Annotated in this window: 44 protein-coding genes (1 of these 44 running past the window's edge); 36 read left to right on the forward strand and 8 right to left on the reverse strand. The window is 58.8% G+C overall.

Going from position 1 to position 57,671, the window contains the following annotated elements:
• The 3 genes from GT019_RS28020 to GT019_RS28030 all read left to right on the forward strand — a co-directional run.
• On the forward strand, window positions 1–2,520 hold a 2,520-nt coding region (locus GT019_RS28020), incomplete at its 5' end, for an S-layer homology domain-containing protein (protein ID WP_161746759.1).
• 179 nt (window positions 2,521–2,699) lie between these two features.
• A complete protein-coding gene (locus GT019_RS28025) occupies window positions 2,700–3,287 on the forward strand; it encodes a TetR family transcriptional regulator (protein WP_161746760.1) in 588 nt (195 codons plus the stop codon).
• Between the two features lie 349 nt (window positions 3,288–3,636).
• Window positions 3,637–4,500 carry an NmrA family NAD(P)-binding protein gene (locus GT019_RS28030; RefSeq protein WP_161746761.1) on the forward strand — a complete coding sequence of 288 codons (864 nt, stop codon included), beginning with the start codon at window positions 3,637–3,639 and terminating at the stop codon, window positions 4,498–4,500.
• 223 nt (window positions 4,501–4,723) lie between these two features.
• Here the strand turns inward: GT019_RS28030 and GT019_RS28035 are convergent, their stop codons facing one another.
• The 4 genes from GT019_RS28035 to GT019_RS28050 are packed head-to-tail and all read right to left on the reverse strand — an operon-like array spanning window position 4,724 to window position 8,822.
• A complete protein-coding gene (locus tag GT019_RS28035) occupies window positions 4,724–5,827 on the reverse strand; it encodes a GerAB/ArcD/ProY family transporter (RefSeq protein WP_161746762.1) in 1,104 nt (367 codons plus the stop codon).
• A gap of 18 nt (window positions 5,828–5,845) precedes the next feature.
• Entirely contained in the window at window positions 5,846–6,079 is a 234-nt protein-coding gene (locus GT019_RS28040) for a hypothetical protein (protein ID WP_161746763.1), read from the reverse strand.
• A 4-nt stretch (window positions 6,080–6,083) separates the two neighbouring features.
• Window positions 6,084–7,265, reverse strand: coding sequence for a Ger(x)C family spore germination protein (locus tag GT019_RS28045; RefSeq protein WP_161746764.1), 1,182 nt, complete (start codon window positions 7,263–7,265; stop codon window positions 6,084–6,086).
• Window positions 7,266–7,319: 54 nt separating this feature from the next.
• Complete coding sequence (locus GT019_RS28050) at window positions 7,320–8,822, reverse strand: spore germination protein (protein ID WP_161746765.1); 1,503 nt, start codon at window positions 8,820–8,822, stop codon at window positions 7,320–7,322.
• A gap of 215 nt (window positions 8,823–9,037) precedes the next feature.
• On the opposite strand from GT019_RS28050, the gene GT019_RS28055 reads away from it, so the two are divergent.
• The 10 genes from GT019_RS28055 to melA all read left to right on the forward strand — a co-directional run bounded on the left by GT019_RS28055 (window position 9,038) and on the right by melA (window position 20,257).
• The gene (locus GT019_RS28055; protein ID WP_161746766.1) at window positions 9,038–9,304 is read left to right on the forward strand and encodes a hypothetical protein; all 267 of its coding nucleotides are present in this window, start codon (window positions 9,038–9,040) and stop codon (window positions 9,302–9,304) included.
• Between the two features lie 163 nt (window positions 9,305–9,467).
• On the forward strand, window positions 9,468–9,806 hold the full coding sequence (locus tag GT019_RS28060) for an ArsR/SmtB family transcription factor (protein ID WP_161746767.1): 339 nt from the start codon (window positions 9,468–9,470) through the stop codon (window positions 9,804–9,806).
• Window positions 9,807–10,100: 294 nt separating this feature from the next.
• Complete coding sequence (locus GT019_RS28065) at window positions 10,101–10,994, forward strand: haloalkane dehalogenase (protein WP_161746768.1); 894 nt, start codon at window positions 10,101–10,103, stop codon at window positions 10,992–10,994.
• 113 nt (window positions 10,995–11,107) lie between these two features.
• Complete coding sequence (locus GT019_RS28070) at window positions 11,108–11,866, forward strand: cyclase family protein (RefSeq protein ID WP_161746769.1); 759 nt, start codon at window positions 11,108–11,110, stop codon at window positions 11,864–11,866.
• A gap of 339 nt (window positions 11,867–12,205) precedes the next feature.
• Entirely contained in the window at window positions 12,206–13,972 is a 1,767-nt protein-coding gene (locus GT019_RS28075) for a sensor histidine kinase (protein ID WP_161746770.1), read from the forward strand.
• Entirely contained in the window at window positions 13,947–14,981 is a 1,035-nt protein-coding gene (locus tag GT019_RS28080) for a response regulator (protein ID WP_161746771.1), read from the forward strand. Before GT019_RS28075 ends, GT019_RS28080 begins: the two co-directional genes overlap by 26 nt.
• 284 nt (window positions 14,982–15,265) lie before the next feature.
• Complete coding sequence (locus tag GT019_RS28085) at window positions 15,266–16,960, forward strand: extracellular solute-binding protein (protein WP_161746772.1); 1,695 nt, start codon at window positions 15,266–15,268, stop codon at window positions 16,958–16,960.
• Between the two features lie 37 nt (window positions 16,961–16,997).
• Window positions 16,998–17,894: an ABC transporter permease gene (locus GT019_RS28090; RefSeq protein ID WP_161746773.1), complete on the forward strand. Its 897-nt coding sequence runs from the start codon at window positions 16,998–17,000 to the stop codon at window positions 17,892–17,894.
• Window positions 17,895–17,910: 16 nt separating this feature from the next.
• Window positions 17,911–18,795 (forward strand): carbohydrate ABC transporter permease, encoded by an 885-nt coding sequence (locus tag GT019_RS28095; protein ID WP_161746836.1) that lies wholly within the window; start codon window positions 17,911–17,913, stop codon window positions 18,793–18,795.
• Between the two features lie 163 nt (window positions 18,796–18,958).
• Window positions 18,959–20,257, forward strand: a complete 1,299-nt coding sequence (melA, locus tag GT019_RS28100) for an alpha-glucosidase/alpha-galactosidase (RefSeq protein WP_161746774.1) — start codon at window positions 18,959–18,961, stop codon at window positions 20,255–20,257.
• A 265-nt stretch (window positions 20,258–20,522) separates the two neighbouring features.
• On the opposite strand, the gene GT019_RS28105 is transcribed toward melA, so the two are convergent.
• On the reverse strand, window positions 20,523–21,548 hold the full coding sequence (locus GT019_RS28105) for a fatty acid desaturase (RefSeq protein ID WP_161746775.1): 1,026 nt from the start codon (window positions 21,546–21,548) through the stop codon (window positions 20,523–20,525).
• A 271-nt stretch (window positions 21,549–21,819) separates the two neighbouring features.
• On the opposite strand from GT019_RS28105, the gene cspD reads away from it, so the two are divergent.
• The 16 genes from cspD to GT019_RS28185 all read left to right on the forward strand — a co-directional run bounded on the left by cspD (window position 21,820) and on the right by GT019_RS28185 (window position 45,537).
• Complete coding sequence (cspD, locus tag GT019_RS28110) at window positions 21,820–22,020, forward strand: cold-shock protein CspD (RefSeq protein ID WP_161746776.1); 201 nt, start codon at window positions 21,820–21,822, stop codon at window positions 22,018–22,020.
• A 1,107-nt stretch (window positions 22,021–23,127) separates the two neighbouring features.
• Entirely contained in the window at window positions 23,128–26,445 is a 3,318-nt protein-coding gene (locus GT019_RS28115; protein WP_161746777.1) for a S8 family serine peptidase, read from the forward strand.
• A 42-nt stretch (window positions 26,446–26,487) separates the two neighbouring features.
• On the forward strand, window positions 26,488–30,759 hold the full coding sequence (locus GT019_RS28120) for a S8 family serine peptidase (protein WP_161746778.1): 4,272 nt from the start codon (window positions 26,488–26,490) through the stop codon (window positions 30,757–30,759).
• Window positions 30,760–31,118: 359 nt separating this feature from the next.
• Window positions 31,119–32,819, forward strand: a complete 1,701-nt coding sequence (locus GT019_RS28125) for a sensor histidine kinase (protein WP_161746779.1) — start codon at window positions 31,119–31,121, stop codon at window positions 32,817–32,819.
• Window positions 32,816–33,913, forward strand: a complete 1,098-nt coding sequence (locus GT019_RS28130) for a response regulator transcription factor (RefSeq protein WP_161746780.1) — start codon at window positions 32,816–32,818, stop codon at window positions 33,911–33,913. Before GT019_RS28125 ends, GT019_RS28130 begins: the two co-directional genes overlap by 4 nt.
• 269 nt (window positions 33,914–34,182) lie before the next feature.
• A complete protein-coding gene (locus tag GT019_RS28135; RefSeq protein WP_161746837.1) occupies window positions 34,183–35,877 on the forward strand; it encodes an extracellular solute-binding protein in 1,695 nt (564 codons plus the stop codon).
• A gap of 78 nt (window positions 35,878–35,955) precedes the next feature.
• Window positions 35,956–36,846 carry an ABC transporter permease gene (locus tag GT019_RS28140; RefSeq protein WP_161746781.1) on the forward strand — a complete coding sequence of 297 codons (891 nt, stop codon included), beginning with the start codon at window positions 35,956–35,958 and terminating at the stop codon, window positions 36,844–36,846.
• 18 nt (window positions 36,847–36,864) lie between these two features.
• Window positions 36,865–37,755: a carbohydrate ABC transporter permease gene (locus tag GT019_RS28145; protein WP_161746782.1), complete on the forward strand. Its 891-nt coding sequence runs from the start codon at window positions 36,865–36,867 to the stop codon at window positions 37,753–37,755.
• A gap of 47 nt (window positions 37,756–37,802) precedes the next feature.
• A complete protein-coding gene (locus GT019_RS28150; protein WP_161746783.1) occupies window positions 37,803–38,684 on the forward strand; it encodes a sugar phosphate isomerase/epimerase family protein in 882 nt (293 codons plus the stop codon).
• A 48-nt stretch (window positions 38,685–38,732) separates the two neighbouring features.
• Window positions 38,733–39,746: a Gfo/Idh/MocA family protein gene (locus GT019_RS28155; protein WP_161746784.1), complete on the forward strand. Its 1,014-nt coding sequence runs from the start codon at window positions 38,733–38,735 to the stop codon at window positions 39,744–39,746.
• Window positions 39,747–39,807: 61 nt separating this feature from the next.
• Complete coding sequence (locus GT019_RS28160; RefSeq protein ID WP_161746785.1) at window positions 39,808–40,974, forward strand: Gfo/Idh/MocA family protein; 1,167 nt, start codon at window positions 39,808–39,810, stop codon at window positions 40,972–40,974.
• A gap of 554 nt (window positions 40,975–41,528) precedes the next feature.
• Complete coding sequence (locus GT019_RS28165) at window positions 41,529–41,912, forward strand: VOC family protein (protein ID WP_161746786.1); 384 nt, start codon at window positions 41,529–41,531, stop codon at window positions 41,910–41,912.
• 303 nt (window positions 41,913–42,215) lie between these two features.
• Entirely contained in the window at window positions 42,216–43,169 is a 954-nt protein-coding gene (locus GT019_RS28170) for a phytanoyl-CoA dioxygenase family protein (RefSeq protein ID WP_161746787.1), read from the forward strand.
• 541 nt (window positions 43,170–43,710) lie between these two features.
• Complete coding sequence (locus GT019_RS28175; RefSeq protein WP_161746788.1) at window positions 43,711–44,298, forward strand: class I SAM-dependent methyltransferase; 588 nt, start codon at window positions 43,711–43,713, stop codon at window positions 44,296–44,298.
• 54 nt (window positions 44,299–44,352) lie between these two features.
• On the forward strand, window positions 44,353–44,973 hold the full coding sequence (locus GT019_RS28180; RefSeq protein ID WP_161746789.1) for a DedA family protein: 621 nt from the start codon (window positions 44,353–44,355) through the stop codon (window positions 44,971–44,973).
• Between the two features lie 216 nt (window positions 44,974–45,189).
• A complete protein-coding gene (locus GT019_RS28185) occupies window positions 45,190–45,537 on the forward strand; it encodes a winged helix-turn-helix transcriptional regulator (RefSeq protein ID WP_161746790.1) in 348 nt (115 codons plus the stop codon).
• Between the two features lie 168 nt (window positions 45,538–45,705).
• Here GT019_RS28185 and GT019_RS28190 read toward each other — a convergent pair whose 3' ends face one another.
• Window positions 45,706–46,284: a TetR/AcrR family transcriptional regulator gene (locus tag GT019_RS28190; RefSeq protein ID WP_161746791.1), complete on the reverse strand. Its 579-nt coding sequence runs from the start codon at window positions 46,282–46,284 to the stop codon at window positions 45,706–45,708.
• A 183-nt stretch (window positions 46,285–46,467) separates the two neighbouring features.
• Here GT019_RS28190 and GT019_RS28195 point away from each other — a divergent pair, with 183 nt between their 5' ends.
• On the forward strand, window positions 46,468–47,211 hold the full coding sequence (locus GT019_RS28195) for an SDR family oxidoreductase (protein ID WP_161746792.1): 744 nt from the start codon (window positions 46,468–46,470) through the stop codon (window positions 47,209–47,211).
• A gap of 128 nt (window positions 47,212–47,339) precedes the next feature.
• Here GT019_RS28195 and GT019_RS28200 read toward each other — a convergent pair whose 3' ends face one another.
• The gene (locus tag GT019_RS28200) at window positions 47,340–48,182 is read right to left on the reverse strand and encodes an SDR family oxidoreductase (protein WP_161746793.1); all 843 of its coding nucleotides are present in this window, start codon (window positions 48,180–48,182) and stop codon (window positions 47,340–47,342) included.
• A 398-nt stretch (window positions 48,183–48,580) separates the two neighbouring features.
• Here GT019_RS28200 and GT019_RS28205 point away from each other — a divergent pair, with 398 nt between their 5' ends.
• The gene (locus GT019_RS28205) at window positions 48,581–49,771 is read left to right on the forward strand and encodes a GNAT family N-acetyltransferase (RefSeq protein ID WP_161746794.1); all 1,191 of its coding nucleotides are present in this window, start codon (window positions 48,581–48,583) and stop codon (window positions 49,769–49,771) included.
• A gap of 80 nt (window positions 49,772–49,851) precedes the next feature.
• Here GT019_RS28205 and GT019_RS28210 read toward each other — a convergent pair whose 3' ends face one another.
• Window positions 49,852–50,592, reverse strand: coding sequence for an MBL fold metallo-hydrolase (locus GT019_RS28210; protein ID WP_161746795.1), 741 nt, complete (start codon window positions 50,590–50,592; stop codon window positions 49,852–49,854).
• A 595-nt stretch (window positions 50,593–51,187) separates the two neighbouring features.
• Between GT019_RS28210 and GT019_RS28215 the strand changes: the two genes are divergently transcribed.
• From GT019_RS28215 to GT019_RS28235, 5 genes are all read left to right on the forward strand, one after another.
• Window positions 51,188–52,801, forward strand: coding sequence for a response regulator (locus tag GT019_RS28215; RefSeq protein ID WP_161746796.1), 1,614 nt, complete (start codon window positions 51,188–51,190; stop codon window positions 52,799–52,801).
• A 15-nt stretch (window positions 52,802–52,816) separates the two neighbouring features.
• Window positions 52,817–54,667, forward strand: coding sequence for a cache domain-containing sensor histidine kinase (locus GT019_RS28220; RefSeq protein ID WP_161746797.1), 1,851 nt, complete (start codon window positions 52,817–52,819; stop codon window positions 54,665–54,667).
• 32 nt (window positions 54,668–54,699) lie between these two features.
• Window positions 54,700–56,043 (forward strand): ABC transporter substrate-binding protein, encoded by a 1,344-nt coding sequence (locus tag GT019_RS28225; protein ID WP_161746798.1) that lies wholly within the window; start codon window positions 54,700–54,702, stop codon window positions 56,041–56,043.
• A 92-nt stretch (window positions 56,044–56,135) separates the two neighbouring features.
• Entirely contained in the window at window positions 56,136–57,092 is a 957-nt protein-coding gene (locus GT019_RS28230; protein ID WP_161746799.1) for a carbohydrate ABC transporter permease, read from the forward strand.
• Between the two features lie 3 nt (window positions 57,093–57,095).
• On the forward strand, window positions 57,096–57,671 hold the 5' portion of the coding sequence (locus tag GT019_RS28235) for a carbohydrate ABC transporter permease (protein WP_161746800.1). It continues 258 nt past the right edge of the window; the window shows 576 of its 834 coding nt (coding positions 1–576); it begins with the start codon at window positions 57,096–57,098; its stop codon lies beyond the right edge, outside the window.

The following is a 57,671-nucleotide window of genomic DNA, read 5'->3' on the forward strand; positions in this document are numbered from 1 at the left end:
GAGGCGTCTTCGGCCGCGCGGTCGGCATTGCAGGCGGCGATTGATGCCGCGCAAGCGATCGCCGACGATGCGACGCATCAGACGCAGGTGCAGCTGGATGCGGCGGTGACCGCTTTGCAGTCGGCGGTGGAGACGTTCGAGGATGCGATCGTCGTGGCGGGAGACGGTAGGAACTTGGTTGCTGCTTTGACGAATGCGAAGCAAGGGCTGACCGACCATCCGGCGGGCACGAATGTCGGAGAGGCGTCTTCGGCCGCGCGGTCGGCATTGCAGGCGGCGATTGATGCCGCGCAAGCGATCGCCGACGATGCGACGCAACAGACGCAGTCGCAACTGGATGCGGCCGTGACCGCATTGCAAGCGGCCGTAGAGACGTTCGAGGATGCGATCGTCGTGGCGGGAGACGGCGGGAATTTGTCCGCGGCTTTGGCGAAAGCGAAGCAAGAGCTGACCGAACATCCGGCCGGCGACAACGTCGGCGAGGCGTCTGTGGCCTCATGCTCGGCATTGCAGGCGGCAATTGATGCCGCGCAAGCGATCGCCGATACTGCGACGCAACAGACGCAATCGCAGTTAGATGCGGCAACCGTCATGCTAAACGATGCTTTAATCCGCTTTGAATCCGCTTGGGTGAATCTGGTGCTCGCGGAGCCAGCCGATGGACTGTACGGCATCCGGGACGCCCTTCGATTCAGCGTATCGTACGCGTACGAGGTCACGGTGAGCGGGACGCCGGCCATTCCGTTCAAGATCGGCACGGTTGACGCCGAACAGACGGTCTACGCCGTTTACACGGGCGCTCGCGGAACGCCGTTGACCGAGCTGACCTTCGAATACGAGGTTCCGGAAGGATTCGCGGATGCGGATGGCATCGAGATTGCCCCGCAGCTCGATCTTCCGGCCGGCGCGGGCATTGTTCGGGCCGATGGATCGGCCGCTCCGCTTGCGTTTCGGGCGCCGAACGCGGACGGTCTGCGCGTAGTGTCGGTGCCGCCGGCGCTGAGCTTGACCGCCGGAGCCGGCGGCAGGACGACGGAAGTCACGGCAGCGGCAAGCGTCTTCGGCGCTTCGGCGGGCAACGCGCTCGTCAAGCTCGCGTGGCTGCCGGGCCGTCATGCCGTCGCTGATTTCGCGGTTGATCCCGGCGCCGATATTTTGACCGCGCGGCAATTCACCGTCGTCGCCAACGGCGATTATACCGTGTACGCGCAGGACTCGGCCGGAAACGAGGCGGTGAAAGAGCTTGTCGTTACCAACATCGCCAGTCCTTCCACGGGACCGATCGATTATTCGGGCAGTGCGGACCCTGATCCGTTCGGCGCGGCGGAAATCACGATCAACGGCATCCGCACGCCGGTGAGAGGCATGAAGGAAATATCCGCCGACGGTCAGACCGTGTTCAAGTTCATCCTTTCGCCGGAGCAAGCAGCCGAAGCATTCGCCCGGGATCAGCAGACGGGCGTCGTGGCCGTCGACGCGCCCGGCCAGGCGGTCGTGGTGAGCATGCCGGCAGCGTCGCTCCTGCTCGCGATAGAGGGACGGCCGGACGCGCAGTTGCAGGTTATCGTCAACGGAAACGGCATGCGAATACCGTTAGCCGATATCGGACAACTTGCTGAAGGAGCTATGCTCAACGTGACGATCGCGCCGGCTTTCGGCGACGCCGATGCGGCTTTGCAGAAAGCGGCCAAGCAAGAAGGCGCGTCCCTCCTGCTGCCGCATCCGATCGCACACGGTTTGAACATCGACGGTCAGGCGATCGACGATCGGAACGGCGGCTACCCGGTGCGCACGCTTCTCTTGCCGACGGACGCCGAGCCGTCCGAAGCGACGGCGGTCTGGATCGACGCAAAAGGCGGCCTGCATTTCGCGCCTTCCGTCTTCTCCGGCGACGGATCGCGGACGGTCGCGATCACTGCGGGAGCGGGCAGCAGCATCTACGCGGTCATCCACTCCGCCCATGCCTTCGCGGACACGCAAGGCCACTGGGCGCAAAAGGAAATCGAACTGTTGGCGAACAAGCGCATAGTAGAAGGATCGCCGAATGGCGGCTTCAAGCCGAACGAGGCGATTACCCGCGCCGAGTTCGCGGCGCTGCTCGTACGCGCATTGGGGCTGTCCGAGGCGATCGACGCGAAGGCGTTCGCGGACGTCGACGCGGACGATTGGTACGCGGGAGCGGTCGGCGCGGCGCGTCATGCCGGCTTGATCGACGGTTACGGGGACGGAGACTTCCGGCCGAATGCCGGCATCACCCGGGAGCAGATGGCCGTTATGATCGCGCGGGCGATGGTTTTCGCCGGGCAATCGCCGGCTCGCAGCGCCGCCGCGCTCGAACCGTTCGCGGACGGCGGGGACATCGCGGAGTGGGCCGCGGACGCGGCGGCAAGCCTCGTCGGCGCCGGAATCATTCAAGGCGCGACGGCCGCTTCGTTCGATCCGCGGGCGCAAGCCACCCGGGCGCAAAGCGCCGTCCTGTTGACGAGAATGCTGCAGGCTTTGCGCTACATCAATTCATGAATCATGTTCAACCTTCGTTGTCCGACGTGACGGCGAAGGTTGTTTGTTGCTTACGCCGCTTCGGCGATACCGGATTGCAGGGCATGCGTTTGACTGAGCGCTGAACGGCTGTTACAATGCTTGTAATTTGTCATGCGTCGCCGCAAGCGAAATCGAATCCAGAGAGGAGGCGCCGTCCGATGGCCGAAGAAACGCTTACCAAAGATAGTATCCTTGACGCCGCCGAGAGCGTGCTGCGTAAATTCGGACTCGCCAAAACGAATATGTCCGATATCGGCCGCGCGCTCGGCGTCAGCCATGCCGCTTTATACCGGCATTTCGACGGCAAGGCCGCGCTGCGCAAAGCGGTCGTGGAAAGGTGGCTGCTCGGATCGCTCGCGCCGCTCGAAGCCTCGGTCAGGGAGGAAGACGCGCCGGAGCGGCGATTGTACCGCTGGCTGCAGACGCTGCGCGCCTTCAAGCGCGAACGCGCCCGCAAGGACCCGGAATTGTTTGCCATGTACGCGGCATTGGTCGCGGAGACGGAAGGAGCGCTCGAGGAGCATCTTCAACATCTCATGTTGCAGCTGACATCCATCATCGAGTCCGGAATGGCGGTCGGAGCTTTTGCATGCGAGGATGCCGGCCAGTCGGCGATGGCCATCCTCATGGCGACGACGCGGTTTCATCACGCCGCCCATGCGGCGGAGTGGGAGCTTCCGGATTCCGACGCCAGGTTCGAGGCGATTTGGAAGCTGGTGTTGAACGGACTCGCCTCGCGGACCTGACGTCGTTCACGGGCCTGACGCCGATCTCGCGTCTGAGCCGATCACGGATCAGCGAGACAGGCGTAACCCGCTTTCCTGAAGTCATCCGCGAGACTGACGTAACTCGCGTTCTTGACGTAACTCGCGTTCACGACGTCGCTCGCGTTTCTCACTTCCCGCAACCCCGAATCGCTCGCTCCTTGCTAATAACGTGCCCAAATACCGCTGCCTTGCTCCGAAACCGGAACGTCAAGGCAGCGGGTATTTGTCTTTTACCAATAACAAATTACAAAATTAATAAAAAGTAACTTGTAACATGTAACGCATCATGTTAAGCTAATAACCGAATCTACGAAGGAGGCGGTTATGGATGTATGCAATCATGGGCGTTACGGGGCAAGTAGGCGGCGCGGCGGCCAAAAAGCTGTTGGCGGCGGGCAAGGCGGTCAGGGCGATCGTGCGCGACGAACGGAAAGCCGAGGCATGGAGAGCGCTGGGGGCTGAAGCGGCCATCGCGGATTATCTCGATTCCGCCGCGCTCGAAGCGGCTTTCGCCGGTGCGGAAGGGGTCTTCGTCATGATTCCGCCGACCTTCTACCCGAAGGACGGATTTCCGGAAGCGCGGGCATTCGTCAAGGCGGTCGGAACGGCGCTTGAAAAGGCGGCGGTGCCGAAGTTCGCGGCTTTATCCTCCGTCGGCGCGCATCGAAGCGAAGGTCTCGGCATCATCGAGTCGCTGCACATCCTTGAAACGGAACTGGGCCGGCTGGCCATTCCTTCGGTGTTTCTGCGCGCCGCGTGGTTCATGGAGAACGCGCTTTGGGATATCGAGCCGGCGCGCGCCGATGGCCGTGTTCCGCATTTTCTCTCGCCGCTCGACCGCAAGATCCCGATGATCTCGACGGCGGATGTCGGGGCAATCGCGGCGGATGCGCTTCAGCAAACCTGGTCCGGCACCCGTTGCCTGGAATTGCTCGGGCCCGAATCTTACTCGCCGGCCGATATCGCCGCGGTCCTCGCCAAGCTGATCGGCCGCCCGGCGGAGGCGATCTCCGTTCCGCGCGCGGACTGGGCGGATGCGTTTATTCGGCAAGGCGGGCCGGCGGATCGGGTGAACGGCAGACTGGCGATGCTGGACGGCTTCAATGCAGGCTGGATCGACTTCGAATACCGAGGCACCGAGATCGTTCGAGGCACGATCGCGCTGGAGGAAGCGTTGGCGAAGCTGCTGTAGGCGCCGAGATCGTTCAGCTGACAAGCGCCGATCAATCGGCTTGCCGACGCCGAGCAACCGGATGATCGGCATGAAAATGCAGCGACTGGCAAGCACAGAGAAAACGAGATCGCTCAGCTGACAACTCCGAGATCGCTCGGTGCCTGCAGCGATGCCGATCGCGAACGATCGCCATTACTCAACATCGGATATCCGAAGAAGCCGCAGCAACCGTGCCCGGGCCTCAACCCCCGAGCGGTCCTTGCGGCTTTTTGCGGATCGCTGCCGTAAGATAAAGCAGCAGCGGGATAAGCACGAGCGGGATAAGCGACATGGTCGACCAGGATTGGGCGATGCTTTTCTGCACGACGACCATGTTGGAGTAGCACATCAACCCCAAGACGATTCCGCCCAGCATGATCGGCCAGATCAGAATTTTCTCGTCCTGCAGGCGCAGGACATGCGAGACGCAGACGATCGCCGCTTGGAAGGAGATCAGGATGCGAACGAAGATGGAAAACAGCCAGATGAAGATCAGCACGCCCTCGAGCCGCTCGAGAAAACCGCCGATGGAGACGTTTTTCGCCAGCAGGTAGGTGGGATATACGTTGTTTCCGGTCTGTTCTGCGCCCAGCATCATCACGCAGAGCAGCGTCATCAGGACGAGCACGAAATTGCCCGCCAGCGTGCCCCCGATAAGCGCCCGCCGCCGGCCTTTTCCCTTCGCGACATACGGGTAGAGCGTCATCAGCAGCACCGAGTTTTGCAAGGAATAGAACGAGTAGGCGCCCTTCAATATCGGCTTGGCGCCGAACTCGAATACCGGGAGCAGCCTGGACGGATCCAGGATCGGCAGCAAGCAGACGAGGAGCAGGAGCATCAGGACGGCCGTCCACGGGTAGAAGATCTCGACCGCGTTGGCATACACCGTGCAGCCCGACTTCAAGGCGATGACCACGACGAGGGCGAACAGCACCATCAGCGCTTCGACCGGCGTATCCTGCAGCAGCTGCGTCGTCATGAAGAAGCCCATTGAACCGATCATGAGCGAGCCCAGGAAAAAGCAATACAGCGTAAAAATCAGCGTGATCAGCGCGCCGGCCCATTTGCCGAGCAGCGAATCGGCGTATTGGGCCAGATGCTGGTCCGGAAATTTCTCGGCCAGCGCGGCATACAACATGACGAGCAGCACGTTGACGACGGTGCCGACGATGCCGGCGATCCACGCATCCTGCTTGGCTGCGGCGGCCAGCCCGCTCGGCGCGATCAGGATCGACGTGCCGATCGTCACGAAGATGACGATGAGGGTAAACGACCGGATGCTGATTCGGGGTTTGTTCGTATCCAAGCTCATCCACTCCTTGGCTCAGCTGAGCATGGCGAAAATCGCCTTGCTCAGCGGATCGAATAGCGACATCGTCATTTTCAGCGGATTCGGCAAGTCGACCTGCGTCAATTCCAAGGTGAACAGGACCGCGCCCGCCGTCATGAGCAGGAAGTAGACCGAGATGTCCTTTCCTCGCCGTTTCCCTTTCAACGGACGAAGCTCGAACCAGCTGATCAAAGCGATGACAAGAAGCACCATTAAAGCGGAAACCATCGGCTTACTCTCCTTTCTCGGTTTGGCGGGTTACGGGCTGCTGGGTCGTTCCGATCCGTCTCGTATTGGTGCGGACATGGACATGAACGGGAACGTCCAGGTACGTCGCGTTCCAATCCTTGATTCGATGCCAGATCTTCGGATGCTGGCGATGCACCTGCTGCCCGAACCCGAAGACGTCGATCCGCAGATTTTTCTTGGTATTCGCGACCGTGTTTTGGACGATCCGGCGGACCTTCGCGTCCGTCTGCCGGTCAAACCATTTCATCGTCGCTTCGTTCATCATGTCCAAGTCGCATTCGACGTCGGAGATATCCTGTTCCATCGTGAGGTAGACATGGACGGCCAGGTCGCCTTTGCTTTTGCCGCGGATCTTGATTTTGGAATGGATGTTGAACAGCTCCACCGAGGCGCGCCCTTTGTCCGGGCAACCCAGATAGCCCACGGTCCATTTGATCGAATCGTGCACGTAATTGAGCGCTTTCGTCCCGTTCTCGTCCAGCCAGCCGACCATGCGGTCCCTCTTGAAGATGGCGGTTCCCGAGTATTCCAAATTGCTGGACGGGGAAATCTCCTGATGGTTCTTCTCGTTGGCGTTGCCGGGATCGCCGACGATCTCGATGCCGGTCATGAAGGCGCTCATGCCTTCCGTTTCGGTGGCGATCAGCAGCTCGTTGAGCGTCATCTTGCTGGTCGCGGCCCACTGCTCGTCGGAGTTCCGGAGCTTGGTGAACAGATTGTTGGCCGGAATCGGGTCCATCGAGCTGTACATCTTCAGGATGTCCGACGCCCGGCGGTTCTTCGCCACGACCAGGAAGAAGTCGTTGCGCATCTCGGCGTAGCGGGACAAATAATCGAGCGGCTTGCGCAGTCCTTCGCGCGCGGTACTCTCTCCGAACACGACCATGCGCAGATGGGAGAATTGCAGCCGCCGCGGCGTAAGCACGGTCAAGCGCCCGAGTGCGTCGGGCAGCGTTTTCCCGTCCTGCTCCAGCGTCACGACCGGCGCCAGCTTGGAGCCGTAGCTGCTTTTGGGAGATACCTCCGCCGGATTGACGATCTGTACGGATATATGATAAGCATCGCCGACCCGATCGATGCCGAGGCCGGCGACGATGGACATCTCGTTCAATTCTTGACGGTCCCAGCATCCGGCCAGGGGAACGAGCAGGATCATCGACAACATAACGGGAAGGACCCTCCGAAGGCGCATCGTTCGTTCCTCCTTATGGCGCGGACTTTATTTCTGGCGGATGACGTTCCGCTTGGCTACGTTCTCCGGGCGCTTCTTCATGAAGGGGATGGGCATGCGCCACAGCGTGTCCTTCTGGTCGGATTGGATGAACGGCGCAAGCGGCGACATGTAAGGTACGCCGAAGGAACGAAGGGCGCACAAGCGCAGCACGAGCACGATCATGCCGAGAAACAGCCCGAACAACCCGAAGGACGCGGCGATCATCATGAACACGAACCGGATCATCCGCGCGGCGATGCCGATATTGAAGGCCGGCATGACGAAATTCGCGATCGCCGTGATCGACACGACGATGACCATGGCGGCGGTGACGAGCCCGGCTTCGACCGACGCCTGGCCGATGACGAGCGTGCCCACGATGGAGATGGATTGGCCGATCGTACGCGGCATGCGCACGCTGGCCTCGCGCAGAATCTCGAACGTCACCTCCATGATCAGCGCTTCCACGAAGGCCGGGAACGGCACGCCTTCACGCTGGCTGGCGAGGTTGTAGAGCAGGATCGTCGGCAGCAGCTCCTGATGATACGTCGTGACGGCGATATACAAGGACGGGGTGAATACCGCCAGGATAAAGGAGAGCATGCGGATCATTCGGATCAAGCTGGAGAACATCGAGCGCTGGTAGTAATCCTCCGGGGATTGGAACATCTGCGCGAACAGCGCGGGCACGACTAGCGCGAACGGCGTGCCGTCCACCAAGATGGCGACCCGGCCCTCGAGCAGCTGGGCGGCGATGACATCCGGACGCTCCGAGTTGCTGACCGTCGGGAAGATCGAGAATTGGCTGTCCTGAATCGACTCCTCGATGTAGTTGCTCTCCAGTATCCCGTCGATGTCGATCTTGTCCAGCCTGCGTCTGAGCTCCTCGAGCACCTCCATGGACACGATTCCGTCCAAATACACGATCAGAACGTTCGTCTGCGTCACGCGTCCGATCTTGCGCGGCTCCGCCCACAATCGGCGATCCCTGATTTTGCGGCGGAGCATGGACATGTTCCAGCTCAGCACCTCGGTGAACCCCTCCCGGGGTCCGCGAACGACGGATTGCACGTTGGGCTCTTCGACTTGGCGCGCATTGATTTTCTGGGTCGAGACGCACAGCGCGACCGTTTCGCCTTCGAGCAGCAAAATGCCGTTCCCGGCGAAGAGATGATCGTACAATTCCACGAAATCGGATACTTTCCATACGTTGCTATCCGCGATGACGAATTGCATCAAATAATCCGGCAGCGAAAATTCGCCGTCGGCGGTTTCACGGGCCGCCGTCTTGCCGTATTCCAGCAGGGAGCGGACCAGGTCATGCGTATCGGAGAGGCCCTCCATCGAAACGATGGCGGCATGGACCTGCTTTTTCCCCGGCAAACCGATTTGCAATTCCCGGATCTTGATGTCGCTGCTGCCGCCGCTCTCGCGCTTAAGCCGGTTTACGTTGTCTTCGAGGCGCGCGACGATTGCGTCCGATTCGCCGTTGACCGTGGTTCCGCTCATGATGCTCACCTGCTTACTCGGGATAGAATGATGCTTAGGATGCGCTTGTTCGGAGGCGTTTATTCCTGATTTTGGGATATTGACCTTGAAGCGGCAGACGGGATCGGCCGGATGGCGTTGGCAGGGCAGGAAAAAAATGACGGCATGCGAATATTAAGTTAAGGGCCGCGATAAGAAATGACCGCAAGCCCCAAGCGAAGATGGAGGTGATCCGGATGGCCGAATTAGGGCTGATCCTGCTGACCGTTCTGATCGGATTAATCGCAATCGCGTTGCACGCGGGAAGGTTCGTGGATTTTTTCCGGCCTAGCGTGCTCCAGATCCAACTGTTCGGCATTCATATCACGCTATTGGGCATCGTCTCGGCAGCGGCATTCGACGAAGGCCGAGGCTATGGCTTCGCGATCGGCTTGATCGGGCTTCTGACCGCGGCCTTGACGCCATTCAGCGAACCCGGCACGTCTCGTTCCGACGATAAATGACCGCCAAGCGGATTTGATTTGGCCGAAGCCGACATTGTGGAGTTTGAATATTCCTTGACTGGAATATTCCGTACGAGGTATATTTAATCCACAGCATGAAATCGACCTCGAGCAAAGGACGTGATTGCGCAAAAAAGCCAAAAACAGAGGTGAGCGGCAGGTCATGTTTAAGTCCGGCATGGACATAATGGCGCTGAGTGCTTTAGCCGAACCCAATCGAATAAATATCGTTCAATTATTGCGCGACGGCCCTCTTACCGTAGGAGAGATCGCCGAACGGCTGGAACTGTCCCAACCGAAAACGTCGAAGCATTTGAAGGTGCTTAGAGAGAGCGGGATCGTGGAGGCGCGGATCGATGCCAATCGCCGGTTCTACCGGCTTCGGCCGGAGCCCTTCCTAGCCTTGGATAATTGGCTGCATTCCTTCCGCCACATGATGGAAGACCGGCTGGATAACTTGGACGACTATCTGCACCAATTGCAGAACAAGAAAGAGCCGTAACGGCGTTGACAGCCCGAAATGCCGAAATGAGCAAATCTAGGGGCGCCGTCGATCTTGTCTGAAATGAAATAAGCACGTTATTAACGTTGCGACAGCAGCTGATCCCTAAATCAGCTGTTTTCGTATTTTCTATCCGGACTGCGAACCAGGCGTTCGTTCGAGAAAGTCATGCCTTTGCCTAAATTAATAGTTGACTTGTAAACGATATGGCATATAATGAAATTATGGTTGACTAGTATACTTTATTCGCAATGCAATGTCAGGGTAAACCAAACGCGAAAGGTGAGATGAGCGATGAATCAAGCAGATTTTCCGTATGAGAAGAAACGGCGGCAGGTGATGGACCTGGAGATGGCCTATGTCGACGAAGGAAGCGGCGATCCGATCGTCTTCCTGCACGGGAATCCTACGTCTTCGTATCTGTGGCGCAATATACTTCCCGCCGCGATCGGGCATGGACGCTGCATCGCGCCGGATCTGATCGGCATGGGGGACTCCCGGAAGCGTCGGGACGGCGGGCCGGACGCATATACGTTCGACGAACATCGCCGCTACCTGGATGAACTGCTGGAGCAGCTCGGCGTTCGCCGGCGCGTCGTCCTCGTGGTGCACGACTGGGGATCCGCGCTGGGCTTCGATTGGGCGCGACGCCATCCGGATGCCGTGCGGGGCATCGTCTACATGGAGGCCATCATCAAGCCGCGCAGCTGGAGCGAGATCCCGGAGACGGGACGCAACGTCTTCCAGGCGCTGCGATCGTCCGAGGGCGAGCGGATGGTGCTGGAGCGAAACTCGTTCATCGAATTCAACCTGCCCGCCGGTATATTGCGAACGCTGGCGGAGGAAGAGATGGCGGAGTACCGCCGGCCGTTCGCGGAGCCCGGCGAGGGCCGGCGGCCGATGCTCAGCTGGGCGCGGCAGCTTCCCTTCGACGGGGAGCCGGCCGACGTGACGGCCATCGTGACGGCCTACGGCGATTGGCTGGCGCAAAGCGCCGTCCCCAAACTATTCGTTCGCGCCGAGCCCGGCCTGCTGCCGCAATCGCACGTTGATTTCTGCCGAACGTGGCCTTCGCAAACCGAGCTCGCGGTTCCGGGACGCCACTACCCGCAGGAGGATGCCCCGGAAGAGATCGGCAAGGCGCTTGCTTCCTGGTTGAACGCGCTGGAGCCCGATCCGCTCGGCTGATCCGATACGGGAGGAGGGTATAAACCATTTATGGGCCGGTCGGCAGATTGCGGATACCGGAGGATCGGGTATAATCGATGGGTGCGAATGCGAAGAAAAGAGGGAGAACACGAATGAAACTTATCGATTTGAGCGTACCGATCAGTCCGCGAATCCGGGAACCGCTGCCGGCTAGCATCGAATATGCAAGTCACGAGGACGGGGCGAAGCAAGCGGCCGCGGCGCTGGGCTTGAAGCAGGAGGATTTTCCGGAAGGGAAGGCTTGGGCGACCGAGACCGTCACGTTGAACACGCATGCGGGCACGCATATCGACGCGCCTTGGCATTACTGGCCGACCTCGGAAGGACAGAAGGCGAGAACGATCGACGAGCTGCCGCTCGAATGGTTTTATTCGGACGGCGTGGTGCTCGACTTCAGCAAGAAGCCGCCCGGCTACGAGATCACGAAGGAAGATCTGATCGCGGAGCTGGAGCGGATCGGGTATTCGCTAAAGCCGTATGACATCGTGCTTATCCGGAGCGACGCGGACAAACGCCTGTATCAGGAGCATTATGCCTTCCTGCACGCGGGCGTGTCGGCCGAAGCGACCGTCTGGCTGCTCGACCAGGGCATCAAGGTCGTCGGAACGGACGGTTGGGGCTGGGATATTCCGCTCAATCTCCAGGCCGAGGCGTACCGCGCGCAGCCGAGGGACGGCGTGCTATGGGCCGCGCATTACGTCGGCAAGGACCGGGAATACTGCCAGATCGAGAAATTGGCGAATCTCGATCTGCTGCCGAAGCCGTACGGCTTCAAAATCAGCTGTTTTCCGGTGAAGGTGGAGCAGGCGAGCGCCGGCTGGGTGCGCCCGGTGGCCATGTTCGAAGACTGAACCGAAGCCGACTGCCAAGGGCGGTCACGCGTACGATCAAGTTTTCCAGCAGGGGCTTCGAGCGCGACGACCTGCGAATCATTCGTTAGCGGCAGTCCGACATCGACAGTCGCTAACGAAAGTCCGCTTACGCCACAGGATTAGCCCGACAGGACCCGGGAGGAACGCCGCGACGACGCGGCTTCCTCCGAGGGTCCTGTTTGCATTTGCGCAGGCGTTCCGATTTTCATCGCGCCAGCGAAGCGAACCTTGTGTTACGATAAAGCTGAACTTGCGCGCGCGGTCGGCCGGCAGACGAGAGAGACCGGCGATCGCAGAGGCACGAAGGGGAGTCGAGGCATGGAAGCGATCCGCCGGTTTTCGTTGATCGGGTCATTGAAGGGAAGATTGGCCGTTATCTTGACCGTCGCGACGATCGTGCCCATCCTGTTGACGGGCTATATCTCGTACCGCTGGATATACGTGGTGCAAACCGAGAAGATCGAGGGCGACTGGCAGGACAAGGTGAGGCAGGAGCGGGACGAGCTGGGGCGCAAGCTCGACGAGCTCGGTAGGGTGTCGCAGCTGATGGATATCGAGGGCGGGATCGGACGGGACGTCGTCACGTTCATCTCCAGCACCGATTCGTACAACCGGTCCATCCTGTATCGCGACATCAATCAGTCGGCGGCGAACGTGAATTTCTCGAATCCCAATCTGGGGGCGATGTTCTATTACGCGCCGGAGCTGGAGGAGCCGATGCTGTTTCCGAACGCCGACGTCGGAGCCGGCTTCAAGCCGGACGCCCTGCATATCTTCTTCAAACAAAAGCTGTTCACCTATTACGGTCCTTATCCGTCGCTCGACGAATCCAATCGCGACGAACTCGTGTTCTCCCTGCTTCGGAAGCTGGAATACGGCGAAGGACGCTTCCTGTACGCGTATATCGAGACGAAGGTCATCGGCCTGGAAGCGATGTTCGCCCCGGGAGGCGAATCGGATCCCGCGGGCAACGATCCCGTCTATCACGTCCTGACGACGCCGGACGGCAAGGTGGCGTACAGCAATCTGCCGGACGGCTCGATCGCGGCAGGACAAGCGTTCTCCCTCGCGGGCGAAGCCTACCAGAGCTTTCAGGCATCCGGAACGCAAGGCTGGACGCTCTATGAGCTTATTCCCGAGAACGCTTACAATAGCGTGATGAAGAAATGGCTGTCGCAATTCATTTTGTTCGCTTCCTTTTCGCTCGTGCTCGGCATCGTCTTGGCTTGGCTGATCTGGCGCATGGTCTATCGGCCGATCCGTCTGATCAACCGGGAAATCACCCGCTTCAGCCATATCCCGTCCGCCGCGAGCACGCCGGCTACCGGACTTGCGGAATTCAATCACATCCTGGACAACTTCCATCAGATGAGCCGGCGCATCACGGAGCTGATCACCGACGTGGAGGACAAGGAGAAGCGGCGGGGGCAGCTCGAGGTCGAGAAGCTGCTCGTTCAGATCAATCCGCATTTCCTGCACAATACGTTGAACACGATCCAATGGCTGGCGCGAATGGAAGGACAGACGACGATCGCGGGAATGGTGGCGATCTTCACGCGCGTGCTGCATTACAATCTCGGCAAGAAGAACATCATCGTCACGGTCCGGGAGGAAGTCGACGCCGTGCGGGACTATATCGACCTGCAGAACATTCGCTATGACCATTCCTTCAAGGTGAAGCTGCTGGTCGATCCGGATTGTCTCGACGTGCCGATTCCGCGCTTTATCCTGCAGCCTCTCGTGGAAAACGCGCTGTACCACGGCTTCGACGACGACGACAAGGGCGAGATCGAGGTGGCGATCGCCCGGGAGCGGCGGTCGCTGCTGCTGCGGGTCAGCGATAACGGCAGGGGAATCCCGCAAGAGAAGCTGCTCGGCATGCTGGAGGAGGACGACGAGCGGCTGCGCAGATCGGGCCTCGGGATCGGGCTGCGGTACGTCAAGAAAATGCTGTTCGTCTACTACGGCCATGAAGCGCGGTTGACGATGGAAAGCGGAGCCGGCATCGGGACGACGATCGCCATCCGGCTCCCGGACACCTTGAGAGGAGTGGAGGACCTTGATTCAGGCATTGATCGTGGATGACGAAAGCTTGGTGCGCAAAGGAATGCGGCTGCTGTTCCCGTGGGAAAAATTCGGGGTCGAGATCGCCGGCGAGGCGGCAACGGGCGAGAAGGCGATGGCGTTCATGCGAACGCATCCCGTGCAGCTGCTCATGACGGACATTACGATGCCGGGGATGTCCGGCTTGGAGCTCGTCAAGCTGGCTCGGGAGCTGGAGCCGCCGCCGAAGGTCGTCATCCTGACCTGCCATCAGGATTTCGATTACATTCAGGAGGCGCTCCGGCTCGGCGCGATCGATTATATCGTCAAGACGCAGCTGGAGGAGCTCGATTTGGATCAGACCATGGAACGCATCCTGCGGGTCGTTCGGCAGGAGCTGCCCGGCCACGCGCAGGAGCAGGCGAAAGCGAGACCGGGCAGCGCGCGCAAGGCGGTCGTCCGACTGGCGGAGAACGTGCAATGGGTCATGGACGACGAGAAGTTCGCGTCGCTCGCGGATGCGGTCGCCGAACTGGACGGCGGCGATTTCGCCGAGCCGTCCTCTCTCTTGCGCGCCGCGCTGGAGCGCTGGCGGCGGAGCTTTCCGATGTTCGGCTGGGAACGGTGGACCGGTCCGGGGCAAGCGGATGCCGGGGCGTGGCTGCGTGCGCTTCGCGCCGAATTGGCCGCTTGGCTGCGCGGCTCGGCCTATTCCGAGGACGTCATCAAGGCGATCGTCAAGGCGGTCGATCTCATCCAGGAGCAGCCGGGACTTCATATGAAGCAGAGCGAGATCAGCCAAGCGGTGAATCTGAGCAAGAGCTACTTCAGCACCAGCTTCCGCGACATCGCGCGGCTGACGTTCACCCAGTTCCTCCAGGCGGCGAGCCTGCACGCCGCCAAGGAGCTGCTGCTCGCCACGAACCATCCCGTCTATTGGATCGCCGAGCAATGCGGGTTCACGGACCAGCGGTATTTCAGCAAATTGTTCAAGGAGCAGACGGGGCTGCTGCCGAGCGAATACCGGCAGCGGCACGCGGCACGCTCCTGAGCTTCGATCAAGGCCCGAGCGCGGACGGCGGCAGACGATGCCGTCCGCGCTCGGGTTTTTGCCGATCCGGGGTAGAGCGTCGATGCCTTCGCGGACGCGATCGTCTGTCGATCTCCCCCGGAAGCGGGAAAATAGTCTTCGCTTGGTGCGGTTATCGTTTTCTCCGCGGCGGCAGCGGAAGAAAATATTCCAACCGATCGCGAACGGGAGCCGCTAACGGCGCGATGAAGGCGTTTGCTATACTTGCGAGGCAAGGGAAAATACAGACAGGGAGGGTCCTCTTCATGAAGAGAAACAAGGCAGCGGCGCTTATGCTCGGTTTGGGTCTGATCCTTACGACGGCGGCCTGCAGCGACGGCAACGGCAACGATAACGGGGCGCAAACGCCGAACGCGAACGCGGCGTCGCCCGATGCGAACGCGCCGGCGGCCGCCGGCAACGACGCGAACGCCGCGGCCCCGGCGGATCCGCTCGGCAAATACGATCCGCCGATCGAAGTGACGGCCGTTCGGGGCATTACCGAGGGCACGAAGTTCGTCGACGGCGAGGCCATCGACAACAACGTATGGTCGAAGGCATACGAGAACGAGCTGGGGGTGAAGGTGAAGTACCTGTGGACGACGCCGACCGCCCAGTACGACCAGAAGCTGAACATCGCGATCGCCTCGGACGATCTGCCCGATATTACCCCGGTCAGCGCGTCGCAGCTGAAGCGGCTCGTGGAGGACGATGGATTGGAAGACTTGACGTCCCTCTACGACCAATACGGCTCCGAGCTGACGAAGAACATTTTGTCGCAGGACGGCGGCAACGCGATCAAGTCCGCGACGTTCGACGGCAAGCTTTACGGCCTGCCGAACATGACCTCGGGCCTCGGACAGTCGCATGTGCTCTGGGTGCGGACCGACTGGCTGAAGAAGCTGGGCTTGCCGGAGCCGAAGACGATGGACGACGTCCTGAAGACGGCCGAAGCCTTCGCCAAGCAGGACCCGGACGGCAACAAGAAAGCGGATACGTACGGACTCGGGATCACCAAGGACATTTTCGGCTTCTATGCCGGCATGGAAGGCTTCTTCAACGGCTTCCATTCGTATCCCAATACGTGGGTGAAGGACGCCTCGGGCAAGCTGACCTACGGCAGCATCGCGCCGGAGACGAAGGCCGCGCTGCAGAAGCTGCAGGAGCTGTACAAGAACGGGATCCTCGACAAGGAATACGGCACGAAGGACGCGACCAAGGTGAGCGAAGCGGCGAATAGCGGCAAGCTGGGCTTGTTCTACGGCTACTTCTGGAATGCCGGCTGGCTGCAGGACGGCAAGAACGCCGATCCTTCGATGGAGTGGAAGCCGCTGCCGATCGTGTCGGCGGACGATCAGCCGGCGAAGGCGCAGGTACCATTCGCCATCAGCACGTACTACGTCGTGAAGAAAGGCGCCGCGCACCCGGAGGCCGCCGTCAAGCTGCTGAATTTCGATTACGAGAAGCTCTGGGGCAAGACGGCCGAGCCGAACGTGTACAACGCGAATAACGGCGTAGGGGTCTTCGAATACGCATTGCTCTACGGCGAGGCGCCGCGCAAAAACCTGGATGCCCATCTCCATGTGGTCGATGCGCTCAACGCGAACGACCCGTCCAAGCTGAATCCGGAAGAGAAGGGCTACTACGACAGCCTCGTGGCCTTCCGCGGCGGAGACAACAAGATGTGGGGCAACGCGCTGATGTACGGACCGGGCGGCTCGCTGTCCGTCCTCGACGGGTATTCCAAGAACGGCCAGTTCGTCGACGATGCCTACTTCGGCGCCCCGACGCAGGGCATGACGGACAACGAGGCGACGCTGCAGAAGCTGCAATTGGAAACGTTCACCCGGATCATCATGGGCGGCTCGATCGACGAATTCGACAAGTTCGTCGCCCAATGGAACGATCTCGGCGGCAGTACGATTACCGGAGAAGTGAATGACTGGCAGGCTTCCCGCTAGGGGAAGCCGTCTCCGGCAAGGAAGAGGCGAATGAAACATGAGACGCAAGACCATCCGGGAGCTGCCCTTTCACTTGATGATCCTGCCGGGCTTTCTCCTGGTGCTGATCTATAGCTACGTGCCGATGGCCGGAATCGTCATGGCATTCGAGAGACTCGTTCCGTCCAAGGGGATGTTCATGTCCCCCTGGGTCGGATGGAAAAATTTCGAGTATATGCTGCGCTTGCCCGGAACGCTGGACGTGCTGCGCAATACGTTCGTCATCGCCGGCATGAAAATGGTCGCGGGCATCGTCGTGCCCGTCACCTTCGCGCTGCTCCTGAACGAAGCGCGGCAGCGGCTGTTCCGGCGGAGCATCCAGACGATCATTTATTTTCCCCATTTCCTCTCGTGGATCATCCTGAGCGGGATTCTGATCGACATTCTCTCGCCGTCGACGGGGATCGTGAACGGCATGCTCGGATTAGTCAAGATTCCCCCGGTTTATTTCCTGGGCGACTCGCGGTGGTTCCCGTTCACGCTCGTGCTGACCGATACGTGGAAGGAGTTCGGCTACGGCACGATCGTCTATCTGGCCGCGCTGACCGGCATCAATCCGGCTTTGTACGAAGCCGCGTCCATGGACGGCGCGGGCAGGCTCCGGCAGACGGTCAGCGTCACGCTGCCGGCGCTGCTGCCGATGATCGTGCTCATGTCGGTGCTCAGCCTCGGCAATATCCTGAACGCGGGCTTCGAGCAGGTATTCAACCTGTACAGCCCGCAGGTGTACAAGACGGGCGATATCATCGACACGCTCGTGTTCCGCATCGGGCTCGAGAACGCCAACTACGGCGTGGCCACGGCGGTCGGGCTGTTCAAATCTGTCGTGTCCTTCGTCATGGTCGGCCTGTCTTACCTGCTGGCCTACAGGCTGACGGATTATCGCATCTTCTAGGAAAAGCGGGATGATCATGCATATACAGACTTCGATAAGCAGACGGACGTTTCTCGCGTTCAACTACGTGCTCCTGACGGCGGTGGCCGTCGCCTGCCTGCTGCCGCTCGTCAACGTGCTGGCGATTTCGTTCAGCTCGAGCGCCGCGGTCGGCGCGGGCAAGGTCCATCTATGGCCGGTCGGATTCAACTTGAAATCCTACGCGTTCGTGCTGAACAAGCCGGAATTCGCCAAATCCTTCCTCGTCTCGCTCGGCAGGGTGGCGGTCGGCGTGCCGCTCAACATGCTGCTGACGATCCTGATCGCCTATCCGCTCTCGAAGGGGAGCCGGGAATTCCGTTTCCGCAATGCCTACGCGTGGTATTTCGTGCTGACCATGCTGTTCAGCGGCGGACTGATTCCGTGGTACATGACCATCAAGCTGACGGGCATCCTCGATACGTTCTGGGCCATGATCCTGCCGGGGGCGGTGCCCGTCTTCAATGTCATCCTGCTGCTCAATTTCTTCAAATCGCTGCCGGACGAGATCGATCAGGCCGCCCAGATCGACGGGGCGGGCAGGTGGCAGGCGCTATGGCGGATCGCCGTCCCGTTGTCGGCGCCGGCGGTCGCGACGCTGACCTTGTTCTGCATCGTGACGCACTGGAACGCGTGGTTCGACGGCTTGATCCTCATGAACCGACCAGAGCATTACCCCTTGCAGAGCTATCTGCAGACGGTGATCGTCAACCGCGACCTGTCGCTCGTGACGGCCCAGGACCTTCTGAACTGGTCGGAAGTATCCGATCGCACCTCGAAGGCCGCGCAAGTGTTCGTCGCCGTGATTCCGGTGCTGCTCGTCTACCCGTTTCTGCAGAAGTACTTCGCGGAAGGCATCGTCATGGGCAGCGTGAAAGGCTAGCGCGGCGCGAGAGGCAACGCGTTTAAGAGAGCAAAAGGGAGCGCCAAAAAGACCGCGCGCGACAGACAAGACCGGCGGAAGGCCGGGCGGCGTCCGCTCGGGCGCCAAGGCGGCATTTATCGTTCGACATCTAAGCATACAGAAAAAGGAGCAGGAAGAAGCCATGCCAAAAATCGCCTTCATCGGTGCGGGGAGCACCATATTCGTCAAAAACGTACTCGGGGACTGCATGCTGACGCCGGCGCTGGCCGACGCGCATATCGCGCTGCACGACATCGACTTGGAACGGTTGAAGGAATCGGAGAAAATGCTGATCAACCTGAACGCCAACCTCGGCGGGAAAGCGACGATCAAAGCGTACGCCGACAGGCGCGAGGCGCTCAAGGGAGCGAATTACGTCATTAACGCCATCTCCGTCGGCGCGTTCGAGCCGGTCATCCGGCGAGATCACGAGCTGCCGCGCAAATACGGCCTGAAGCAAACCTATGCGGATACGCTCGGCATGGGCGGCTTGATGCGCGGGCTGCGGACGATCGACGTCATGCTGGAGTTCGCCCGCGACATGGAGGAGCTGTGCCCGGACGCTTGGTTCCTGAACTATACCAATCCGATGGCGATCCTGACGGGCGCGATCTTGCGGGAAACCGGCATCAAGGCGGTCGGCCTGTGCCACAGCGTGCAGGTCTGCGCGAAAGAGCTGCTCGAAGGGCTCGGCATGAGCGCCGAGAACGTCCGCTGGCGGATCGCCGGCATCAATCATCAGGCTTGGCTGCTCGACATCACGCGCGGGGGCGAGGATCTCTACCCGGAGATCAAGCGCAGAGCGGCGGCAAGACCGGGGCCGCACGACGATATGGTCCGGTACGAGATCATGAACACCTTCGGTCATTACGTGACCGAATCCAGCATGCACGGCGCCGAATACGTGCCCTATTTCATCAAGAACGCCTATCCGGAGCTGCTGGAGAAATACAATATCCCGACGGAGAATTACAAGGGATGGGGCGAGAGCAGCAAAACGTATTGGGAGCGCGCGATGAACGATCTGGTCCGCAACGCGTCGGTGACGCATGTGCGCACGCATGAATATGCCTCCTATATTATGGAAGCGATGGAGACGAACATCCCGTACAAAATCGCGGGCAACGTGCTGAATACCGGAGGGTTGATCTCGAATCTGCCGGAGGAAGCTTGCGTGGAAGTATCCTGCGTCGTGGATGGCGAAGGCGTCACGCCGACGCGCTTCGGCGCGCTTCCGCCGCAGCTGGCCGCGCTGAACCGGACGAACATCAACATGCAGCTGCTCACCATCGAAGCCGCGGTAACCCGCAAGCGCGAGCATATCTACCATGCGGCGCTGCTCGATCCGCACACGTCCTCCGAGCTGCCCATCGACACGATCAAAGCGATGGTGGACGAGATGCTCGAATCTTACGGCGATTTGCTGCCGGCGTACCGGTAGCGCAAGCAAGCGGTGAAATTCGAACAAGCGCGTATCGCCATTCCGGGGACGATGCGCGCTTGTTCGGCGTTGACGATGCGAAACGGGACTCTTGAAGGCTCGCGATAAGCGAGATCGTGCATTTTCGAGTCGCTGCTGCCGATGGCGGCGCATCTGGACGCAGCATATGGCGGCGTTGCGCGCGTCATCCAAAAAAACGGACAGCTCGGCGAGCTGCCCGCATCGATCTTTATGAGATATGCCCTGTACGCGCGCCGCGTTTGAATCAGGCGCCGCCGCCTTTGCTTTGCTCGAGCTTGAAGCGTTTGATGTACCCGAAGCCCATTAACTGCTTGCGGTGCTCATCCCATATGCGGAAGCGAAACGAGCGGAGGCTGGTGAACAGGGTAATCGGATGGTCGCTCTGGAGCATCTCGTTCTCGTCATGCGTGCGTTCCAGGTAGTAGTTCGGCACGCGCGGGCTCAAGTGATGGATATGGTGGTACCCTATGTTCCCCGTGAACCATTGCAGCACTTTCGGCAGCTTGTAGAACGAGCTTCCTTGCAGCGCCGCATCCACGTAATTCCAATTCTCGTTCTTCTCGAAGTAACTATGCTCGAACTGATGCTGCACGTAGAACAGCCAGAAGCCGGCAATGCCCGATATCAAGAACGTCGGTCCTTGGATCAGCAGGAAAGCCTGCCAGCCGAAGGCCCAGCACAGCAGCCCCGCCGCGGCGACGATTCCGGCATTGACGATATACGTGTTCAGGCGTTCCTTGATTTTCGCGTCCTTGCGATTGAAGCGGTATTCGAACAGGAAGATGTAGATGGGACCGAGTCCGAACAAGACGAACGGATTGCGGTAGATCCGGTAGCCCATCCGCTTGTAGAAGGGCAAAGCCAGGTATTCCTGGACCGTCAGCGTCCGGATGTCGCCGGTTCCCCGCCGATCCAGGTTGCCGTTGGTGGCATGATGCATGGAGTGGCTGTAACGCCATTGATTTAACGGGCAGCAGGTCAAGATGCCGGCAATCGTGCCGACAATTTCGTTGGCCCTGCGGTTCGCGAAGAACGAGCCGTGGCAGCAATCGTGGAAAATAATGAACACCCGAACCAGCAATCCCGCGGTGATAGCGGTTAGCGGCAACGTCAGCCAATAGGAAACGGAAAGACTCAAGTAGGCCACGTACCACAGGATGAATAAGGGGGCAAAGGTATTGAACATTTGCCATACGCTCCGCCATACGCTCGATTTCTCGTAAGGCGCAACGATCTTGCGCAGGTGTTTCGTGCTGCCGAGTAAGTTCATCGAATAACTCCTCTACTGTATCGAACGATTCAAGTGTAACACATCCGAGCGGCAATAAGCGGAAACCCTGCAAGGGAAAAGAAGGGGTAGTGCGCATTCGGTTCGGAAAGCGAATACAATTGCAGTTCGGCCTGCGATGTGCTATGATGAACGCATTGAGATTTTGACCTTAATTCACATTTTGCACAGGGTTAATGTTTTGATATCAACCTTGTGCAATATGTGAATTTTTCTTATATGGAAAATTCATGTAATTTTTGGAGGTGTTTCCATGCAAACAGGAACAGTTAAATGGTTTAATGCAGAAAAAGGCTTTGGTTTTATCGAGGTAGAGGGCGGCCAAGACGTATTCGTGCATTTCAGCGCGATTGCCGGCGACGGCTATAAATCGTTGGACGAAGGCCAACGCGTCGAGTTCAACATCGTGCAAGGCAACAGAGGCCAACAAGCCGAGAACGTCGTAAAACTGTAAGCGGCCATGAATCCCCGAACTTCGCGTTCGGGGATTTTTTTATTGCCAAGCCGCGCCTTGCCGGCAGGAGACGGCCGAAGGTCCGTATTGTTCTGCCGCCACGATTCCGGAAGCCGCGTACAACGCGGCTTTTTTTGGCGTGCACGGAATGCAGCCTGATCGTACCGGCCCGGCCTGTCCGCGGCGCTTGGCGGGGGATTCGGCATCGCGGTTCCGGTTCCGGAAGGGGCGGATACGGTGCGTGCGGGAATTTGTTCGAGGGCGGGCTGCTATTTGCGTGGACGGGACGCGTCCGGTGGGGCCGGGCAAGGCAGAAAATGACCCTGCAAGCTGCGGCAAGCGGGCGGCCGCGGCTCTGGGGCACTGCGGTCCTCGGGCGCACAGATGCGTTTCCTGCTTCCATAGACCTACATTCGCTTGCTGACGCTCTCTTTGCCGAGGATAGCCCTTCTCTCCTATGATGGTTACCGATGTCTCGCGAACTCCAGCTCAAGCCAAACGGCTTGGGCCTTTTTTGCGTGCCTCGAAAGACGGCCGCGAGCATCCTGAAAGGGGGAGGGAACCAGCTGGCGAAACGGGTTATTTTATTTGCACTATTTGTATACTTTTGTTTGACTAGAATGCACGGATAAATGAGAGGGTTGGAGAAATTTACATGACATGCATATGGGAATTCTTACATATGGATCGTTTGGGAGAGGAGATATTCTTTGTACGGATGCAACTAATGTGACATTGAGTTTGCGGGATTGCTTTAATTAATTAACGCTTTGCTGAATTGGCTGCCTGAACGATTTTAACTCTCCCGAGTAAGTAAACGCTTTAATTCATTTCTTAACGAAATGAATGACACATACCTAACATAATGCGTGATTTAAAAGTCTGTATTTCACATGGAGTCAAGTCCTGTTTCTCACCAATAAATAGAAATATTTTAGGTTGGATCATTGATAAGGAATTTGCACTATGTTACAATTCGCAACAGATGTCCAGCTCTATTAAATCGTGCTAGATTCAAGTGGTAGAGGAGGTTGAAGCGCGGGGGATCAGGAAAGCTTGCCGCAGCGTACATAGTTCAACATTTTTGTCAAACAGGAGGGCGACAACTTGAAACGAGAACAGGCAATAAAGTCGATCGCGATCACGGCATTCGCTTCGCTCATGATCGGCTCGGTCAGTCCCGCTTCGACCCATGCGGCCGAGGCGAATCCGAAGAAAAGCACTTGGACCGCCAAGACGGCTCCCAAAGAAAACATCGTGCAAATCGCGCCGAAAGCAGGCGCTTCGAACGACGGGAAAGCTCTTCCGCCAACATCCGACGAGAGCCTCGAGGGCGTCGACCGGATCATCGTGAAATACAAGCCGGGTCATGCTGCGGGCGCTGCTTCGATCCTGCCCGCCGGCAAGGCGAAAAGCAGCGCGAAGCTGGCAGGCATCGATGCCTCCGTCATCGAGCTAACCTCTGCCGACGACGTGAAAACGCTGCTCGACAAGCTGAACAAGGATCCGAACGTGCTTTATGCCGAACCCGACCGCAAGCTGTACAAATCCAACGCATCGGCCGACAGCCTGAATCAAATCAAGAAAATCGCGGAAGACGCGACGCTTCCGGACGATACGTACTTCGACAAGCAATGGGGGCTGCACAATACGGGGCAAACCCCGCCTTTCAACTTGAACAATCCGTTCCAGGAAGGGTATCCCGGCGTTCCGGGGCTCGATATCAAAGCGCCCGAAGCGTGGACGGTCACGAAGGGGAATCCGGACGTGGTCGTCGCGGTGATGGACTCCGGCATTCAGATCGACCATCCGGACCTGACGGACAGCATCTGGACCAATCCGAAGGAGCGGGCCGGCAACGGAACGGACGACGATAACAATCATTACGCCGACGACGTGCACGGCTGGAACTTCGTCGAGGACAATAACCAAATTTATTCCGAACTCGACTTGAATTCGGAAGGCACGGCTGTAGCCGGCATCATCGCGGGCTCCGTCAACAACGGAACCGGCTTGGCGGGCATTGCGCCGAATGTCAAGATCATGCCGCTCAAATACATCGGCGCGGAATACGGTTACTTGTCCGATTTGATCGAAGCCATCGAATATGCCGAGAACAACGGCGCCCAAATCGCCGACATCAGCGCGCAAACCTTCGAGTACAGCCAAGCCTTGAAGGATGCCATCGACGCTTCGTCCATGCTGTTCGTGACGGGAGCGGGCGATTATCGCGTGAACATCGACGGCACGCCGTCTTACCCTGCTGCTTTCGACAGCCCGAACATCCTCTCGGTGACGGGGATCGATAACGAAGGCCAGATCGTCAACGATGCGAACATCGGCTTTGGGTCCGTTGACGTCGCCGCTCCAGGGGAGGCGATCGCGGCCGCGGTTCCGGTATCGAACACCGGCTTGGCGGCGGAGATCCACGATCCCGCGAACGGCTCCAAGGCGATTTTCAACGGCATTGCCTTCGAGAACATCCTGGACGAGGAAGACGCGGACTATGACTATCGTCAAGACGCGTTCGATACCGCCATGGACTACCTCGAGGTCTCCAAAAGCGATCCGGACCACAAAATCCTCCTCGTTCAGGACGACCTCTCGAATTACACGGCCCTTCCGAGCACCAGCAAGCTGGCGAAATACACCGACCTTCTTCAGGATTACGCAGGGGTCGATATCGTGCAAGCCTCGCCGGACGGCGGCGACGGACCGACGCTGGCGAAAATGCAGGCGTACGACGCCGTGATCTGGTTTACGGGCATGGCGGACCGGTATTACGTTTCCAATCTGACCGCGAACGATCAGAAGAACCTAACGGATTTTCTGCACGGCGGCGGACATCTCATGCTGACCGGCACGAACGTGTTGAACGGACCGACTGAATACATGGGCGAAGAAGACTCCAGCATCATCGACACGCCTTTCGTCAAGGATGTCCTGCACCTTGCATTCATGGATCAGTATTTCTACAGCAACGCAATCGGGGTTCCCGGCACGATTTACGACTATAAGGACTACCCGCTCGACGAGGACAAAGACAGCTACAACTGGATCATTTCGCGGGATCCTTCGATTGCCAAGATCGACCTGTTGAACGTGACGAAGGATTTTAAAGGCAGCAGCTACGGCTATATGCGGGGTACCTCGATCGCCGCCGCGCATGCGGCCGGCGCAGCGGCGCTGGTGCTGAGCCAAGAGACTTCGCTCAGCGCGCTTGCCGTCAAGCAGCGGGTGATCAACAGCGGCACGAAAATCAGTTCCTTGTCGGGGAAAGTAGCCAGCGGCCGGATGATCAACGCGTACCAGGCGTTGACGGACGACGAGATTCCCGGTTCGCCGTTCACCGGCGACAGCATCTCCAATGGCTTGGACGACAGCTCGGACCTGAACGACGTCTATGCGGTCGAGCTCCATGCCGGCGAAAACATCGGCGTCTCGATGACCGGCGACAAGAATACGGACTTCGATCTCTATCTGTACGCGCCGGACGCGACGACCGTGAACCTGAACGAGCATATCCTGGCCTACTCCGAGAACGACAAGACATCCGCGGAATCGATCGACTACAAGGTTACGACGAGCGGTACGTATTACTTGAACGTTTTCGCCCATAAAGGCAAGGGCGCATACAGCCTGACGCTGCAACGGGACAATCAAATCGGCGATTACGAGGATTCCAGCAGCTCGCTCGCCTTCTCCGGACCTTGGAAGCAGGTAAGCGGCAGCGTCTATACGGGCGGCAGCAAGAAGGAAATCGATGCCGCGGGCAACGTCGAATTCGCGTTCGTGGGCAGCTACTTCTCCTGGATCGGCTCCAAGAACGCGGATCAAGGGATCGCCGACGTCTACGTGGACGGAGTGAAAGTGGCTTCGCCTTCGTTGTACAGCGCCAAATCGCTGAACAAACAGATCGTGTTCGAGAAGATGCTGCCGTTCGGCCAGCACGCGATCAAGATCGCATGGACCGGCAAGCACGATCCGTCCGCCAAGAAATCGGCCGGCACGTTCATCAACGTCGATGCGTTCAACGTCGCGAATTTGATTCAAGACAACGATCCCGGGTTGACGCTCTCGGGTCAATGGACGACGAGCTACAGCGTGAAGCATCTCGGAGGCAGAGCCATCTACTCGGATAAAGCGGGCAGCTACGCAAAATTGAAATTCGTGGGCACGCAGGCGAAGCTGTACGCGCTCGTCGGCAAGGACCGCGGCAAAGCGAATATCTATATCGACGACAAGCTGGTTACGCCGGATGCGATCGATCTGTACGGCAAAGCCGACCAGTACCGCGCCGTCGTATTCGAATCGAATGTCCTCGCCGCGGGCGCCCATACGATCAAAATCGTCAATCTGGGCGAGAAAAATCCGTCTTCCGCCGGCACGATCGTCTCGCTCGATGCCTTGTCCGTCACGCCGTAAATGGTCATCATTCATCATTCATAGGAAAAGAGGAATCGCAAATTGGCTAAATCCATGATCAAACAATCGGTCGCCCTCCTCACGGCCGCCATGCTGCTGACGGCTCCCTTCGGCCACGCAAGCGAAGCGGCCGGCGCGGAGACGAATCTCGCCGATATCCTTCATCCCGGCGGTCCGCTGTTTCCCACGAACCTAAGCGAGCTGCAGGCCCTGAATACGACCGGCGGCGCTGCCGGCAATCCGGGCGCGACCGTCGACCCGGGCATCGACACGACTTCGGCCGGCAAGATCAACGTCATCGTGCAGCTCAGCACCCCGCCGGTGTCCGTCGCCAAGTACGCCTCGGAGCTGTCGCGAAGCTCGTTCTCGGCCGATTCGGTCCAGCGCGCGGTCAAGACGGAGCAAGCTTCGTTCGTGAGCGCCGCCGGCAGCAAAGGCGTCGGCATGACCGTGAACTACCAGTACGACACGGTATTGAACGGCATGGAAGTGACCGTGAACGCCAATCAAATTCCGAAGCTGGCGCAGATGGCCGGCGTCAAGGCGATCAGCAAGAATCGCACTTATTATCCGATCCCGATGCCGGCAACGCCCGAATACGGCGCGGACGGCGCAAGCGAAATCAACTACGATATCGATCCCATCAAGCAAATCGGAGCGGATACCGCCTGGACGAAAGGCTTGACGGGGAAAGGCATGAAGATCGGCGTCATCGATACCGGCATCGATTATGACCATCCCGATCTGAAAGGCGCCTACAAGGGCGGGTACGATTCCTACTATAAGGACAACGACCCGTACGAGGACGTCCCGAACATCAGCTACGGCTTTGCGGGTTCCGAACACGGTACGCACGTTGCCGGAACCATCGCAGGCCGCGCGGCCAATCCGAACGCCGAGCTCGTGCAGAAGGGGATCGCGTACGAGGCCGATCTCTATTCCTATAAAGTATTAGGGGCAAAATGGAACGAGGAGAAGCAACAAGTCGATGTGACGGGCTCATCCGCCCAGGTCATCGACGGCATCGAGCATGCCATCAAAGACCATATGGATGTCATTAACATGTCCTTGGGCTCGGATATGGAGAAAAGCCCGAATTCGCCCGATTCCATCGCGGTCAACAATGCGGTGCTTTCCGGCGTGATCGCGGTCGTGGCGAACGGCAACGCAGCGGCCGACGGGTATTATTACTATTCCATGGGTTCGCCGGCAAGCGCGCAGCTGGGCATTTCGGTCGCGGCGGCCACGAGCACCAGCCGCCACTTCGGCGGCAGCTTCACGGATTCGCTGACGGCCGGTCAACCGGCGTATTCGATCGATGCCATGGCTTGGCAGGACAATCAATCGAACTTCGGCGAGATTCTGGGAACGGATCCGCTGGATGCCGTGTACGTCGGTTTGGGGGATGACGAAGATTACACGACCGACGTGTCGGGCAAAGTGGTTCTCGCCTCGCGAGGCGTGCTTGCGTTCGTGGACAAGATCGCCATCGCCAAGCGGCACGGCGCGAAAGCGATCGTCATTTTTAACGGCAAAGAGGTAAAAGACACGACTGAAGCGGACCTCTCCGCGCATATCGACGACCGGGACGGCAAGATCGGATCCGTCGCGTTCCTGGGCGAGAACTCCGATTATCTCCCGGCCTTCGATATGTCGGGTTCGGAGGGAAGGGCGCTTGCAAGGAAGATCATCGATCCCGCGAACGAAGGCGCGCCGCTGCAATTCGCGTTCGGGGCCGAATTTCCCGAGACGGTGCTGCCCGGCGACACGATCGCCGATTTCAGCTCGCGCGGTCCGAACTCGGACGGCAATTACAGCATCAAGCCCGATATCACCGCGCCGGGCGTGAACATCCGCTCGACGTGGCCGGCTTACGGGGAACTGGATTACGGATATGAACCGATTCCCGACTATGATACGGCCTATTACCGGATCAGCGGCACGAGCATGGCTACGCCGCATATTGCCGGATTGGCCCTGCTTATGAAGCAAGAGCATCCCGACTGGACGCCGCGCGACGTGCGCGCCGCGCTCGCCAATACGTCGGATACGCTGCGCGACGAGAACGGCACGCAATACGACGTCTATTCGCAAGGCGCGGGACGGGCGGATGTGGCCGATGCGATCCTGACGCCGGCGATCGTGGAAGCGATGGATCCGATCACGATCTACGACGAGAAAATGAACGCGAAGGTCATCGACAGCGAAGCGAGCAGCCTAAGCTTCGGGGCGATCGAGCCCGGGGCCGACCCGCTCTCCAAGCCGCTTCGGCTCAAGAACTTTTCGGACGGCCCCGTGACGTACTCGGCTTCCGTGATCATGCATCCGAGCGTCACTTCGGATCCGTCCGATCCGATCGCGACGCCGGACGTGAACGACGTCGCAGTGGAGCTTGGCGGACTTGATGCCGGCGCGAGTACCATCACCGCGGGCGCGGCTTCCAGCCAGCCGTTCACGCTCACGGCTGCGGCGAAGAGCGATGCCGCGCATGGCGTGTACGAAGGAGAAGTCAAATTGGAAAGCGGCGACGGGAAGCCCGCGCTTCATCTGCCGTTCGTCATCCATGTCGGCGACGACGTGGCCGATAACGATTTTACGCTGCAAAACTTCTCCCTGTCCGGCTTGAAGATCGTGCCTGACACGGCAATCGACGCATCGGCAACCTTGGCCGACGATTCCATGAACTATGCCGCGGTCTACGCCTATAACATGGACGAAGAATACGTGGGCACGCTCGCATATGTTTACAATGTCGATGAAGAGACGCAAAGCTTGAATCCGCTGCCGGCCGGCGATCTTCGGATCGAGAAACTGGATGGCACCTATACCGACGAGACCGAGGACGAGAACGGTTACGAGACCATCAAACAGCTGCCGGAAGGCCAATACGTGCTGCAATTGATCGTGGCGCATCTCATTGGAGGAGGCGACGCGGATCTCGTCCAATCGGCAGGCTCGATGATCTATGTCCAGGCTGAGCCGGACGGTACCGACGAACCGGGCAATCCAGACGAGCCGGGCAACCCCGGCGATCCGGGAACTCCGACCAATCCGGGTAACGGAGGAGGCGGCGTGCCGACCGAACCGGTAACGACGCCAACCTCGGAAACGCTGGCTTCCGTCGTGCCGTTCGATCAGAAGCTGGTGCCGCTGACAAGCGCCACAGAAACGAAGGATAACCATACGGTCATCACCGTAACGGATGCCGAGCTTCAGAAAGCGCTCGACGGCGCGAACGGCGCTCCGGTTGCCTTCAGCGTCGCCGCGACCTCCGCGGACGCATCCGCCGCCGACGCGCGCCTCTTCTTGACGGCCGCGCAGGTGAAGCTGCTGCAATCGGCCGACGCGCAAGCATCCGTCGCGTTCACGTGGAACGACGCTTCCGTTGCGATGCCGTTGTCGGCGCTGAAAGGAATCGATGCCGATTTCGAGCTCGAGATCAATCAAGCCGCCGATCAAGCGTCGCAGTTTACGAAAGCCTATGCGACGGCAACCGTGCTCGGAACGCCGTATGCGTTCGAAGCGCGTACGATCGTCGGCGGAGCGGAAAAGCCGCTTGCACTGGCGCCTGACCAAACGGTTCGCCGCGCGTTCCTGTTGGGCAAAGGCATCGATGCAAGCACGGCCGGCGCGCTCTACGCCGAAGGCGGAAGCGTGCACCCCGTGCCTGCCGCCTTCAAGAAAACCGCTGACGGCGAAACGCTCGTATCGATTACGCGTCCAGGCTTCTCCGTATACGCCGTCGCAACGCGTCATGTCGCGTTCGCGGACGCGACAACCTCGTGGGCAGCGGAACAGATTCAGACGCTGGCGGACAAATTCCTCTTGAACGGCACGTCCGCAACCGCGTTCTCGCCGAAGAAGTCCGTCACGCGCGCCGAATTCGCCGCCATGCTGGTGAACGCGATCGGCTTGAGCAAAAGCGCCGCGTCCGCGCCGTTCGCGGATATCCGCGGAACGGAATGGTTCGCGCAAGACGTGGCCGCGGCGTACCAGGCCGGTCTGGTCACGGGCAGCGAAGGCAAATTCAGTCCGAACGATCCAATCACGCGTCAGGATCTGACCGTCATGCTCGCCAGAGCCATGAAGCTGCTGCATATCGTCAAGACCGGCGGCACGCCGGACCGTCCTTACGCCGATGCGTCCAAGTTCGGTTCGTACGCCCAAGACAGCATCCAAGCCGTAACGGATGCCGGATTGATGCAGGGACTGGAGAAGCAAGGACAACTCTTCTTCGATCCCGCGATGCCGACGACGCGCGAAGCCGCGGCGAAGGTGCTGTACCAATTGCTCACGGCAGGCAGCTTGATCTGAATGCAGTTTGATTGCATGCAAGGATTGCGAATCCCATGAAATCTCCCGATTCGGGATTCGCGCGATGAATCGGCAGACGGATGCTTACACAGCGTCCGCCTGCCGTTTTTATTTGCGTTCCGACGGGAATGAACGGAATCCAACGCGTCGGCGAGCAGGCGGAATTTGGTGTTAGCCGCTTGATTTCCGGTCATCCTAACGAGAAGCGCGAAGAGCGGCGATCCCGGCGGGATGTTCCATTCCGTGTTGCGCGGTTTGTCGAATCGTGACATGATAAGGTAAAAAGCGGCATAACCAAAGAGAGGGCACGCGCGATGAAGAGCACCGACCGAATCATGCAAAGGCCAAGCGGCAGGTCCATGACCTTGAAAAAAAGAATCATCATTCTTTTTTTGATCAGCTCCCTGCTGCCGTTTATTTTTGTATTCTTCATCTCCTACCATACGATTTATTCGATCCTGACGAACAAAATCCAGGATAACCTGCAGAGCAATCTGCGGCAGGTCGAGCTTTCCTTGGAGAATGCCATCGGCAACTTGAACTCGGTCTCGGAGCAGCTCGCCTTCAAAGGCTCGATCGGCCGGGATTTGGAGATCCTGCTTACCTCCGACAACGCCTACGAACGATCGCAAATGACGACGCAGATCAACGCCGAGCTCAACCTGATCACCTTTACGAATACGAACGTCGGGCTCACGATGTACTATTTTCAGAAGGACGGGCTGCATCAGTTCGAGAATACGGGCGTCAAACCCGATTTCGATCCGAACGCGCTTCCGCTGCTGACCGAATATTACGGCATTACCTACTACGGCCCGCATATCAGCTACGACCGCTTCAACAATAATTACGTGCTGTCCGCGCTGCGGAAGGTCGATCTGCCCAGCCGGGACGACGTGTACGTCTATATCGAGAGCAATTTCAAGCTGACGGAAAGCCTGCTGGACAACGGCAAGAACCCGCAGCATGCGTACTATCTGTTCCTGGACAACAACCGCAAGATCACCTACAGCGAGATTCCGGACGAATATCCGCTCGACTCGGCGTTTACCAGCGAATCGCCCGACAAATCCCGCGGCCTGAACAAGGAATTTTATTGGTTCGACGAGACCAGCAACCAGGGCTGGAGCATCGTGTCCGTCATCTCGAACGCGGATTACAACAAGGAAATGAACAAATGGTTTCTCCAAACCCTCGTGTCCTCGATGTTCTTCCTCGGTGTCAGCGTGTTCATGGCGTGGCTGCTGTGGAAAATGGTGTATCGCCCGTTATCGAACTTCAACAAGGAAATCAAACTGATGACCAGCAACAAGACGCCGTCCGTGCTCGTCCAGACCCGGATCCCGGAATTCGATCAGCTCTTGGAGCAGTTCCGCGACATGAAGACGCAGATCTGGGACCTGTTCGTGGAGGTGCAGCATAAAGAGAAACGGAGAGCGGACCTGGAAGTCGAGAAGCTGCTCTACCAGATCAATCCGCATTTTCTCATGAATACGCTGGATACGGTGCATTGGCTCGCCGTCATGAACGGGCAGGGCGAGATCGACCGGATCATCACGTCGCTCAACAAGCTGCTGCATTATAACTTGGGCAAGCTCGGGCAGTCCTCGACGATCCGCGACGAGGTCGATGCGCTCAAGCAGTATTTGATCCTGCAGAAGGTCCGCTACGATTTCGAGTTCCAGGTGGATATCGAGGTGGATCAGAGCTTGCTCGACATGCCGATTCCCCGCTTCATCCTGCAGCCGCTCGTGGAGAACTCCCTCTATCACGGCTTCAGCGACAACGGCATCATCCAGGTTCGGGTCAAGGCGCAGGAGATGATCGAGATTTCCATCCAGGATAACGGCTCCGGCATGACGCAGGAAGCCATCGCCAAGCTGCTCCACAGCGAACAGATGGAACGGGAGAAGGTCGGCATGGGCATCGGCATGAATTACGTGAAACGGATGCTGGAAGTGTACTACAACGGCAAAGCGCGGATACATATCGCGAGCGCTCCCGGACAGGGGACGAGCATCTATCTGAGCTTGCCGTTATCGAAGGAGGATACGCCGTGATTCGGGTACTGGTCGTCGACGACGAGAAGTTGGTAAGGCAGGGCTTGATCACGTCTTTGCCGTGGGCGGAGTACGGCATGGAGGTGGTGGGCGAAGCCAAGAACGGGGAGAAGGCCATCGAATTTCTGGCGGAGCGCGAGGTGGACTTGATGCTGACGGACCTGGCCATGCCCGTCATGTCCGGCATCGAGCTGATGCGGATCGTCCGCAAGCGTTATCCGCGGCTGTATATTATCGTCCTGACGCTTCACCAGGACTTTGAATATATTCAGGAGGCGCTGCGGCTCGGGGCTATCGATTACATCGCCAAAGTGGAGCTGACGGCCGATCGCTTCTCCGAAATCCTGGCGCGCATTCGCGAGCGGATCGCGGAGGAAGAAAAGAAACGGCAGCAGTCCGGCGGCGAGACGTCTGCCGAAGGGAACGAGGATCGTACGCTCCCGGAAGCGCAGGCGGTTCTGCCGGACGTGAACGAAGACCGGCTGTCCGATGCGGCCGAGCACTGGTTGTCCCCCGGCTGGGTGCAGGACGACGAAGGCTTCGGGCTTCTTCGGGACAAGCTATGTGCCATGAACCTTTCTCCGGACAGGCTGATGCGGCTGCTGTCCAGGCTGACGGAGGAATGGAATGCGCTGTACGGCTCTATACTGGCGGAAAAGCTCGAGCTGCCGGCAGCCTTCGCCGATTGGCCGGCGGTCTCGGAGTGGCTGAACCGGACCAGAACGGCGTTAAGCAAGGCATTGGGATCGCCGCATTATTCGCAGGAAGTCCAGGATGCCGTCAAGAAGGCCGTCCAATTGATCCAAGAGCAGTTGGGCGGACAGCTGTACGCCGCCGATATCGCGAAGCGGGTCAATATGAGCCGCAGTTATTTCAGCCAATGCTTCCGGGACATCGTCGGGAAGACGTTTAACGAGTACGTGCGTCAGGCGAGAGTGGACAAAGCCAAGGAATACCTGATGCATACGAATATGCCGATCCTGTGGGTCGCCGAGAAAACCGGGTATTTGGACGGCAAGTATTTCAGCACGGTGTTTCGCGATCAGACCGGCGAGCTGCCGAGCGCCTTCCGTAAAATCCATCGCAAGGAATAGGACGGAAGACCCCGTTCTCGAATCGGACATATGTCGCACTCCTGCCGCCGAACGCGCCGCAGGGTAGACATATGTCCGATTTTATGAGGCGGGCAAGTGTCCGATCCGGACAAAATCAACCTTGGAGAGCAGGAATCCCGCACATTTCTCCCCATGATCTCCAAACCGCTTCCCGTCTTAATGGGAGCTATGGATGCGTTATATTTATGGAGCAAGAACGATGACTAGTCGGAAAGAAGGGGAGCAAGTTGAAGAACAAAAGAAAAAGCATGTCGGCGGTCGCGGCATTGTTGACGACGGCGCTGCTGATCAGCGCTTGCAGTTCGAACTCGGATTCGAACACGAACGCGGCATCGGACAACGGCGGCAACCAGTCGGGGAACGCGGCCTCCGCGCCGGCGGATCCGTTCGGCAAATACGCGGAGCCGGTATCGCTCGCGGTCGGCATGAAGGTCGATCCCGCCGACAAATCGCTTCCGGCCGGAGACACGCCGGAAAGCAACCAATTCACGCGCTACATCAAAGACAACCTGAACATCGACGTCACCAACGCTTTCACGGCCTCGCCGACGAACTACGACCAGAAGGTCAGCTTGTCCATCTCGAGCAACGATCTGCCGGACGCGATGGTCGTGAACGCGCAGCAATTGCGGAATATGTACGAGAACGGCCAACTGGCCGATTTGACGGAAGCCTTCGATCAATACGCGTCGCCGGCGCTGAAGCGCGTGCTGCAGGATTCGAACAAGCGGGCGATGGACACCGTTACGTTCGACGGCAAGATCATGGCGCTGCCGCAGGCCGAGGATGCCGGCATCCACGAGATGTGGATCCGCAAGGACTGGCTGGACAAGCTGGGCTTGCAGCCGCCGAAGACGATGGCGGATCTCGAGAAGGTCGCCGAAGCATTCGTCAAGAATGACCCGGACGGCAACGGCAAGGCCGATACGATCGGCATCGCGGGACCTTCCAGCAGCGGCAAAATGTACGCGAACTTCCTGGATTCCGCGAACAACCTGTACGGCTTCGATCCGATCTTCTCGGCGTACGGCGCTTACCCGGGCTACTGGGTCAAAGACGCGGACGGCAATCCGGCCTACGGCTCGACGCTTCCGCAAACGAAGGAAGCGCTCGGCGAGCTTCGCGATCTGTACGCCAAAGGCTTGATCGACCAACAGATGGCGATCCGCACGGATTCCGGCGAGTCGATCGTCAGCGGCCAAACGGGCATGTTCTTCGCGCCATGGTGGATGGGCTACGGTCCGCTGACGGACGCGATCAAGCAAAACCCGAAAGCCAACTGGCAGGCCTATGCCTTGCCGCTGGACGCCCAAGGCCAATTCAGCCCGCACTTAAGCGCGCCGGCCGGGCAATTCGTGGTCGTCTCCAAAGACTACAAAAATCCCGAATCCGTCATCAAGCTGCAAAACCTGCTGCTTCGCGACGAAAGCAAATTCGATCTGACGAAAGGCTCGATCGGTTTCTATCCGGTTCGCCTCGCGCTCGGGCCGTCCGATGAATCGGAATTCACCGTCCAAGCGGTGCGCGACGTGCTCGCCGGCACGAAAACGCCGGAGGATTTCGCGGACAAGCCGGAATACAAGCTGCTTGCGGGAGATCTGAACAGCATCAAGAAGGTGAAGCTGGAGCCGTACGACAAGATGGATATCCAATACTGGAATCCGACGGCCGACATGGGCGCCTGGACCCGGCTGTACTCCATCATGGTCGGCGTCGCGCCGTTCGTGGACGTGCCGATGAACCGGGTCAGCAGCCTGCTGTACTCGCAAACGAACGCGATGGAAACGAAATGGGTCAACCTGAAGAAGATGGAAGACGAAACCTTCCTGAAAATCGTCGTCGGCGGCGCATCGCTCGATACGTTCGACAAATTCGTAGCCGATTGGAAGAAACAAGGCGGCGATCAAATTACGGCCGAAGTCGCCGAAGCCGTAAAGCAATAAGAGGTTGAACGGAGGGGCTTGGCTTCAAGCGAGCCCCTTTCCATTGCCCGCCGTCGGCAGAGTTGGGAGGGATAACGAGTGAATACCAAAGGGTTTGCCAAGCATTACTACTTGATGCTTCTTCCGGGCTTTGTCTGGCTCGGAGTATTCAGTATTTTCCCAATGTTCGGAATCGTCATCGCTTTCGAGCATTTCAGCCCCGTTAAAGGCATGTTCGGCTCGGAATGGGTCGGTTTGGAAAATTTCCGCTACATGTTTACGCTCGGCGATACCCGAAGCATCTTCTTCAACACGATATTCATCGCGGTGATGAAGATCATCGCCAACCTGGTCGTGCCGCTTGTCTTCGCCCTGCTGCTCAACGAGCTGCGCTTGACCGTACTCAAGAAGTGGGTACAGACGATCGTCTACTTGCCTCACTTTCTGTCATGGGTCATTCTCGGGGGGATCGTGCTCGACCTGTTCGCCTTCGACGGCCCGATCAATGGCATTCTGTCGGTCTTCGGTGTGAAAGCAACCAATTTCTTCGCGAACGCGCCGTTGTTCCCGTTCCTGGCGGTCGGCACGGACGTATGGAAGGAATTCGGTTTCAATATGATTATTTATTTGGCCGCGCTGACCGGCATCAATCCCGCGCTGTACGAAGCGGCGGGGATGGACGGCGCCTCGCGGATGCGCCGCTTGTGGCACGTGACGCTGCCGGGCATTCGCACGACGGCCGCGCTGCTCGCCGTACTCGGTCTCGGGAACGTGCTGAACGCGGGCTTCGACCAAATCTTCAATCTGTACAATCCCCTCGTGTATTCGTCCGGGGACATCATCGATACATGGGTATACCGCACGGGCTTGCTGAACATGCAATACGAGCTTGCGACGGCCGTCGGGCTGCTGAAATCAGTCGTCGGGTTCATCCTGATCGCGCTCTCGTACGTCGCGGCGAGCAAGTGGGCCAATTATCGGATTTTCTAGAGAAAGGAGGCGAGCGGAATGGTCAAAGATACGACACTCGGTTCGAAAGCGTTCGATGTGCTGATCGTGGCGATCCTGGTGCTTGTCGCGCTCACGTGCATTCTTCCGCTATGGTATACGCTGGCCGTATCGTTCAGCACCAAGGCCGCCGCGGCGGGGGGACAGATCTCGTTATGGCCGGTCGGCTTTAATTTGAATTCCTACAGGCAGCTGCTGCAGGACAACCAGTTCTTCGTTTCCTTCTGGACGTCGATCAAGCGCGTCGTGCTGGGGGCCGGCTTGAATCTGATTATCGTGCCGCTGATGGCGTACCCGCTGTCCAAGACGATCCGGGACTTCCGGCTGCGCAACGTGCTTATGTGGGCGGTCATCTTCACCATGCTGTTCAACGGCGGTTTGATTCCGCTGTACCTGACGATCAAGAAGCTCGGCATGTTCAACAGCATCTGGTCGCTGGTGCTGGTCGGCGGCGCGCAAACGCTCGTGTTCAACGTCATTCTGGCCATGAACTTCTTCCGGAACCTGCCGAAGGAGCTGGACGAAGCGGCGCTCGTGGACGGAGCCGGACCTTGGTATATCTTGCTCAAAGTGTACGTGCCGCTATCCGCGCCGGTGCTGGCGACCGTATCGCTGTTCAGCATCGTGTACCATTGGAACGAGTTCCTGTACGGACTGGTGTTCATGACGCGGGAGCAATTCTATCCTTTGCAGACCTATATTCAGCAGGTCGTCGTCATGCTGGATCCGTCGACGATGTCCACGGACGAGCTGCAGCGGCTCAGCCAGCTGTCCAACCGGACCTTGAACGCGGCCAAGATCTTCATCGCGATGGTCCCGGTGCTGGTGGTCTATCCGTTCCTGCAGCGCTTCTTCATTCACGGCATCACGCTCGGCTCGGTCAAGGAATAAGCCGGCGCAATCATTCTATTCTATCATCTAAAGGAGCCTGACCTTATATGAAACAAATCCGGATCGGCACGCTCGTCGGCGGCGGAGACGCGGTTCGCGTCCTGCCGCAAATACTTCCGCACGGCTTCGAATCCTTCAGTCTGACGTTCTGGCAATCGACCAATGGCCTCGACCTGTCCGAGACCGCCAAGCGGGTCAAGGAACTATTGGCCGAGAAAGGCATTCCCGTCTCGAGCCTCGGCATCTTCGGCAATCCCCTGACCGGCGCCGGCGACAACGCGGACACGCTCGCCAGCTGGGAACGGTTGATCGACCATGCGCATGAATTCGGCACGGACCTGGTGGCGGGCTTCACGGGGCGCATGCCCGGCACGATCGACGACTCGCTCCCGCGGTACGCGGAAGTGTTCGGCGAGCTCGCGAAGCGCGCCGCGGACAAAGGCGTGAAGCTGGCGTTCGAGAACTGCGACATGGGCGGTACCTGGGAGAGCGGCGATTGGAACATCGCCCATAATCCGACGGCGTGGGAACGCATGTTCAATGCCTTGCCGGCGGAAAACGTCGGGCTTCAATGGGAGCCGACGCATCAAATGGTCAGCCTGATCGATCCGATTCCGCAGCTGCGCAAATGGGTCGGCAAAATCTTCAACGTGCACGGCAAGGATGCGACCATCGCTTGGGACGTCGTGCGCGAATACGGCATTCACGGTCCGAAGCCGTTCGTCTGGCACCGGACGCCGGGCTTCGGCGACACCAACTGGACGGACGTGATCTCGATTCTCCGTCAGCACGGCTACGAGGGCAGCATCGATATCGAAGGCTGGCATGACCCGGTGTATCGCGACGAATGGGAAATGACGGGCCAGGTGCATGCGCTCAATTATTTGAAAAACTGCCGCGGCGGCGATTTCGTTCCGAATCCGTCCTAACCGCGATTGCGATATCGGCGTCGAAATAGACAGAAAGAGGTGAGCGGATTGGCTCAGCATAAAGTAGTGGTGGCCGGCTGCGGCGGCATGGCCAACGAATGGCTCGATTACGCCGCGCAGCGGGAGAACGTCGAGGTCGTCGGACTGGTGGATCTGTTCGAGGAAGCGGCGAAGAAGATGGCGCAGAAGCGCGGGCTGAACGTGCCGACGTTCACGGATTTGTCCGAAGCGCTCGCCCATACCGGCGCGAATCTCGTGTTCGACGTGACGATTCCGGCGAGTCACAAGCAGATCGCCACGACGGCGCTCCGGGCGGGCGTCCACGTATTCGGCGAGAAGCCGATGGCGGAAACGTTGGCCGACGCGCAGGAGGTGCTGGCCGTGGCGAATGCGTCCGGCAAGCGGTATTCCGTGATGCAGAACCGCCGGTATTTGAAGCATATCCGCGCGTTGTCGAGCTTCCTGGCGGGCGGCGGGATCGGCAAGGTCGGCGCGCTGCACGCGGATTTCTTCCTCGGGCCGCACTTCGGCGGCTTTCGCGAGACGATGGCGAGTCCCTTGATCCTGGATATGGCCATCCATACGTTCGATCAGGCCCGTTTCTTGAGCGGAGCGGATCCCGTATCGGTCTATTGCCATGAATTCAATCCGGCCGGATCCTGGTACGCGGGCAACGCTTCGGCGATCTGCATCTTCGAGATGAGCGACGGATCCGTGTTCTCGTACCGCGGTTCTTGGAGCGCGCAGGGCGCGGGTACTTCATGGGAATCCGACTGGCGCGTGACGGGCAGTCTGGGAACGGCGTTATGGGACGGGGACAATCGCCCGACGGCCGAAGAGGTCAGCGGAGACGAAGGCTTCATGCATCCGACCAAAGCAATCGAAGTGCCGGATATTTGGACGGGCCGGCAAGGCCATTTCGGCTGTCTGGACAACATGTTCGACGCGCTGGAGCACGACCGGCTGGCGGAAACGGACAGCAGCGACAACATCAAGAGCGTCGCGATGGTCTTCGGCGCGATCGAGAGCGCCAAAACCGGACAGAAGGTAATGCTTGGCTAAACCGGCCGCTTGATCGGCCGAGCGAACACAGAACAGAGCAGGATAGGATGGAGGCGCAAGCATGAAAGAGATCCAAGTTGGCATGATCGGTTATAAATTCATGGGCAAAGCCCACAGCCATGCGTATCGCGATTTGCCGATGTTCTTCCCGGATGCCCCGGCTCCGGTCATGAAGGCGATCTGCGGCCGGGACGAGCAGGGCGTGCGCCAAGCCGCCAAGCAGTTCGGCTGGGAGCATGCGGTGACGGATTGGCGCGAGCTGGTCAACCAGGCGGATATCGACGTCGTCGACATCAACGCGCCGAGCGACGCCCATAAGGAAATCGCCATCGCGGCGGCGAAAGCGGGCAAGCATCTGTTCTGCGAGAAGCCGCTTGCGCTGACCTTGTCCGACGCCAGGGAGATGCTCGCGGCGGCGGAAGCGGCGGGCGTCAAGCATATGGTCGGCTTCAATTACCGCTTCGCGCCGGCGATCCGCCTGGCGAAGAAGCTGATCGCCGAAGGGAGGATCGGCAAGATTCATCATTTCCGCGCCGCGTTCCTGCAGGATTGGCTGGTCGATTCGGCATTCCCGCTCGTCTGGCGGCTGAAGAAGGAAGTCGCGGGCTCCGGCTCGCACGGCGATCTCGGCGCGCATCTGATCGATCTGTCCCGCTATCTCGTCGGCGAGATCGACGAAGTGGTCGGCATGAGCGAGACCTTCGTCAAGCGCCGTCCGCTCGCCGAGTCCATGGCCGGCCTCAGCGCGCAGGGAAATACCGACGGGCCGATGGGCGACGTGACCGTGGACGATGCGACGTCGTTCATGGCGCGGTTCGCGAACGGCGCGCTCGGCAGCTTCGAGGCGAGCCGGCTTGCCGCCGGGCATCGCTGCACGAACGCGTTCGAGATCAACGGCAGCAAGGGCAGCGTGCGTTTCGATTTCGAGCGCATGAACGAGCTGGAGGTTTATTTTACCGACGACGCGGACGACGTGCAGGGCTTCCGGCGCGTGCTCGCGACCGATCCCGCCCATGATTACATGGATGCCTGGTGGCCGCCGGGCCATACGATCGGCTTCGAGCATACGTTCATCCACGAGGTGCTCGAGCTGATGGAGGCGATCCGCGACGATCGCCAGCCCAAGCCGAATTTCGCGGACGGCATCAAGTGCCAGGAAGTGCTGGAGGCCGTGGACGTCTCCATCGCCGAGCGGCGCTGGGTCGCGATCAGCGAGCTGCGGCAGTAACAGTACGCGCGGGATTCATGATCCTGCCCACCATGCTTGCCATGCTAAACGATCGCTTCGGGTTGCTTCGGAGGCCAATACGGCTTCGGGCTGCCCGGGGCGATTTGTTATGTCATCCTTAAAACGCTCTGCAATGCGGGACGTTCACGGAAGCCCCTTGCGCTATCATGAGGCTTTTCTCGTTGTTCAACCGACTTCCGGGATCACGACAGGCGTTGCCGGAAATCCCCCGTCTTTCCGAATAACCAAAAGATAATCGGACGACAGATTCTCGACAACGATATAAGCGACTCCCTGATACGCGACTTCGCGCTCCAATTTGAAAAACACTTCGTTCGCGTTCTCCAACCTGAACACCTCATTTCGAATGATACGATATGTATCTCATACTAATACAAAGTAAGTACAAGAGCAACGTGTATTCGCGCGCGAGGATGTCGAACCAGTCGCCTCGCAGAGGAAATAACAGGAAAAAACAATTGAAATGCAGAACACTTGTTTGGTATAATCGACGCAGCGCGGTGCAGCGACTTTTGTTCGATGGAGGGAATACGATGAAAATTTTGCAGATCCGTTTGTTGGTGCCGAACGTGCGAGACTGTTTCTTGTTCTACAGGGATATCCTGGATTTAGAAGTTCTGCATGGCAACGAAGACACGCCATATGCCGAATTCCGGACGGGAGACATTCATATTGCGTTGGAGCCTCTGCTCGCCAGCGAGCCGGCCGGCGCCCCGCCCAAGCCGCATGCATTCAGCGCCCAAGACCGGATCGCGATCATCATCGGCGTCGAGAACGTGGATGCGGCCTACGACCGGTTGACGGGCAAGGGCATTGCATTCGTCGAAGAACCGCATGATACGCCCGAATGGGGCCATCGCGTCGCTTACTTGCGCGACCCCGCCGGCAATCTGATCGAGCTAAACGGCGGCCTCTGATTCGTTCGCGGCACATTGCCCCCATTGCTCTAATCGTTCCTATTCATGCAGGCTGCCGGATCCTTGACCGGCAGCTTTATTTTGTTCAGCGGCAAGCTTCGGCGCAATAATGCGAATCGCGAAGAGAAGACTTGGCGAGCAAGCGCGATTCGCCGTTCGACGCACGTTCGGGAGCGGTTCGCGGGCAGGCTGGAACACGATGTCATAAAACCGTTAGTTCGATCCTATTAGGTCGTAGTCATCGTCCGAATCGCGATTTACATTAGAAGATGAGGACCAGCACTCAGAATAGGATGTGAAACGATGAATACCAAAGTATTGACGAATTCGCAAATCGAGCAATTCATCGAACTTGGGTACGTACGGCTCGAAGAGGCGTTCCCGCGCAAGGCGGCGCTTGCCGCGCAGGAGCTGCTATGGACGCAGGTCGAGAAGCAGGGCGTGAAGAAGGATGATCGCGGGACTTGGAACCAGCCGATGGTGCACATCAAGGAACAATTCGACGACGAGGCGTTTCAAGTCTGCAATACGTTGCGATTGGCCGATGCCATCGAGGACGTGGTCGGAGCCGGGCGGTGGAAGGAACGTTCCGTCTACGGGCAGGACGACAAGAAGACGCTGTGGGGCTGGTGGCCGGTCAATTTCGCGTCCGGCGCGGACCGTCCCTGGGACGTGCCGACGAACGGCTGGCATTGGGACGGCATGAGCCGCCCGCATTACGTCGACAGTCCCGAGCAGGGCTTGTTGCTGCTGTGCGTCTTCTCGGAGATCGGCTTGCGGAGCGGCAGCACGCTCGTCGCCGAAGGATCGCATAAGATCGTCGCCAATATCTTGGCGGAGCATAACGACGGCCCCATGGCGCACGAAGCGATCGCCATCGCCAACCGCTCTCATCCATGGCTGCGGGAGCTGACGAATACGAGAGACGGCGAGGCCGTCGCCGATCTCTACGCCAACGATGCAGCCGCTGCGGCCGAGCCCGGAACCGGCGATCGCATCCGTACGTTCATGGAGCAGACGCACGTCGATGCGAGCGGCGTACGCCTGCGCGTGGCCGAAACGCCGGCATCCCCCGGCGACGTGCTGCTCTGCCACCCGTTCCTGTACCATTGCGCCTCGCAGAATCATTCGGGCGTGCCGCGCTTCATGTGCAATCGCGCGACGCCGCTGGTCAGACGGATGAACTTGAACCGGGCGAACCCGGAGGCGTATTCGCCGCTCGAGCTCAGCACGCGCCGTTCGATCGTTCGGACCTGACCCTTGCCGCGCGCCGAGTCGACTAGCGTCGAGCAGCCGGAGCGCCGCTTAGCATTGAAGCGCAGCTGAATAGCCGGAGCTTGCCGCCTACCCGAGCGCGGAGGATGCGTTGCCGTCGCGGCAAACGTACGTACGGAAAACCGGCGAGCCGGCAACGCCTTGATTATGCTGAGAAGCCCGCCACGGCGGGCTTTTTGCCGTTGGCCGCGGACGCAGGACGCCTCTGATGCAGGCTGCGCGACACGTCCGGAAGGAATGCCGCAAGCATTATAAGATCCGGCTCGCTACGCTCAGCTGGCGGCATTCGATCGCGCCGGACGTTCGAGCCTTTCATCGCGCAGCACTGGATCAAAGGAGGGGGACGTAAGCCCGCATTCGTGCTATAGTCACAGTAGGCGGTCGGGAAAAGCGGAAAGAAACGGCGTTCCAACTCTACCTTGCGATCTTCAGAAAAGATTCAGAATCTCCGCCGGTGAATCCAAAGATTATTCGGTTAGGATGAGAGGGATCGAAGCTGAATGATATTCAAGGAGGCCCTTGCATGCAGGTTGGTCCAAGAACGCGTATTCATGATCAAATTCTGTTTCTGTCGCGATTTCTGAGCTCGCCCGGCGTTATCGGAAGCGTGACCCCGAGCTCGAAATTTCTGGCCAAACGGATGGTGGACGCTGTACCATGGGATCAGGTCCGTTATGCCGCCGAGCTCGGAGCCGGCACGGGCGCGATCACCGCGTCCATTCGGAAAGCCAAACGAACGAACGCGACGGTCTTGCTGTTCGAGCAGGATCGTCGTCTGCGCCGCAAGCTCCGGCGCGAGTATGCGGATTTCCCCTGCTATCCGGATTGCCGCGGGCTGGAGGCCGCCATGCGCAGCGAAAACATCGACCGGCTCGATTGCATCCTTAGCGGACTGCCTTTCTTCAATTTTCCGCAGGAGGTTCGGGATCATCTGGTCGATCAGGTCTATCGCGCGCTGCGGCCGGGCGGATTATTCATTGCGTTCCAATATTCCCGGCAGATGAAGAGGCAGCTGGGCGAATTGTTCGAGATCGAGCAGATTGCGTTCGTGCCGCTTAATCTTCCTCCGGCCTTCGTCTATGTATGCCGGAAGAGAGAACTGCACGATTAGGAGCCGGGGGCGGATCAGGCATCGGCCGCCCGGTACGAAAAGAGGCAGGTAGGAATGGACTACACGAGCATGTTGGGACTGATTCAGCATTTAGGCTACGCAGCGTTGTTTTTCGTCCTGTGCCTGGGCTTGATCAGCATACCGGTCCCCAATGAAGTGATCGTCATGACGGCGGGGGCGGTGTCGGCAAGCGGAACGCTGCTGCCGGTTCCGGCCTTCCTATGCACCTTTCTGGGGGTCGTGTCCGGCTTATCGTTCGGCTATACGATGGGGCGAAAATACGGCAGGCCGCTGCTGAATCGGCTGCAGAAGAAAGAGCGGATGGGGAAGGCCCTGCATTTCGCGGAAAAGCTGCTTTCCAAATACGGCAAATTCGCGCTGTGCGCGAGCTATTTCTTCCCTCTCGTCCGTCATGTCATGCCTTATCTGGCGGGGATGAACCAGATGAATTTCAAGCTGTTCGCGGTCTTCTCCTACGGAACGGGGCTGGCATGGACGCTGATCTATTTCTTATTGGGCCGCTTAATGGGCAACCAAGTGCAGGAAGCGGGCTACGCGATCTATTATTACGGGATGCGAGCGCTCGGACTGCTGGCTGCGGCTGCCGCGGTGGTGCTGCTGGTCCGATGGATCGCGCGGGCGCGGAACGATCACAAGCGGACGTTGGGCCAGTGAGGATTCGGCCGCGTATTCCGCAGGAAGGTCCTCAGGGCAAGCCGCCCCGAGGTCTCTTCGTCGTTTCCGCTCGCACGTCAGGTGCAGCGATCGGAGTCGACTTGTCCGGCGACAAATGCTATTATGATTCAAAAGTAACTTTTAGTAGGGTACAAGCATCATTTAGATATAGTGTCGTTAATGTGATTATTGTATCCGGGAGAGGTCGACGCATCCATGAAAACCTATTACTGCGATCTGGAAGTCGCGATGGAGATTATCGGCGGGAAATGGAAAAGCCTTATCCTATACTATTTGATCAAAGGCCCGAAACGGACCAGCGAATTAAAGCGGCTCGTGCCGGGCATATCGCAAAAAATGCTCATTCAGACCCTTCGCGAATTGGAAACGGACGGGTTGATCCTCAGGCGGATGTACAATCAAGTGCCGCCGAAGGTCGAATATTCGACCACCGAGCTCGGGCAATCGCTTGAGCAAATACTAAGACTGCTTTGCGGTTGGGGCAGCGACTACGCGGAGAAGTCGTTTGCGCCCGGGGAAGCGCAAATTTTGCATTACGATTGACCGAATGATGCACCGATTCGCCCGTTTATCCCCCGCTAACAAATGTAATCGAAATGACATCTTAATTTCATCTTGGCTTAACGAAGGCGGCCTATAATCAATCTCGACCCCCCTTTTTAATAGAGTAAACCTCGACCCGCAGCCCGTTGCTGCGGGTCTTTTTTTGCTTCATTGCGCAGGGTAGATGTCGTTCTTCTCGAACAATCGCCACAGCTGATCGGCCATGTACGCCGGAGGATGCGGCATGTCGTGCTGAATCCACCATTCCACGATCCCGACGAAAGCCGAGGCCATGAATTGCGCGTTCAATTCATGGTTGATGGCCGAACGGCGTTTCTGGTCGTTGAGTTTCCGCTCGACGCTGGCCGAGACGAACTGCAGCATTCGTTCCCGGAACACGAAGGTTCTGCGATTGGCGAACATGGAGGAGAAGAACAAGAAATGCGTTTCGAAATATTCGAATACCGGCTGCAGCTCGCTGATCAGCGAGACATGCGCCTCATCGTTATCATGATGGCTGCAAAACGTGATCAGCTTGTTCAGATGGTCCTCGATGCTTTTGTCGAGCAGATCGTACTTGTCCGTAAAGTGCAAATAAACCGTGCCCCGGTTCACGTTGGCCCGTTCCGAGATATCGTTGATGGTAATATGCTGGAAATCCTTTTCGGAAAATAGCTCCAAAAACGCTTTGTTGATCGCTTCCTTGGTCTTGACGATTCGTCTGTCGATCTTCGCTTCGGTCCCCATATCGGATCGGCCTCCTCCAGTTAATCAACACTTTCGCTCCGGATGTCGGATATGAAACAAACGCGGTCGCATCGGCGATTGAAGTCCTTTCGTATCCCTATATAATAATAATCAACGAACGCCATTTAATCAACGCGTGTTGAATAAGGCGTTTGAAAATGATAGTCGAAGGGAACGATCGCATTGGATAACATAGCCGATAAAGTGGTCATCATAACGGGCGCATCGAGCGGGATCGGAGAGGCCACGGCCAAGCTGTTGGCGCAAAAGGGAGCCAAGGTCGTATTGGCGGCCAGAAGGGAAGAGCGGCTGCAAACGATCGCGAGCGAGATCGAGCAGGCGGGAGGGAAAGCCGCTTACCGAAAGGCGGACGTAGTCTCTTCCGAGGATATGCGGCAGCTGGCGGCGTTCGCGCTCGAACGATTCGGCCGAATCGACGTGCTCGTGAATAATGCCGGGGTCATGCCGGTGTCGCGGCTGAACGAGTTAAGGGTCGCGGCATGGGATGAAATGATCGACGTGAACATCAAAGGCGTGCTGCATGGCATCGCCGCGGTCCTGCCGGTCATGAGGGAACAGCAGTCGGGCCATATCGTCAACATCGCTTCGGTTGCCGGCCACGCCGTAAGTCCGACCTCGTCCGTATACAGCGGGACCAAATTCGCCGTCAGAGCCATCACGGAAGGACTGCGCCAGGAAGAGTCGCCATCGTCCAATATCCGCACGACCATCGTCTCGCCGGGCATTACCGAGTCGGAGCTGCTGAACACGGTGAAGAGTCCCGAAGTGCAAGCGATGGCCGGCCATTTCAAAGACATGGGCATCTCGCCTTACCGGATCGCCGGCGCGATCGCTTACGCCGTCAACGAACCTGCCGATACCAGCGTCAACGAAATCGTCATCCGACCGACGGTTCAGAGCATGTAAGTAGTGTCTGCCGTTCCGGGAGCCGCGATTCAACAAGCTCGTCCGCGATCGCAAAGAAAGCGCCGGGACCCCAAGGTCCCCGGCGCTTTGTCCCGTGCATCGCCCGATAATCGCATCCTGGCGTGACGTCATTCGACCGGCGGGAAATCCGTCGAGAAGGCAAGCTCGCGCTGCGCCTCCAGCGCCGCGAGCCGTTCGGACAGCGCTTTGTGAATCGCGTTGTAGGAATCGCTGCCGAGCACTAGCCGCAGCGGAGCCGGATGCTGATCCGCGCTGTCGATCATGATCCGGGCCATCTTGGCGGGATCGCCGATCGAGAGCTGCACGGCTTCCTCGATGAAGCGCCGCGTCATGCGGGCGGGACTGGCCTCGTAGGCGTCGATTCGGGGACCGAGACGGGCGCTGCCGTACCGGAACGCCGTCCGCGCGCCGCCGGGCTCGACGATCGTGACGCCGATATTGAACGGCGCGACGTCCTTCATCGTCGCTTCGATGAAGCCCTCGATTCCCCATTTGCCGGCATGGTACAGCGATGCGCCGGGATTCGTGGCTTGGCCGCCGTAGGTGGATACCTGCATGATGCGGCCGCCTCCTTGCGCGCGCAGGTGAGGGAGCGCGGCGCGGACCACTTGAATCGAACCGAGCAGATTGGTATCCAGTTGATGGCGAATCTGCTCGTCGGTCAATTCCTCGGCCGCTCCGAAGAGTCCGTACCCGGCGTTATTGACCACCACGTCGAGCCTCCCGAGGTCCGCGAACGCCTTGTTCACGACCCGGTGGACCGCAGGCGCGTCGGTGACGTCCAGATGCGCGAGCCAGAGGAGGTCGCCGTATTCTTCCTTGAGATCATCCATGAGTTCCATTCTGCGTACGGTGCCGGCGACCCGGTCGCCGCGAGCGAGAAGCTGTTCGGTCATATGGCGGCCGAAGCCGCTGTTTACCCCGGTAATAAACCAAGTGCGCGTCGTCATGAGCAGGCATCCTTCTTTCGAATGAATTCAGTTTAGCGTTGAAATAATAACTAACTGTTTAGTTATATATTAATCTTACATATCCGTTTCGTCAAATGGTATAATGTGCGCACGACAATGCTACCCCGATTGGATGGAAGAGAATGGGGAGCGCCGACGCTCTTCAACACGATTCAACAGAAGAACCTGACGCGCGTCTAAAGGGAGGCATGCGAGCGCCCATGCGTCGCGGGCGTTTTTTGCATGTGTCGGGCCGGCTTCGCGATATGCCGCCTTGCGTCGGCCGCGGGCTTGCATGACGATGCCGGGTTCCGGGAAATGGAATGCAAAGAAACTTTTCTCAATTCCTGTCGTCTAACGTGTTGGCAACGATTCATTAATTCGAACGAGGTGATCGCATGAACGAGATTCGTACGCTGCAGCCGCATGAGCTTCAGGAGAGCATCGCGCTCTCGCAGTTTGCGTTTCAATACGAACTGACCGCCGAACAGCAAGCCGAGCAGGTCGGCAAGATGGATCCATCGCAATTATTGGGTTACTTCAAGGATGGGACGTTGGCGGCCAAGCTCCAGGTCATCCCGTTCCATACGTGGGTGAACGGCCGCCGCTTCGCGATGGGCGGGATTGCCGGCGTGGCGACTTGGCCGGAGTACCGGCGGGGCGGCATGGTGGCGCAGCTGTTAGGGCAAGCGCTGAAGTCGATGCGCGACCGCGGGCAAACGCTTTCTTTCCTGGCGCCGTTCAAATTCGAGTTTTACCGCAAATACGGCTGGGAGACGTACGTCGATTATGTGAGATACGAGATTCCCGCGGACAAGCTGCCGAAGTTCGAAGCGGCCGAAGGCAGCAAGATCGTGCGCGTCGACAAGAACGGGGAGCTCCTGAACTCCGTCTACGAGGCTTACGCGAAGCAATTCAACGGCATGTTGGAGCGGGACGCGCACTGGTGGAACGAACGCTATTTGAAAGGCAAGAAGGGCACGGTCGCCGTCTATGTGAATCCGCAGGGCGAGCAGCGGGGCTACGTGTTCTATCAAGTGAAGGACCGCGCGGCGACCATTCATGATTTTGTATTCCTGGACGAGGAAGCCAGAAGGGGCTTGTGGAAATTCATCGCGGACCATGACTCGATGATGACCAAGGTGGAACTGAATGCTCCGGCCGACGACCAGCTTCCGTTCCTGATGCATGACCCCAGGTTCGCGCAAGAGCGGACCACGTACTTCTCGGCGAGAATCGTCGATGCCGAATCGTTTCTGGCCCAGTATGCATTCGAAGCGCGCGGAGACGCCGAACCGCTGTACCTGCGCATCTCCGATCGGCATGCCGAGTGGAATGAAGGCGTTTACCGTCTGGACTTCACGGATGACGGGGCGAACGCGAACGTAACGAAGCTGCCCGAAGGGGAAGCGCCCGCGGAAGAAGCGCTGCTTAGCTGTTCGATACAAACGCTTGCGGCCCTGCTCCTCGGCTATCAGAAGGCGGGCTTCATGTCCCGCATCGGCCGTCTCGGGGGCGCAGACGAACAAATCGTCCGCCTGGGAAACGCGATTCCGCAGCGGACGACCTATTTGATGGACTTCTTTTAATACTTGTTCATCGGCTAGCGGGAAACGCGGCTCGACGCTCCGGCCGAACTTTACCTTGCGATTCGCCGCGCGACGAGCGATCAGAGGGGATAAATCTCGTTCGTTTGCAGCAAGCTTACAGGAACGCGATCCTTCGCTCGCTCGGTCAAGCGATTGATCAGGTCCGGCGTCTGGGTATAGACGGGCGGATGATGAGCGGCCTTGTAATGGATGGGAATCAGCCTCTTGGCACCGAGGATCTCGGCAGCCGTGACCGCTTGTTCGGGCGTAAGGCAGATCGGTTGATCGCTTGGCGTCTTCACGTGCGGAAAGCGCGTCACGGCTCCGTTCACGGGCAGGCAGGCGGCATCGAAGGCGCCGTAGGCGTCGGCCAGCTTCCACCAGTATCCGTGCCACAGCGTATCCCCGGCATGAATCATTTGTTTGCCGCCGCCTCTGACGATCCAGGAACGCTGCGGGTCGCCCGAGCCGTCTACCGCGTTCGCCGCGATCACCGTGAAAGGGCCGGCTTCGAAGGTGTCGCCGACGGAAGCGCCGGTTACGTTGGTTAATCCTTTGGACGTCGCGAACGCGACGATTTCGCTCGGGACGAATACCGGAATATCGGAGCCGTAGGCCGCCATGATCGCTTCGGGGTCGAAATGATCCGGGTGCTGATGCGTGATCAGGACGGCGTCGGCGGTACCGTAAGTCGCCAGCGGAGAGAACGTCTCGTGTGGCTCGCCGAGCAAAGCGGGAAAATGATGAAGCGGATCGATGACGATGGCGGCACCTGCCGATTCGACGCGAATGCCGGCCCAAGGAAGCTTTTGAATGTTCATGAGGATCAATTCCTTTCGGTTCTATGTCGTTTATAACCGGCATTATTTGTTTTAGAAGGTTATGTTCACAGTATAGCTTCGATATTATAACCTGTAAAGATTAATTTTATAGGTTATAATTTGTATTTTTCGCATTTGACTCTTCTTGCGGCTTCAAGCGATCGTTTCCCGGAGCGGGGTATTGCCGCGAGACGGGAAACCCTCTGACTCCGCTTGCCCTGTAATCGGGCATCCCGATTGCCAAAGCAAGAAATTTGCCCTAGCATGAAACCTTCGCAGCGAAGCCGGCGCAACAGCCGATTCGCTGCTTTTTGCGTTGCTATCGCCGGTCGGCGATCCGCCGCTCAAGTCGCAGGCTGTCGAATAAGTTAAATATAGGAAGATACGACAATTATTTTGCATGACGAGGGAGCCTGTCGCAATTTTGCAGCTCGGAATATGACAAATTTAGGATGCGGATGTCTGTCCGGTTATGCTAAATTATTGGATACATCTTGGCTTGCTACTCGCAATCGGGAAAAAGGCGGTGATCGGAAAACCGAAGCAGACAGGCAGAGCCCGGCTTGAAAACGTATACAACGAAAGGGTGAATGATTTGTTTTCCTTATTGGTTGTGGAGGACGAGCGTTGGATTCGAAGAGGACTTTGCGAAACGATCGATTGGGCGACGGAAGGCATCCGCTTGACGGGAGAGGCGGCGGACGGGGAAGAAGCGATGCGCATCATGGAGCGAAGCTCGCCGGATATCGTCATTACCGATATCGTCATGCCCGGGATGGACGGCATCACGTTCCTCAAGAGCATGCGGGAATCGAAGATGGCGTCGCAAGTGATCATCATGAGCGGCTACAGCGACTTCGAATACGCGAGAACCGCGCTGAAGAACGGCGCGTTCGATTACGTGCTGAAGCCGATCAACGAGCAGAACATGCTCGGGGTCATTCGGCGCTGCGTGCAAGAGCTGAGGAGGAAGCGGCAAACCGAAACCGAGCTGCAGCAGCTGGCCTGGTCGGCGCGGGAAACGCTTGTTCTCGCGCGGCAGCGCCTGTTCGAGATGCTGTTGACCCGGGAGCCGCATTCCCCCGGCTGGGTGGCGGGGCAGATGAACGCGCTGCAGGTCGACCTCGATCCGAACCGGATTCGCGTGTTCGCGGTGAAGGTCGTGGACTGGGGCAGCAAAGCGGAAGCGGCAAGGGATCGCACGCTCTTGCTGTACGCGCTCGGCAACATGCTCGAAGAAACCGGAAGACGGTTCGGTCCGGTCGCGGCGTTCCCGGTTCACCATCCGAAGAGCGTCGGCGAAGCGGACTTGGTCATGCTTCACTCCGAGCCGGAAACGATCGGCGGACAATCTCCGGCGGTCGCCGGGGAGCTCCCCGGGCTGATCGAACAAGCCGATCAAATGCTTGGGGTGCGCATCGGTATCGGCTATTCCGCGGAATCGAGCCACGGCAAGCTGTCCGATCTGTTCGAGGAGGCGCTGCAAGCCGCCGCGCATTGGTTCTACGAAGGCGGCGGGAAGCTGTTCGGCGCCGAGCGGACGGCCCGCGGCCCGATGGCGGACTTTGTCTATCACGGTCCGATCGGTTGGGACGGAAGGTTCGCGTCCGCGCTGAGCATCGGCGATCCGGGGCTGCTCGAACAGCTCGTGCGGGAGCTGGGCGAGCATGTGCGGCAGCATCGGGATCAATGCCGGCCGCTCGCGATCCGCAGAGGGCTGAGGCTGCTCTTCCAGAACGTCCATCGCAATCGCGCGCAAGGCCGCGCGCAAGCGCCGGAAGCCGAACCGGCCTTCCCGCCCGAGCTGCCCGATTGCACGCTGGATGCGCTGCAAGGCGCGCTGTTTGACGCGATTTCCGATTCGGGGCGGTGCGCGCGTCCGGCCCGCAGCCGCAAATGGATCGTCGAGCGCGCATTGCGGTATATCGAGAGCAGCGGCGACCAGGTGACGATGAACGACGTCGCGGCGCATCTGTTCTTGAACCATTCCTACTTCAGCAAAGTGTTTCACGAGGAAATGGGCGTCACGTTCAGCAAGTACGTGCTTCGCTCGCGCATCGACGCCGCGAAGCGGCTGCTCAAGGAAACCCCGCTTAAAATCTACGAAATCGCCGGCCAGGTCGGCTATAGCGATATCCGCCACTTCACGAAATTATTCAAGGAATTCGAAGGCATGACCCCGGTGCAATATCGGGAATACGGCGTTTGAGAAGGGGACCCGGACATGAAACGGCTGCCGAAATACCAATGGACCTCCGTCGCGCACCGCTTGTTCCTGCTTTGCTTCGTGGGCATATCCGTCAGCATCGCGATCATGGGCTATTATTTCTACGACAAATCGACCACCATCATCCAAGACAAGGTCGGCTCCATCACCCAACAGACGATCCAGCAATCCGGCGAACGCCTCGATCTCATCATGGAGGAATACGGCACGCGATCCTTCTATCTGCTCGGCAGCAAGAAGCTGCAGCAAGGCATCATGGACGACTTCACGGATAATTACGACCGGGAGTCGACGAATAAGGAGACCGGCGAATTTATCGCCAATATGCTGAACTCCAAGAACGATCTGGTTAACCTGTACATCTTCGGCGAGGATGCGAATTCGTTCAAGTATTCCACGGGCTACATGACGATTCCCCGCACGACGGACGCGATCCGGTCGGCGCCGTGGTACCGCGATATCGTCGCGGGCGACGGCAAGGTCGTCTGGTTCGGGATGCGGCAGTCGCTCGTTCCGAAGCCTTGGGCGGACGAGCGGTGGCAAGGGCCGGTATTTTGCTTCGGCAGGGCGATCAAGGACTTGAACAATTTGAATCGCACCATCGGCGTCATGCTGATCGAGATCGATCCGGCGACGATCCTGTCGCAGATCGATCTGGGCGACGTGGGCACCTCCATGATCGTCGACGGCCATGACCGGATCGTCGGTCAGTCTGACGCAAGCCGGCTTCTGGAACCGATACCATTCCATCTGTCCGCTCCGGATTCGGCCATCCGTACGCAGCGAATCGGCGACGAGCGGGTGATGGTGACGCATACCCGGCTGACGAACGGCTGGAATCTCGTCGGGCTGATACCCGCGCAGGCGCTCGTGCGGGAGTCGCGGATGCTCGGCTGGTTCACGTTCTACCTGGCGGCAGGCTTCATGGCCGTCGCGCTCGGCTATGCCTCGTTCGCGGCCTGGCAGGTGAACAAGCCGGTCCAGCGCCTGTTGAAAGGAATGCAGGCGGCGAGGGAAGGCAATTTCGACATTCAGATCCTGGCTTCCCGCAAGGATGAATTCGGCCTCTTGTCCCGCGGCTTCAATACGATGATCGCCCGCATCAAGGAGCTGATCGACGAGCTTTACGTGCAGCGCCTGCTGCAGAAGGAGCTGCAGCTGAAGATGTTCGCCTCCCAGATCAACGCGCATTTCTTGTACAACACGCTCGATTCGATCCATTGGATCGCGAAGATTTACAAGGTGAACGAGATCAACACGATGATCGATTCGCTTTCCAGCTATTTTCGGATCAGCCTAAGCGAAGGCAGGGAGTTCGTGAAGGTCAGGGAAATCATCGCCTTGATCGAGCATTATTGCGAGATCCAGAAGGTCAGGTTCGGCGAACGCATCGCCATGACCATGACCGCGGACCGCGGGCTGCTGGACTGCGAGGTGCTCAAATTCGCCTTTCAGCCGATCGTGGAGAACGCGATTTTCCACGGGATCGAGAAGAAGCGCGGACCAGGATCGGTGAACGTATCGTGGACGCGGACGGAGGACGGACTGCGCTTCGTCGTGACCGACGACGGCGTAGGCATGCATCCGGATAAATTGCGCGAGATCCGGGACGTGCTGCAGGACGGCGAGACGATCCGCGAGGGAAGCAACTTCGCCATGAAGAACATCAACTCGCTGCTCAAGGTCACCTACGGCCCCGAATACGGACTGGAAATCGAAAGCGAGCCGGGCGCGGGCACGCGCGTGACGATGCTTCTGCCGGTGGTCGATGCCGAAACCGACAAAAACGAGCACGGTAAAAACAAAAATCACCCTCCTTACTTCGCTCGTGAACGCGCTTACAATTAAATGGAATTCAATCATGACTAGGGAGGATTCAAATGAAAAAGTGGAAATTGTTCAACGGCATCTCGGCTATTGCCCTTGCGTCCGTCGTTGTCATGACAGGCTGCAGCAGCGGGAATTCCGGCAGCGGCGGCAACGCGGCTAACGGTGAAGCGGGCGAGGCTGGCAACGCCGGCGCAAGCGGGGATAAGCAGGAAACCATCGATTTCTGGGTCAACTGGGGCGGCGATTTCAAGAAGGACTACCAGAAGTACGTCATCGACGAATTCGAGAAGAAATACCCGAACATCAAGGTGAAAATGACCTACGTGGAAGGCACGGACAAGCTGCTCACCTCGATCGCGGGCGGCAATCCTCCCGACGTCGCGCAGCTCGACCGGTTCATGGTCGGCTCGTGGGCCGCGAAGGGCTCGCTCGAAGATCTGACGCCGCTGACCGAACAGGATAATATCAGCAAGGACGATTACTATCCCGCGGTATGGGCGGAAGCCAATTACGACAACAAAACGTACGCCCTCCCGTGGGGAACGGACGACCGGGCGATGTATTACAATAAAACGCTGATGAAGGAAGCCGGACTCGACCCGAACAAGCCGCCGGCCTCGATCGACGAGCTGGATCATATGGCGGAGCAGATCTTCAAGAAAGGCAGCAACGGCAAGTTCGATACCGTCGGCTTCATTCCGTGGATGAACCAAGGCTCGATCTATTCCTATTCCTGGAACTGGGGCGGCAAATTCGAAGACAACGGACAGCTGACGCCGAACGATCCGCAGAACGTCAAAGCGCTGGAGTGGATGGCCGGCTACGCGAAGAAATACGACATCGCGAACCTGTCGAGCTTCTCGAACGCCATGGGCCAGACCGGCCTCAATCCGTTCTGGACGGGCAAGGTCGGCTTCATCGTCGACGGCAACTGGATTCTGAACGACCTGGCGAAGACGAAGCCGACGTTCGAGTGGGGCGTCACGCCGCTGCCGGCGCCGGAGGGCTACGAGCCGACGACCTGGTCCGGCGGGTTCGCCTACGTCATGCCGAAAGGCGCGAAGCACAAGGAAGCGGCATGGACGCTGATGAAATTCATCGCCGGCCACGACGGCACGCTGCTGTGGGCGAAGCGGCCGAACGCGGGCAACGACATCACGGCGATGCCGAAGGTCAACGAGGAGATGAAAATGAACGACAACCCGAATCTGAAGGTGTTCCTCGACCTGATGCCGAACGCGAAATTCCGCCCGGTCACGCCGGTCGGCCAGAAGCTGTGGGACGAGATGTTCCGGGTGCAGGACCTCGCCATCAACGGCAAAGGCCAGCCGCAGGCGCTGCTCGACGAAGTGAAAAAGAACGTCAATACCGAACTCGCGAAGATCACGAAATAAAACGGTAAAGGCGCTTCCGGGCGACGCGGGCGCAACCGCTCGTTAACGAAAACCGGCCCGGGGCGCCTTTCGATCCGGGAGGTACGAATCACATGGCCGCGAACGAAAATCCGGTGACGGCACCGACGCTAAACGCCATTCCGAAAATCAAGTCCAAGTCTTCTTACAAGCGGAAATTGACGCTGTACGGCGTATTGTTCGCATTGCCGTGGATGCTTGGCATCCTGATCTTCAGCGCCTATCCGCTCGTCATGTCCATCTATTACAGCTTTACGAGCTACAGCATCCTGGACGCGGGCCAATGGGTCGGGATCGGGAATTACAAGGAACTGATGAGCGACAATACGTTCCGCATCAGCATTTACAATACGTTGTACTACACGCTCATCTCCGTGCCGCTCAACATCGCCGTCGGCGTCGCGCTCGCGCTCCTGCTCAATACGAAGATCCGGGGCCAAGGCATCTATCGGACGCTGTTCTTCATCCCGAGCCTCGTGCCCGCGGTCGCGACGACGATCATCTGGATGTGGCTGCTGAACCCGCAGTTCGGGCTCGTCAACTACTGGCTCGAGAAGATCGGAATCTCCGGACCGCCGTGGCTCGGCGACGAGCACTGGGCGAAGCCGTCGCTCATTCTGATGAGCTTATGGGGCGTCGGCCAAGCCATCGTCATCTATTTGGCCGGCTTGCAGGACATCCCCCAGGATTATTACGACGCCGCCGACGTGGACGGCGCGAGCACGGCGCGCAAGCTGAGGCATATCACGCTGCCGCTGATGACGCCGGTCATCTTCTTCAACCTGATCATGGGCGTGATCGGCACGATGCAGAACTTCGTCCTGCCGTACACGCTGACCAACGGAACCGGGGCTCCCGCCGGCTCGCTCATGTTCTACGTCATGTACCTGTACCAGAACGCGTTCCTGTACCTGAAGATGGGATACGCCTCCGCGATGGCATGGATTCTGTTCCTCATCGTACTCGTCCTGACGATCCTGATCTTCGTCTCGCAGAAACGCTGGGTTCACTACCAGGGAAAGGAGTCGTGACCGATGAAAACCCGCAGTCTTCGCACGATCAAGAACGCCGTCACCCATCTCTTCCTCATCGTGTTCGGCATTTTCTTCCTGTCGCCGTTCCTGTGGATCCTGTCCACCTCGCTGAAACCGAACGAAGAGCTGTTCCTCTGGCCGCCGAAATGGATTCCAAGCACCCTGATGTGGAGCAACTTCCCGGACGCGATCAGCTATTTTCCGTTTTTCACGTATTTGGGCAATACCTTGACCATCACGGTGCTCGCGACGGTCGGCATCCTGTTCTCCTGCCCGCTCGTCGCCTACAGCCTGGCGCGCATTCCGTGGAAGGGCTCGAAGCCGCTGTTCGGCCTGACGCTGATCGTCATGATGCTGCCCTATCAGGTGACGATGATCCCGATCTTCATCGTGTTCAAAAACTTGGGCTGGGTCGGGACGAACGTGCCGCTCTGGCTGCCGGCGTTCTTCGGGGCGCCGTTCTATATCTTCCTGCTGCGGCAGTTCTTCATGGGCTTGCCCAAGGAGCTGGAGGACGCGGGACGCATCGACGGGGCTTCGGAGATGCGGATCTACGCGCAGATCATGCTGCCGCTT

The organism is Paenibacillus glycinis, assembly GCF_009909185.1.
Taxonomy (GTDB): domain Bacteria; phylum Bacillota; class Bacilli; order Paenibacillales; family Paenibacillaceae; genus Paenibacillus_Z; species Paenibacillus_Z glycinis.

Excerpts from the sequence above, each read along its gene's own strand:
- GT019_RS28225 (WP_161746798.1), top strand. The coding sequence starts at position 54,700 with ATGAAAAAGTGGAAATTGTTCAACGGCATCTCGGCTATTGCCCTTGCG.
- GT019_RS28145 (WP_161746782.1), top strand. The coding sequence starts at position 36,865 with ATGGTCAAAGATACGACACTCGGTTCGAAAGCGTTCGATGTGCTGATC.
- GT019_RS28055 (WP_161746766.1), top strand. The coding sequence starts at position 9,038 with ATGGCCGAATTAGGGCTGATCCTGCTGACCGTTCTGATCGGATTAATC.
- GT019_RS28190 (WP_161746791.1), bottom strand. The coding sequence starts at position 46,284 with ATGGGGACCGAAGCGAAGATCGACAGACGAATCGTCAAGACCAAGGAA.
- GT019_RS28090 (WP_161746773.1), top strand. The coding sequence starts at position 16,998 with ATGAGACGCAAGACCATCCGGGAGCTGCCCTTTCACTTGATGATCCTG.
- GT019_RS28105 (WP_161746775.1), bottom strand. The coding sequence starts at position 21,548 with ATGAACTTACTCGGCAGCACGAAACACCTGCGCAAGATCGTTGCGCCT.
- GT019_RS28170 (WP_161746787.1), top strand. The coding sequence starts at position 42,216 with ATGAATACCAAAGTATTGACGAATTCGCAAATCGAGCAATTCATCGAA.
- GT019_RS28095 (WP_161746836.1), top strand. The coding sequence starts at position 17,911 with ATGCATATACAGACTTCGATAAGCAGACGGACGTTTCTCGCGTTCAAC.
- GT019_RS28200 (WP_161746793.1), bottom strand. The coding sequence starts at position 48,182 with ATGACGACGCGCACTTGGTTTATTACCGGGGTAAACAGCGGCTTCGGC.
- GT019_RS28085 (WP_161746772.1), top strand. The coding sequence starts at position 15,266 with ATGAAGAGAAACAAGGCAGCGGCGCTTATGCTCGGTTTGGGTCTGATC.
- GT019_RS28220 (WP_161746797.1), top strand. The coding sequence starts at position 52,817 with ATGAAACGGCTGCCGAAATACCAATGGACCTCCGTCGCGCACCGCTTG.
- GT019_RS28175 (WP_161746788.1), top strand. The coding sequence starts at position 43,711 with ATGCAGGTTGGTCCAAGAACGCGTATTCATGATCAAATTCTGTTTCTG.
- GT019_RS28210 (WP_161746795.1), bottom strand. The coding sequence starts at position 50,592 with ATGAACATTCAAAAGCTTCCTTGGGCCGGCATTCGCGTCGAATCGGCA.
- melA (WP_161746774.1), top strand. The coding sequence starts at position 18,959 with ATGCCAAAAATCGCCTTCATCGGTGCGGGGAGCACCATATTCGTCAAA.
- GT019_RS28135 (WP_161746837.1), top strand. The coding sequence starts at position 34,183 with ATGTCGGCGGTCGCGGCATTGTTGACGACGGCGCTGCTGATCAGCGCT.
- GT019_RS28025 (WP_161746760.1), top strand. The coding sequence starts at position 2,700 with ATGGCCGAAGAAACGCTTACCAAAGATAGTATCCTTGACGCCGCCGAG.
- GT019_RS28185 (WP_161746790.1), top strand. The coding sequence starts at position 45,190 with ATGAAAACCTATTACTGCGATCTGGAAGTCGCGATGGAGATTATCGGC.
- cspD (WP_161746776.1), top strand. The coding sequence starts at position 21,820 with ATGCAAACAGGAACAGTTAAATGGTTTAATGCAGAAAAAGGCTTTGGT.
- GT019_RS28070 (WP_161746769.1), top strand. The coding sequence starts at position 11,108 with ATGAAACTTATCGATTTGAGCGTACCGATCAGTCCGCGAATCCGGGAA.
- GT019_RS28180 (WP_161746789.1), top strand. The coding sequence starts at position 44,353 with ATGGACTACACGAGCATGTTGGGACTGATTCAGCATTTAGGCTACGCA.
- GT019_RS28065 (WP_161746768.1), top strand. The coding sequence starts at position 10,101 with ATGAATCAAGCAGATTTTCCGTATGAGAAGAAACGGCGGCAGGTGATG.
- GT019_RS28125 (WP_161746779.1), top strand. The coding sequence starts at position 31,119 with ATGACCTTGAAAAAAAGAATCATCATTCTTTTTTTGATCAGCTCCCTG.
- GT019_RS28075 (WP_161746770.1), top strand. The coding sequence starts at position 12,206 with ATGGAAGCGATCCGCCGGTTTTCGTTGATCGGGTCATTGAAGGGAAGA.
- GT019_RS28165 (WP_161746786.1), top strand. The coding sequence starts at position 41,529 with ATGAAAATTTTGCAGATCCGTTTGTTGGTGCCGAACGTGCGAGACTGT.
- GT019_RS28050 (WP_161746765.1), bottom strand. The coding sequence starts at position 8,822 with ATGAGCGGAACCACGGTCAACGGCGAATCGGACGCAATCGTCGCGCGC.
- GT019_RS28040 (WP_161746763.1), bottom strand. The coding sequence starts at position 6,079 with ATGGTTTCCGCTTTAATGGTGCTTCTTGTCATCGCTTTGATCAGCTGG.
- GT019_RS28230 (WP_161746799.1), top strand. The coding sequence starts at position 56,136 with ATGGCCGCGAACGAAAATCCGGTGACGGCACCGACGCTAAACGCCATT.
- GT019_RS28045 (WP_161746764.1), bottom strand. The coding sequence starts at position 7,265 with ATGTTGTCGATGATCCTGCTCGTTCCCCTGGCCGGATGCTGGGACCGT.
- GT019_RS28030 (WP_161746761.1), top strand. The coding sequence starts at position 3,637 with ATGTATGCAATCATGGGCGTTACGGGGCAAGTAGGCGGCGCGGCGGCC.
- GT019_RS28160 (WP_161746785.1), top strand. The coding sequence starts at position 39,808 with ATGAAAGAGATCCAAGTTGGCATGATCGGTTATAAATTCATGGGCAAA.
- GT019_RS28060 (WP_161746767.1), top strand. The coding sequence starts at position 9,468 with ATGTTTAAGTCCGGCATGGACATAATGGCGCTGAGTGCTTTAGCCGAA.
- GT019_RS28205 (WP_161746794.1), top strand. The coding sequence starts at position 48,581 with ATGAACGAGATTCGTACGCTGCAGCCGCATGAGCTTCAGGAGAGCATC.
- GT019_RS28150 (WP_161746783.1), top strand. The coding sequence starts at position 37,803 with ATGAAACAAATCCGGATCGGCACGCTCGTCGGCGGCGGAGACGCGGTT.